The following is a 47589-nucleotide window of genomic DNA, read 5'->3' on the forward strand; positions in this document are numbered from 1 at the left end:
GTGATGAGCGAGGCCATTCGCTAATCCTCGACGCACCCGCTATGGTAGGCGGTGACGATAACGGCTTTCGCCCCAAACAGCTACTACTCGACGCCCTCGGTGGCTGTACCGCCATGGATGTCATCTCCATCCTGACCAAAATGGGGCAGGTGCCGAAGCAGTTTCGGGTCGAAGTGAGTGCCCAGGAGGCGAGCGAACACCCCAAAGAGTTAAGCCACTTCCATCTACACTACATTGTCAGCGGTGAGGTGGCTGAAGAGAAGCTAAAACGGGCGATAGAGCTATCGCAACAGCGCTACTGCCCCGTGAGCGCCATGTTTGGCCGCTTTACCACCATTAGCTACGACATTAGTTACCAATAACCCTAGGAACCTCTCCCCCTCATGGCCACCGATATTCACGCCCAACGACTCCTTATTCTCGACTTTGGCTCCCAATATACCCAACTGATCGCCCGCCGAGTACGCGAGGCGGGGGTCTATTGCGAACTCCACCCCTACGATATGGCACTAGAGGCGATTAAAGAGTTTAACCCCAACGGCATTATCCTCTCCGGAGGGCCAGAGAGCACCACCGCAACCGCCGCACCACAAGTCGATCCGGCGCTGTTTACCATGGATGTTCCCATCCTCGGTATCTGCTACGGTATGCAGACGATGGCAGCTCAACTCGGCGGGCGGGTTGAAAGCAGTGAGAAGCACGAATATGGCTACGCCCAAGTACGCGCCCACGGCCATACGGCACTATTAAAAGATATCGAAGACCATGTCAGTACCGAAGGGTACGGCCTACTTGATGTCTGGATGAGCCACGGTGACCGCGTCACCACCCTGCCTGAGGGGTTTATCGTCATGGCCTCGACCGATTCGGCCCCCATTGCCGCGATGGCCGATGAGAGCCGTCAATTTTATGCGCTACAGTTTCACCCAGAAGTGACCCACACCCCTCAGGGGCAGCGCATTATTGAGCGCTTTGTCCACCAGATCTGCCGCTGCAAACCGCTCTGGACGGCGGGGAATATTATCGAAGATGCCATTGCGACCCTGCGCCACCAAATCGGCACCGAAGAGGTTATTTTAGGACTATCGGGAGGGGTAGATAGCTCCGTCGTCGCCGCCCTGCTCCACCGCGCTATCGGCGCACAACTTAGCTGCGTCTTTGTCGATAACGGCCTACTGCGCTATCGCGAAGGGGATCAAGTGATGGCCACCTTTGCCGACCATCTAGGGGTTAAAGTCATTCGCATCGATGCCGAAGAGCGCTTTTTAACCGCCCTCAAAGGGGAGAGCGATCCGGAAAGAAAACGCAAACTCATCGGCAACCTCTTTGTGACCATTTTTGAAGAGGAGGCGGCCAAACTAGCCAACGCTACCTGGCTAGCCCAAGGCACGATCTACCCCGATGTGATAGAGTCGGCCGGTGCCCAGAGCGGCAAAGCCCACCTCATTAAATCGCACCATAATGTCGGCGGCCTACCAGAGTGGATGAATCTAAAGCTGTGTGAGCCACTACGGGAGCTATTTAAAGATGAGGTACGAAGAGTCGGCATCGAACTCGGACTCCCCTACGATATGGTCTATCGCCACCCCTTTCCCGGGCCGGGGCTTGGGGTTAGAATTTTAGGCGAGGTCAAAAAGGAGTATGCCGAGCTGCTCCGCCTTGCAGACCATATCTTCATCGAAGAGCTCCAGCGCCACCAGCTCTACCACAAGACCTCCCAAGCCTTTGCCGTCTTCCTCCCCATCAAATCGGTAGGGGTCACCGGCGATGGTCGTCGCTACCAATATGTCATCGCCCTTAGAGCAGTTGAGACGATTGACTTTATGACCGCTCGCTGGGCTCAGCTACCGTATGAGTTTTTAGATCATGTCTGCCGTCGCATTGTCAACGAAATTGATGGCCTCTCCCGCGTGGTTTACGATATTACCGGCAAGCCGCCGGGGACGATTGAGTGGGAGTAGCCATAAGAGCGCCACTGTCGCTCCCCTCCCCCGATCACTACTGGATGGGGCTCGCCCTACAGCAGGCCCACCTTGCCGCCGCCGCCGATGAGGTACCTGTCGGCGCGCTACTGATTCAAGATAATAACCTACTTGCAGCGGGGTATAACCAGCCGATTCGTCGCTGTGATCCGACCGCTCATGCCGAAATCGTCGTACTGCGCCAAGCGGCAAAGCGAGTCGGTAACTACCGGCTGCCGGCCACCACCCTCTACACCACCCTCGAACCGTGCCCGATGTGTGCCGGAGCGATTTTACACGCCCGCATCCGGCGGGTTGTCTTCGCGACCGCCGATCCTCGCAGTGGCTGCGGCGGCTCGCTCTACTCGCTGCTAGATGATCCCCGCTTTAACCATCGCTGCCAAGTCACCGCGCACATTTTGCAGCCCCAGAGCGCCCAATTATTGCGAGAATTCTTTCGCAAACGCAGAAAAAATTAATTTTTTTTGTAAAACTTTTTGCGCATCAGACAGGGAAAAATCGAATTTTGTAATCAAAGTCACAATTTTTTCATTCACTTAACGGAATTAATTGGCACTCTCCAGTTTCGAGTGCTAAGATAATCACTGCTTGCATTTTATTCCTGACTACTTTACTATGGTATTTAGTTTAAGATGATGACTAAAAGGGAGAGACGAGATGAGACAGTTAGAGTTAGCAGTAGGTTCACCTATCGGCAGTATCGATTCCTATACCCACGCCATTAACCAAATTCCGATGTTAACGGTAGAGGAGGAGCGAGAGCTAGCCATCCGTCTGCAAGAGAGTGAAGATATTGAGGCGGCTCGCAAGTTGGTGATGTCCCATCTGCGCTTTGTCGTCCATATTGCTCGCGGCTATAGTGGATATGGGCTCGCGCACGCCGATCTGATTCAAGAGGGGAATGTGGGCTTAATGAAGGCGGTCAAACGCTTCGATCCTAGCCACAATGTTCGCCTAGTATCGTTTGCCGTCCACTGGATTCGCGCCGAAATTCATGAGTTTATCCTCAAAAACTGGCGCGTGGTTAAAGTGGCGACCACAAAGGCGCAACGCAAGCTATTTTTCAATCTGCGTAGCTCCAAAACTCGCCTCGGCTGGTTCTCGCCCGATGAGGTGGAGATGGTCGCTAACGAGCTAGGGGTAACGCAAAAAGATGTGCTGGAGATGGAGTCTCGTTTAAGCGGCAAAGATATCGGTTTTGATGGCGAAGCGGATGATGATGATGACGATAGCGCCATCATCGCCCCCTCTAGCTACCTGCAAGATAGCCGCTACGAACCGGCGGCTCAAATTGAGCAGGAGAACTGGACTGAGCACAACAACAGTCGGCTCTATAGCGCGATAGAGAATCTTGACGCCCGCAGCCAAGATATCCTCTCCTCGCGCTGGCTGGCCGAAAAGAAGAGCACCTTACAGGAGTTGGCCGATAAGTATGGCGTCTCTGCCGAGCGTATTCGCCAGTTAGAGAAGAACGCCCTGACCAAACTACAAGGGATGTTAGCCCCCTCGCCGGCCTGAGTCGGCCTCAACAAGTAGCGCCGCTGCCTCTGCCGTGGAGAGCGTTCTCCCCGGTAGAGGGATAAGTGCCGCCACCCGTTCACGATAGCGGCGATAGCGCTCCCCGTGGGCAGCCATTAGCTTCCGCTCCTCCAGTCGATATCCTACCAGCAGATAGAGTGTCACCACTACCGTAGCCGTTAGCTGGATCTGATCCATCGGTCGGCACCAGAGCATCACCAATAGTAGCGAATACCAAGGGTGGCGCACGAAGCGGTGCAGTGTCGAAATCGAAAATGGCTCCGGCTCAAATAGCCCCCTCTCCCCCTCTCGTAGCTGCCGTACCCCAGAGAAGTAACCCATATCGTAACAGCGACCCGAGTAGAGCAGCAGTGCCACCGCCCCCCCCAACAGCAGATACCCTAAATAGTGCCACGGTTCAGGCCACTGATAGACAACCTCCCCTCGCCACTGCCACAGCATCCATACCACCGGCAGCAGTAGTAGCAGCGCCAGCAAATTAAAGCCAAACCGATAGGCGTGAAACCACGGCGCAAAGCGTCTAGCCACCCACTGTTTACACGCTAACGAGGCTAACAGAGAGTGAAGTAGGCCATAGAGCAGTAGATATCCGGTCAAAAGTAACGCTTCAACTCCCATCCTCAAACCTACCTCTCTCTAGTTCGCTGTTTAGTGCGCCATCGGTCGCAAAATTAACTCATTCCCCCGCTGGGTAAACTCCAGATAGCGCAGATAGCTCATCCCTAAAAGCACCGATTGCTCGCCACTCATCGCCGGATTGATACTCGCACGAACATCTGTCACCCGTAGTGGCCCGATCTCGACGCTATCGAGTTGGGTCTGCCAAGCAGTTATCGGGCCGTTAGCGGTCTGATAGACTCGTCTCGCCCCCTTTGAGAGCCCGATTCGCTCGGCGACTGCTAACGGTATCGAGACATCGCTCGCCCCAGTATCGAGCATCATCTCGACCGGATAGCCGTTGATTGAACCGCTAACAACATAGTGGCCAAAGCGGTTTCGTTGCAATATGACCGCCTCAGTCTCATCTGAGCTCAACGCCACCTGTCGATTAGGATTATGCTGTCGCTGTATCAGATCATTAAATAGCAGCGTTAACAGCCCTAGCAGGAGCAAAAACGCCGCCACCAGCATAGCGGTACCGATAGGTCGGGTCTCATTACTCAATCGCACCCTCCTCATCGATATCTAAGATGATCTGCTGTCCGTGCTGTAGCGCGGCGACATCTCGACTCACAATCCTCTCCCCCAGCGCAATATCGCCGCTTACCGCATAGTGCTGATCTAGCCGCTCTAACAAGAGAACCTGCCGCTGCTGTAGCCGCCGATTCTCATCGACTACAAATAGGAGTGCTCGTCCATCATCGAGCACGACGGCGCTTGAGGGAACCAACATCGAGTTTTCACGCTGCTGTAGCGGCAGTAAGACCGACATCAACCGCCCCGGGTATAGCCCCGCTGCCTCCGAAAGGGCGAGGGTCACGCGACGGGTGTGAGTGCGGGGATCGGCCAACGGCTCAACCGATACGACACTTGCCTGATACTCGCCCTGTTGCCCCTCTGCCGTAGCGACCCTCACTCGCTCCCCCACCTGCAACGCCAACGGCTCTGAGGCAGAGAGGTAGCACACTAACTCATACCCTTGGATATCGACTAACTGCGCGACCCTCTCTCCCGCCTTTACCCACTCGGCTAGCTCAGGCGTTAACAGTGAGATGATCCCTGTCAAGGGTGCCCGCAGCGTATGACGCTGTTGCTGCCGCTGCTGCTGCGAAAGCTCCATCTGCAACCCCTCTAGCCGTTGCGGCCCTGTCTGCTGGATGTGTTGCAGACGAGTCACCTCACTCTCTAGCTGCAGTAATCGCTGCCGAGCACTATCGCGCTGCGATTGCGATCCGAGCGAGTTCGCCCCTAACTGCGTCAGCCGTTCTACCTCTTGGCGCTGTAGCTGTAGCGTCTCGATCGCCTGTTGTAGCAGCTCTCGATCCCGTTCAATCGCCTGTTGCTCCTGCCGATACTCTAACCGCAACTGCTGTAGCCTATCCGCCACATCACGACTATCGAGTCTGAGCAGCACCACCCCTTCCTCAACCAGCGCCCCTAGCGATCCCGCTCTCTCAACCACCTTGCCACTCACCTCTGCCACAATATCGACTTGGCGCTGCGGCTGTAGCTCTCCCCAGCTCTTTAAGTAGGGGGTCACAGCCGCAGCTACCACTGTCGTGGTAGCGACACTGATTAGGCGCTCGGCGGTAGCAGGGCTCAATTCGACCTCGGGGCGGCTCTGTAACAGCCACCAACCGCTCAAAGTCGCGATTCCCACCACCAGTAGTATCAAAAATAGTTGTCGCATAGGGGCTATATTATGGGGGGTTCGTTCGCTTCTCCACCACTGACGAGTGTTTCGGTGAACAGTTCGACCGTCTCATCCGGTTCACTCTTATCAAACCGAGCGATATGAAACAGGGCATCCCCCTCATTGACCAGTGGTAAATTGGTCTTACCAATAATCAGACCGCTCATAGGGGCGACCACCCCCTGCTCATTGTCGCCAAAAGGGGAGTCGATGATCCCTAGCTGCTCTCGCTTCTCCACCCACTGCCCCAGCCCCTTAAAGGCCCGAAAGACCCCACTCTCCGGTGCCCTCACCCAGCTAGAGGCGCGAGCCACCAGCGATTCGACCCGCGGCTTCTGTTTACTGCGGTAGCTGCTTTTAGGCAACATTCCCAGCTCACGCATCACATTTAACACTCCTTTAACCCCGGCACGAATCGATAACTCATCAAATCTTAGCGCCTCGCCCGCCTCATAGAGCAGCATCGGAATACCGCGCTCGGCCGCCTCCTGTCGGAGGGAGCCGTCACGCAGATCGGAGCCAAGAATCACCGGAACCCCAAAAGCGTGCGCCAATCCCAGCGCTTCATCATGATCCAAATTGACCCGAATTTGGGGCAAGTTACTGCGATGAACCGCGCCGGTGTGAAGATCGATACCGTGACTACAGTTATCGACAATCTCACGCATAAAGATATTGGCCAGCCTTGCCGCGAGTGATCCCCGCTCGCTTCCTGGAAAAGAGCGGTTTAGATCTCGTCGGTCGGGGAGATAGCGAGAGTGGTGAATGAGCCCAAAGACATTCACCACCGGAATAGTAATGAGGGTGCCACTTAGGCGTGATAAGACCTTCTGCTGCTGCAGACGGCGGATAATCTCCACCCCATTCAACTCATCGCCATGAATCGCCGCCGAGATAAACAGCGCCGGCCCCGGCCGCTTGCCACGCCGAACCTGCACCGGCATTCTCAGCGGGGTATGGGTATGGAGTTGAGCAATCGGCAGATCGAACCCAAGCCGTTCACCGGCACCAATGGTGTGGCCCGCAATCGTTAGCGGCGGCACAGGCTATCCCCTACCACGGGTACGGGTGCGATGAGGACGAGCGTTCTGCTCCAAAAACTCGATCACCATCGATGCGATATCGCGGTTAGTCGCTCTCTCGATCCCCTCTAGTCCGGGCGAGGAGTTGACCTCCATCACCAATGGCCCCCGCTCTGATCGTAGCAGATCGACCCCAGCCACATTAAGCCCCATCACTTTAGCCGCTTTAATCGCCGTCGTGCGCTCTTGTGGCGTGATCTTCACTAACTTAGCACTACCACCACGATGAAGGTTGGAGCGAAACTCCCCCTCCTGCGCCTGGCGCATCATCGATGCGACCACCTTGCTACCGACCACAAAGCAGCGAATATCGCTCCCCGCCGCTTCGCGAATAAACTCCTGAACTAAAATATCGGCTTTAAGCCCCATAAAGGCCTCTATGACACTCTCTGCCGCTTTGCGCGTCTCGGCTAGCACCACCCCAATCCCCTGCGTCCCCTCCAACAGCTTAATCACTAACGGTGCCCCACCGACCATGGTAATCAGATCGTGAATATCGCCAGGATAGCTCGCAAAACCGGTTCGTGGCATTCCGACCCCCTCCCTTGACATTAGCTGTAGTGAGCGCAACTTATCGCGGGAGCGGGAGATTGCCACCGACTCATTGGCTGGAAAGACCCCCATCATCTCAAACTGACGCAAAACAGCGGTACCATAGAAGGTGATCGAGGCTCCAATTCGGGGAATCACCGCATCAAACCCCTCCAGAAGCTCACCGGCGTAGTGAACCTCCGGCCTATCTGCGGCAATATTCATATAGCAACGCAGTGTATCAAGCACACGCATCTCATGGCCGCGCAGCTCTCCAGCCTCCACTAACCGCCGAGTCGAATAGAGACTGCGGTTACGGGAGAGGATGGCAATTTTCATAAACGGGTTCTCCTGACAGATAAGATCCATCCGGTTCAATCCGGAACCGGTCGGCCAGAGCGGTGCGCCCTAATAACATTCTAAAGCGCATCGTATCACGATTGGTCAGGGTAATTTCAATCGGCCAGCAGAGTGCTCCTATCACCACTGGGGTGACAATCACCAACCGCCGCTCCTTATGCCCGCCCGAATCGGTGACTACCCGCTCATCCTGCACCAAGGCGTGACAAAACTGCTGTTGATCCTGCTGTTGTAGCGGGTGGAGCCCGAATCGAACCCGCAACTCCCCCTTATCGTGATAGGTCTCCAACCCAAAGGTATGCAGCGCCGAGGTTCGTGCACCACTATCGACCTTAACCTTAATTCGGCTCACCCCCAGATGGGGCAAAGCGGCCCATTCGCGCCAACCGATAGCGAGTCGCTCACCGCCCCCTCTGTCCAACACAGCCTCTTTCACTCAAACTCAGGCGGCACCTGCCAGACGCTCACCCTCGCGATGGCGTTGAATAACGCCACGACTTCGCAGCAGTAGCGACTCCCCCTCCATCTCCTCCGGCTGCGCTAGCCCCATTAACTGTAGTACCGTCGGCGCGACCGAAGAGAGTCCAGCCCCACTAGAGAGTACCCAATAGTGCTCATCAATCACCAAAAGCGGCACCGGAAAGGAGGTATGTTGCGTCTGTGGCCCCCCCGTTAAGGGATCGACCATCTCCTCGCAGTTACCGTGATCGGCGGTCACAACGACCGAGTAGCCTAGCTCGGTTGCCACATCGAGTAGCCGTCCCACTTCACGATCAAGCGTCTCGACCGCCTCAATCACCGCACTCCTCACTGCGGTATGGCCGACCATATCACCATTTGCAAAGTTGACTAGCAGAAAATCATACTGCCCGCCCTGAAGGGTCTCAATCATAGTATCGGCCACCCTAGCGGCACTCATCTGCGGCATTAAATCGTAAGTGGCGACCTTGGGTGATGGAATTAAGATCCGCTTCTCCCCTTGGTAGGGCTCCTGCCGCCCGCCGTTAAAAAAGTAGGTTACGTGGGCAAATTTTTCCGTTTCGGCGCAGTGGAACTGGGCGACTCCTGCTCGACTTAACACCTCCCCTAAAGAGGTTCTGGCGCTATCGGGTTCAAAGGCGAATGGCAGCGGCAGCTCCCTATCGTAAGGCATCATGCAATAGATAGAGGGGCAGGGGGTTGTGCCGCGATCAAAGACGGCAAAATCGCGATTATGGAGCGCATAAATGAGCTGTCGCGGCCTATCTTTACGAAAGTTGAAAAATAGCAGCGGCGTTTTTGCCGTCAAGGGTCGCCAAGCGGGTAGGATGGTCGGCTTAATAAACTCATCCGACTCATTAGCGCTATAGGCCGCCTCAATCGCCTCTTTAGCGGAGTCAGCTTTACGGCCATACCCTAACATTAACAGCCGCCACGCCTTTTCAGTCCTCTCCCAGCGCTTATCGCGATCCATTGCGTAGTAGCGACCACAGACTGAGGCAATCGCCCCTCCGGCCGCCATTAGCGCCTGTTGCAGCGGCGGCAGGTAGTCGAGCGCCGAGTGGGGAGGGGTATCCCGACCATCGGTCACTATATGCACCAGCGGCACCACCTGCTGCTGCTGCGCCAGCTCAATGAGTGCTAACAGATGCCTAATATGGCTATGCACGCCGCCATCAGAGACGAGACCTAGCAGATGGAGCGGCTCATTCTGCTCCCGCGCCTGTGCGCACGCCTTCAAAAAGAGCGGCAGCTCAAAAAACTCTCCCGACTCAATCGCATCATCTATTTTGACTAAGTCTTGTCGAATAATCGAACCACTGCCGAGAGTGAGGTGGCCCACCTCCGAATTTCCCATCTGTCCATCAGGCAGCCCTACGGCATGGCCCGAGGCTTGAATCAGCGTATGTGGGTAGCGACCAAAATAGCGGTCAAGGTTGGGGGTACGAGCCAACTCAACGGCATTATCACTACGAGCCGGATTGGTACCAAAACCATCCAAAACCACCAACATAACCTTGCGGCGAGGGGCTGTCATCTCTACCTCCGATAATTTGGGTTAAAACCCGATTATGCCACAACCCCAGAGCAATTCATACGCATATTTTAATCCTAATTGCAATATCACCTTTTATCTTTTTTGCTATCTCTTTTGGGGTAAATGGGCGGCTCTTTCGCTGTTAATGGCTCTCTAAAGCCCGTTAAATCGACCAGCCACGAATCGCCGCCACCCCCTGCCCACCAGCCTCTCTCACCTTCGGTAGATCGCTCTCGGTCAGGCCGCCAAGCGCATAGACCGGCAGCGGTAGCTGTCGGCAGATCTCCCCGAAGCGCTGCCATCCGAGCGTTATCGCCCCCGGGTGGCTCTGTGTCGGTAGCACCGGAGAGAGCAAAATATAGTCCACCCCCAAACTGACCGCCCGCTCAGCCTCAGCTAGCGTATGGCAGGAGGCTCCGAGCCAAGACTCCTCCGGCCGCCGGTTAAGCCCTACCACCTCGACTGAGGTTAAATGGCGACCGGTTTCAACCGCCAGTGGCGCCTCTCCATAGCGCAGTAATACCCTATCGGGTTGAGCGACGCGCAATAGCTGCGCCCCAAGCTCGGCCCAGCGGCGATAGGCCTCGACACCGGTGACTGTGTTAGCACGCAAAATAGCGGTGGCTATCTGTCGCCGCGCCATCTGCTGCTGCAAAAGTTGCCAATAGTCGGGCCACTTGTCAGCCGACTCTGGCGGCTCTGGCGTTATTAAAATTCGCTCCCCCAACTGTAGCGCGCTAATAATCGCCCGATTCGCCGCCGGAAAAGGGTACTCCCCGAGCGCTGAGATCGGCACAGCTTGCAACCTCTGCCCCTCGCGCCCCTGCGGCTCCCCTTGATAACGCTCAACTCGCCACACCTCCAGCCTAACCCCCCCCTCCTGATAGCGCCACGGGATCTCGATTAAACGACGACAGTCAGCGGGATTCACCTGTAGCGCCAACTCCTCGTAGAGCTCCCGCTGTAGCGCCTCCATCGCCCCCTCCCCCGGCTCAATCTTGCCGCCGGGAAACTCCCACAACGATCCCTGAGACTGATGTGCCTGGCGTTTAGCCAGCCAAATATTGCCATCAGAAGCCGAGATTACCCCAACGACGACCCGACGCAAATTCTCAAACAAAACCGGCTCCCCCTAGTCGCTCTATAGACAACACGACAGCAATAGGCTAAGTTAGAGCCTAACGCCACCCTCAACCCCAACGGTCTCAATGTAATGTTAATCGTCATCTCCCCTGCCAAAAAACTCGATACCGATACCCCCTCTCCCCTACCGCAGTACCATGCCGCCCCCGAACTGCTAACCGAAGCGGAGCAGTTAATCGCCACCTTACGCCAACTCTCCGTTGACGACATCGCCGAACGGATGAAACTAAGCATGAAACTCGCCCAGCTCAACTTTGAGCGCTACGCTAGCTGGTCTCCCCCCTTTCGCTATCCCGACTCTAAACCGGCTCTGCTCACCTTTAAAGGCGATGTTTATACTAGCCTTAATGTCGCCCAGCTCACCCCGGCCGATCTAGCATATAGTCAAGATCACCTGCGCATCCTATCGGGACTCTACGGACTGTTGCGTCCTTTCGATCTGATCCACCCCTACCGTCTGGAGATGGGAACTTCGCTGCCAACTCCTCGTGGTAAGAATCTATACCAGTTTTGGGGTGATCGAATCACCACGCTAATTAACCGCGAACTCGCTAAACAGGCTCAACCGGTACTGATTAACCTCGCCTCGCAAGAGTACTGGAAAGTGATCCAGCCACAGCAGATTGAGGGCACCCTCATCACTCCTCAATTTAAACAGTGTCGAGAGGGCCACTGTCGCACCATCGGCATTCACGCAAAGCGGGCGCGGGGGCTAATGAGCCGCTACATTCTGCTTAACCGCCTCAAGACCCCACAACAACTACAGCAGTTCAATAGTGACGACTACCACTACAGCGCCGCCCTCTCCTCTGCTAATGAGTGGATCTTTTGTCGTGATATAGACGGTTAATCACTCACTGCTGTTCTGACTGGCGAGCTATCGCCCTTGAGGCGGCGAGCAGATAGTCGATCATCGACCAGAGCGTTAACAGCGCGGCCAGATAGAGTAGCGCTAATCCCCACAGCGCCAGATTGATCCCCCATAACGGCTGGCCATAGAGCAGTAGCGCCAACGAGACCATCTGCGCGGTCGTCTTCACCTTTCCCAGCCAACTGACCGCCACGGAACCCGACGCCCCAATCGTTGACATCCACTCCCGCAGCGCCGAGACCACAATTTCACGCCCAATAATAACCGTTGCCGGCAGCGCGAGCCAAAAGCCGGCATAGGGGGTCGGGTTATGATCCACCACCAACACCAATACCGACGCCACCATTAATTTATCGGCCACCGGATCGAGAAAGGCCCCAAAGCGGCTAGTTAACCCCATCCTTCTAGCCAGATAGCCATCTAACCAATCGGTTACAGCGGCCAGAATAAACAGCAGCGTTGCTAGCAGATGGCTCCACTCAAACGGCAGATAGAACCCCAAGACCAAAAACGGAATCAGTACAATACGCGCCACGGTCAACAGATTGGGAAGTGTCATGAAAAAAACCCCTACACGCACCCTGCTCCGGCAGGCCATGCTCTAATGAAAGTTATGATAGATGCGTTCGGCTAGTGAGCGACTGATCCCTTTAACTCGAACAAGATCCTCAATGGTCGCTCGCGAGAGCTGCTGCATCCCACCAAACTGCTGCAGTAACAGCCGTCGCCGTTTCGGGCCTAACCCCTCAATCTGCTCCAGCGAGGAGGTGAGGCGCTTTTTAGCTCGCCGTTTACGGTGCCCCTCTATCGCAAAGCGGTGCGCCTCATCTCGCACCCGCTGCAACAGATGCAGTGCCGCCGACTCTGCTGGCAGTATAATCGGCACACTCTGCTCGGGCAAGAGGAGCTGCTCCAATCCCGGTTTACGCCCCTCCCCTTTAGCGATACCGACAACCTGCAATGCATACACTAGCTTAAACTCTTTGATCACCTCAAATACTCGGCCGATCTGCCCTCTGCCGCCATCGATTAACAGCAGTTGCGGCAGCCTCTCCCAGTCGGCAGCGGCCGGCTGCTCAGTAAAGGGGCGCAGCCGTCGCCGGATCACCTGCTCCATAGCCGCATAGTCATCCCCCGGCGCAATATGATCGATGTGATAGCGGCGATAGTGCGCCGTTTGCGGCCCATCGCGAGTAAACACCACCCCCGAGGCAACCGTCGCCTCCCCTGCCGTGTGGCTAATGTCATAACACTCAATGCGCTCAAACGGAGTCGGTATCGGTAGCCGTTGCAGTAGCTGCTCAAACTGCGCCGCCACGCGATTCTGCTGATTAACGCGCTGCTGCAGCGCCTGCTCGCCGTTGCGCTGCGCTAACTCCAGCCAGTGGCGTAGCTGGCCTCGTTTAGGGGCAACGATCTCAATTTTTCGTCCCGCCTCACGACTCAATAGCTCATTTAGCTGCTGCTGATCCGCCACCGTTTCGGTCACAAGAATTCGGGCTGGAATGAGGCCCTCCCCTCCCTGTAGCTGATCTAGATAGTAGCGCTTCACAAAACTGTTGAGCAGCTCGCCGCTATCACTAAACCGCTCCCCCTCCATAATAAAGCGCCGATTACCGACTAGATGGCCATCCCGAACATAGAGTAGCTCAAGCGCGTACTCGCCAGCTAAGGCGGCCACCGCAATGACATCGAGGTTATCCTGCCCCTGAATCACATGCTGCTGCTGCTGTATCTGCCTTAACGCGGTGATGCGATCTCTCATCACCGCCGCCGTTTCATACTCCAGTGCGGCTGCCGCCTCTGTCATTAAGATCACCAAGTGGTCGATCACAGCGCCGCTCTCCCCCTGCAAAAAGAGTCTCGTATGCTCCACATCCACGCCATAGGCTTCAGGCGAGATATAGCCGACACAGGGGGCGCTACAGCGCTCAATCTGGTACTGTAAACAGGGTCGGGAGCGATGACGATAGGTGGTCTCGTCACATTGGCGCAGCCGAAATAGCCTCTGTAGCAGATAGAGACTCTCACGCACCGCACTCACCCCAGGATAGGGGCCAAAATAGTCCGCCCCCTGATCTGTGCGCCGTTTACGCACCGAGCCGAGTCGGGGAAAGGGATCTTTTGAAAGATAGAGATAGGGGTAACTCTTATCATCACGCAGCAAGATATTATAGTGCGGACGATGCTGCTTAATAAGATTATTTTCTAACAGCAGCGCCTCGGCCTCGCTGCGGGTCGTCATCACCTCAATAGAGGCAATTTGAGCAACCAGACGGGCGGTTTTAGCCGAGAGTGAGCTTTGAGCGCCAAAATAGCTACTTAAACGCCGTTTAAGCTGATTGGCCTTACCGACATAGAGCAGCTCACCGTCGGCACCATACATCTGATAGACGCCCGGCTCATTGCCCACTTCGGCCAAAAAGCGGCGGTGATCAAACGAAGTCACTGAACTCACCGCCAACTAACTGAGGTAACACTCGGAGGAGGATTAGCCCAGCTCCTCAAACAGCCCCTGCGGCTCTTTGCCATCAGCATAGAAGCCGAACTGTTTCGCCAGTTGCAGTAGCTGACGCCGCCCCTTCACCCCTAATTTACCCAAAATTCGGTAACGGTAGGTACTGATCGTTTTAGGGCTAATATCGAGAGTTTCAGCAATAACCGCATTCTTCTCACCCCGAATCATCAGATCCAATACCTCTTTCTCTCGACTTGAGATCTGATCAAAAGGAGAGCCCTCATACTCACGCAACATCCGCAACGCCAAAAGACGAGAGACCCCATCACTAATATAGCGCTCACCCCTATGCAGAGTCCGTATGGCGCTCTCCAACTCGCCCATATCACACCCTTTGTGGACATACCCAGCTGCCCCCACCTTGAACACATGCATCGGCCCGTCGTAACTCACCGAGGTGATCAGCAACAGCGGAATATCTGCATAGGTATTATGGAGCTTGTGAGCCGCATCAAGCCCATCCGCGGCCGGCGAACTTAAATCCAACACGATGACACTGAGCTTCGACTTTCTCTTACCCATCATTTCGAGCGCCTCTTTGCTATCAGCCGCATCGGCAACCATCTTCATGTCTCCCATGGACTCAAAGAGCTCTCCAGCGGCTCGACGAACCATCTCGTGCTCATCAATAAATAGAATATTAATCATATTGTCTCATTTCTCTCCGTCAATTGAGTTAGTCAGAGTTCGGCTCCTGTGAGCGGCTCTCTGATGGCATAGCTGAATGTACGCCAGAAGGGTTGGCGTAGCGGTCGTTTAACATCTGCACATAGCGATCTGTGTCGCTTATGATAGTGTCAAGTCTGCGCTTGACTCCTCTTCCCCAACCGCAAGGAATCTTTTGAAACACTGAGCGCCAGCTAGCACTACTGCGCATAAATACCCCCCGTAGCTGCTCCTTGTCATTATCGTTGTTGGCCTGCTGTGCTAGCCACTTCAATACCGGCTTACGCGCCCAGTTGCGCACCACATAGTGAAGATAGAGGATAATAAAGGCAAGTAACGCAACGCTCACCCCGCCCCACAGCGGTTGACTACTGAGCGAACTCACCCATGGAGCCAGAGCCATCTCCCCCTGTTGGGTATCGACTGTAGTATAGAATCCTAGCCCCAGCAGTAGTGCTAACAACAGACCATCGCCGATGAGGGTCAACTTACGCCAGCGCTGCAGCGCCTCTGACATCAACGGCAATAGCCGCTGCTCAAAATTGCGTGCTAACTTCTCTAAAGCCCCCACGATACGGTAGGCTCGCTCGATCTCGACCTGCTTAATGCGGGAGTGAATGTCGGCCAAATCGTGATCTCGCTTAGAGGAGAAGCGCTGCCGTAGCGCCTCATCCTCTATCGGCATCGCCGCCTTCTCATTATAGATAGTATAGAAACGCCCCGCAGTCAGCCCCTTCTGCGCCAGCGCCCGTTGCCAAGCGCCAAAGACCTCTTCAGGGTTATCCTCCCGCGCTGCGGTATCGATTTGGTTCAAAATAAAGAGAAATTTACTCGAATCGGCTCGATGTATCGTCCCCGAGACGAGATGGTTCAAAGTATCCTGCATCGCCCCTGGTTCAGGGTGGCGTGCATCGAAAAAGACCAAGACTAGATCGGATAGATCGATAATGTGCTCGGTCAGTTTCAGCGTCGCGGTACGCTGATCATCAGCATCGAATCCTGGCGAGTCGATTAGAATCTTGCCTCGTAATACCTCGCTCGGGCAGGTTTTTAGCTGAATATAGGAGTCTATCCGCTTCCCTTCGCCATCAGAGACCTTCTCTATCTCCTCACTAATTTGGTAGAAGGGGAAGCGCGGATCGGCATCGAGAGCCAGTCCGGGGAGCGTATGCACCTGCTGCTCTTTACTGTGGCACATGACGGTAAACTTGTCATCCACGGCTTGGTTACCCGACACCTGTAACTTCATACCGATATAGTCATTGATAAAGGTTGACTTACCAGCTGAGAATGTCCCTAGCACTGACACCAGCGGCCACCAAGGAATGAGAGTTGCAAACGACTGATCACGGCGCAACATCCCCATGCGGTAGGCGATTTTATCTAACTCACGAAAACTGTTGACCGCCTCAATCAAAATCGGGTTCTCATCCTCTAAATGGCGCTCTAATAGTTGTAAGCGCTGTATAATTATCGGTTCAGCTCCAAACATAACAAATCCCTCACATTAATTTGACTCTCCAACCGGCTCCACACTCAGAGCGGCTCCTCCTCTACGCTGTCAACGCCCTTTTCACCAAGGAAAAAAGCTCGACATCTGGCTAATCGGGCGACCAATATTATGGTTCATCGCCCCCATTTCGTGCCGAATGCTATTGGTACTGGCAACCATCCCGAGTGTATTGCTATTTAACTGCTCCATGGTCATTCGCATCGGCCCTAAATTCCGCATCTCGTCGGTAATCGTATCCATTCCTACCGAAATGTCACCAAGATTAGAGCTCATATAGCTCATTTCTGTCGCGATATTGTCCATGCTAGAGGTCATAATTGACATATCCATAGTAATCGAGTCCATATTATCGACCAAACTAGTCTCAATCGTTTTAGTTAACGAATTGACATTCCTCGCTAATGAGGCAACATCATGGGTTAGACTAAAGATGAGATAGAAACCGTAGCCTGCCAAGATAATAAAGGCAAATAGCGAAGGATAGACCATCAACTCCCAACGACGAGCGCTACTCTCGAATACCGTTGCGAGGCGTTCGATATGTTCATCGGTCGGATTCACCCGCCGCCGAGATAAACGAGGCTCCGCTCTCTCGCTAACCACCTCATCAGCCACCTGCTGCCGCTTATCACTACTACTCATGCCACTCACCTGCCCCTTTTAAAAAAATTTACGACAATTCAATCTCCCCCCCGATTGAAAAATACCCCTAAACTAGAGTTGTGGATAGAGGTGCCCCACTAACACCATAAACTCTTTAGCCGCTTTAGAGCCCGGCTGGAGCTCATAGACCGCGAGCCCCTCACTAAACGAGCGCCGATAGGCGGTTCGCTGAAATAGACGGCACGGCAGCACTCTCCCCCCCGGCAACATTTTTAGCGCCTCCTCGGCCTCATCCGACTCCCGAACATTGTGATGGGTATCGGCGCGATTCACAAACAGCAGCATCTCCGGCTTCTTACTCTGCTCAGCAACAACTTTATTGATAATGACCAAAAAGCGTTGCGTTGACCAGACATCGGCCTGACTCGGAGCGACCGGAATAACCACCCTATCGGCCACACTAAGCGCCGCTCTCATCGCCTCCATATCGGCGGTACCGACATCGACCACCACCTCACCCTCATCAGCTGCCTGCGTTAGCACGGCAGCAACCTCTTCGGGTACCGGTTCAACCTCTAGCTCCGGTTCAAAGCCCTCATCACTACGAACCTCTAGCACATCGCTCAAGGTCTTTTGTGGATCGAGATCAAAGAGCGACACCTCGCTCTGGTGCCGCGATAGCCACACCGCTAGATTAAAGGCGACGGTACTTTTACCCGATCCCCCCTTTAGATTGCCGACAACAGTTATCATCTTGCTACTCTACCTACCTTCTGGTTAATACTCTTCTCGGTACCCGCGATAGCCACTCTGCCGCCGCCGATAACGATCATCGTCATCGGGATAGGCGTAGAGATACAAGCTATCGAAACGATGACGGCGGTCATAGCGCCTCTCCTTCAGAGAGGTCGGCGGCTCATGGCTAAACAGATAGCGCTCACTCTGTTTCAGATAGTCACGACGATAGCCCGCATTGAACTCTGTCGCCCCACTCTCCGGCCAGCGGTACTCGCTAGCAGTCGGAGAGTTATCGTCCCCCCACTGCTCACTCAACCGCTGCCATGTCTGTTGGCGTTGGCGTTGGCGACTCTGTTGCCCCTCATCCCCCTCTAGCCACGGATTGTAGCGGCCTCGGTAGCCGGTTAGCGAGCGTTCGGTCGGTTCTGCTAGCTCAACTCGTCCCCAAGGACGCTCGGTCAGCTCCGAGGCGATCCCCAAAGCACCCCCCGAGAGCGCCCAAAGCAGTAACAGCGCTGCGGCTAACCGCACCATGTCGATATCGACCTCCTGCTCCCCCAGACTATAGCGGCTTATCGCCATTAGCGCACCGGTGGAGAGTCACGACGAGTCGCACTACAACTCGGTATCATCGACATCCGACTTCAGCCGAATACCGCGCCGACCCTCGCTGCCGCTACCGCCTCTTTTAGGCGAGACTCGCCTCTTCTTAGGGGCGACCGTGGTGACGGTAATCGAACCGGCCCCCTCCTTTTTGGCCACCGGGCGCTTGACAGAGGTAGGCTCAATAACCGCGCGGCTCTCCCCCTGAGGCTCTTTAGGCGAAGGCGTAGGAGCCTCTCCCTCCCTCGTCTCTGAGGCCGAGGGGGCGGCAGGGGGAGGAGGGGGCGGGGGGGGAGTCTTTCCAGAGCCATTGCCCCCCTTTTTGCGCGAGCTAAATAGACCGAAGATGGCAAATAGCAGATCGACAAAGAGCCGCCACAACTTCAGCAGCAGCGCCGAGAGCACCATGAGCACCATCTTAAACAGTCCGGTAACGATATCGATAATACCGATCCCGCCTCCCTTATCGTCGTCATCGGCAGAGCTACTCTTGATAGAGCAGACCGACTCACCCGGCTCACAAAAGACCGCCTTAGCGCTAATACAGCCTAGAGGAATGACAATCAGCGTCAGCAGGGTCGAGACTAGCACGCCGAATAGTAGCGATATCGCCATCCCCTGAAAGATGTAGTCAGAGAGGATAACGCTCGAACCGGCAACTAGCGCTAAGGCGGTGATAATAATCGGCCGAGTTCGAGTCTGACAGGCCAAAATAACCGCATCTTGAACGCTACTACCATTGCGTACCTCATGAATCGAAAAATCGACTAATAAAATCGAGTTACGCACAATAATCCCCGCTAGGGCAATAAAGCCTATCATTGAGGTCGCGGTAAACTCTGCCCCCATCAACCAGTGCCCCGGAATAATCCCAATCAGCGTCAGCGGGATCGGCGCCATAATAATTGCCGGAATGGTGAAATTACCAAACTCCCACACCACCAGAATGTAGATGAGAATCAGCGCCACCCCAAAGGCAGCTCCCATATCACGGAAGGTCTCGTAGGTCACCGTCCACTCACCGGCCCACTCAAAGCCTGAATGGCCATTATCGGGCGGCGGGCCGATGTAGTAGCTTTTAAGTTCGACGCCATCGGGTGTTATATACCCCTCGTTCGCTAACGCCTCTTCGACATCAAGCATGGCATAGATAGGGGCTGCTAGTCGCCCTACCGCCTCCCCGACCACATACTCAACCGGGCGCAGATCTTTATGGTAGATGGTCGCATCCTGCTCCATTTTGATAAACCTACCTAACTCAGCTAGCGGTACGATGCCCCCATTCGTAGAGGGAATAGGCAGATCGGAGAGTCGCGCGACCTGAGCCCGAACCGAGAGGGGAACTTGAAGAACGATACGGATCGGATCGAGGGTATTGCCCTGTTTAATATCGCCTAGCAAAAAGCCCCCCATCGCCATACTGAGATTGCGATTGATAGTATCGACCGAAATTCCCTGCCGGACAGCCTTTTCGGTATCGACCTCAAAGTGCCAAATGTCGTACGGCTCGGTCATATAGTTATCGACATCGGCTATCCCCTCAAGCCCATCAAAAATATCGGTGAGTTTAGCCGCAACAGCCCGACGGGTCGCCTCATCCGGGCCATACACCTCGGCCACTACCGCCTGCATCACCGGTGGGCCGGGGGGCATCTCCACCACAGTCACTCGGCCACCTATCTCTTTTGCCATCGGGGTAATAATCCCTCGCACCTCAAGGGCGATATCGTGGCTAGTGCGCTCTCGGTCACCCTTATCGGTTAGCTGTACATGAATCTCCCCCTGCCACGGATAGTGGCGCAGATAGTAGTGGCGCACCATGCCGTTAAAATCAAACGGCTGCGCGGTGCCGACATAGGACTGCAAGGCAACGATCTCAGGCGTAGTACGAAGCTGCTCAACCATATTAGCGATCAAATTGGCAGTCACCGGCAGCGCCGTCCCCTCCGGCATATCGATCACGATACTAAACTCCGGCTTATTATCGAGTGGCAACATCTTGACCGTCACCGCCGTGGTATAGAACATGGCACACACGGCAAAAAAGAGCACAATAATGGTTATTAGAGTCAGATAACCGATAAATTTATTCTCAATAATCGGTGTAAGAACGCGATGGAATAGAACACCGAGCCGTTCATTTGCTTTATGCTCCTTCTCCTCCATTCGTTGCAGTTGACTCATGGAGGGCTTAATTCGCATCGCAAACCAAGGGGTAAAGACAAAGGCGGCGAGCACCGACACCAGCATCGCGACCGAACCGAGCGCCGGAATCGGCTCCATATAAGGCCCCATCATACCGCTCACAAACCCCATAGGTAACAGTGCGGCAATCACGGTAAAGGTGGCTAAAATCGTCGGGTTACCAACTTCGCGCACCGCATCGATGGCCGTATCGGTATCCATCTCTCCCTTCTCTAGCCAGCGACGGTAGATATTCTCCACCACCACAATCGCATCATCGACCAAAATACCGATGGAGAAGATCAGGGCAAACAGACTCACCCTATCGATGGTGTAGCCCATAATCCAAGCGGCAAAAACGGTCATTAACAGCACCACCGGAATAACTAGCAGCACCACCATTGCAGGCCGAAAACCGAGAAACCACCAAATCAGTACCGCAACGGCACCGGTAGCGATAAAGAGCTTAAAGATAAGCTCGTTAACTTTTTGGTTAGCCGTAAAACCATAGTTACGGGTAATATCGATCTCGATATTGTCGGGAATTAAGCGCCCCTTCAGCGCCTCTAACTTACCGATCACCGCATTGGCGACAGTGACGCCATTAGAGCCCTCTTTTTTAGCGATAGCCACCGTCACCGCCGGTGCGCCATCGGCGACCCGACTCTCATCGGGGTAGGCCGGACCGGTATAGAACTGCACAATTTCACTGGTCTCTTCCAGCACTTTTTCGACATTAGCCACATCGCGGATATAGATTGGCACCCCATTTTGGGTGGTTAGTACCAGTCTGGCGATCTCCTCGGCACTGCGTAGAAAGGCACCGGTATTGACAGTAAAGAACTGGCTGCCACTCTCCACACTGCCGGCTCGCTGCTCACTATTGGCGCTACGAATCGTCTGCGCCACCTGATCTAAGCTAATACCGAAGCCGGAGAGCCGCTCCGGCATCACCTCAATTCGCACCTGTTCACTACGACCACCGACAATAAAGCCCTGCCCCGTATCGGGGATCTGCTTCACACTCTGTAGCAGCTCCAGCGCTAGCGTATGCAAAATACCGTCATCCACACTGTGTGACCACAAGGTGAAGGTGACCACCGGAACATCGTCAATCCCTTTCGGCTTAACCAGCGGCATCTGTACCCCTGGCGGCATTTTGTCTAAGTTAGATTGCAGCTTATCGTGCACCTTAACAATGGAGGGGCCTAAATCTTCGCCCACATCAAACTGCACCGTCACCATCCCCTCACCACGCATAGCCGCTGAATAGACATGCTTTACTCGCGGAATTTCGCTCATTATCCGCTCTAGCGGATCGATCGCTTTATTAGAGACCTCGTTAGCGGAGGCCCCCGGGTAGGCAACAAAGATATCGATCATCGGCACCGATATCTGTGGATCCTCCTGTCGTGGCGTAAAGACCAGCCCCAACAACCCCATTGCCAACATGGCAAAAAAGAGGAGTGGCGATAACGGCGAGTGGATAAAACTCTTAGCTAGCTTACCCGCTAACCCGAGGTCAGGTTGAGGTTCGTTGCTCTGATTCTGATTCTGTTGGTGATTAGACATATCTGCTCAGCTGCACTGTACGGTTAGAAAACGACAAAATCTGCTCTTAAAGGCGATGATAGCTAAGAGCAGATCGGGAAATGGTTCAGGAGTTCTAGTAGCCGGAACGGCTGCCGATACCCGGCACCGGGTTGTTCAGCACCTGCTCGCCGGGGCGAAGGCCGGAGAGGATGATGATCCGCTCCCCCTCAACCTGTTGCCCCTTGCGTACCACCCGCATCTCCTTCTCACCACGCTGATTAATCACATAGACCAGTGGCAGGCTCCCTCGTTCCACCAGCGCTGAGACGGGGATGATCGGTAGGTTCTGCACCGGCGTATTGACATCACTCACCCTCACCTCAGCATACATTCCAGGCGCAGCTGGCGCATTGAGCGGTAGGTCGAGCTTGACGGTGACTGTATGCCGAATCGGATCGGCCATCGGAAAGATTTGCGATACCTTCGCCTTGACTTGAGTATCACGAACATCGAGTTTGGCTTGAAGAATATCGTCCTGACGCACTCCGGGCATCAGACGGGCCGGTACATTAATCTCAATTCGCAGGGTCTCGGTATCGGCAAACTTCAGCAGCGGCATACCGGGCTGAACCGTATCCCCTACCTCCACTAATTTATCGACGATGACCCCATCAAACGGCGCTCTACCGACCGCATCCCGCAGTTTAGAGTCGATCTGTTCGAGCTGCGAGCGGGCCTGATCGTACGCGCTACGAGCCTGCTCCATCGCGGTGGTACGGTTATAGATATCGGCATGGCGCTCCATCCCCGGATTGTTAATACCCATCATATCGGAAAAGTTGCGGGTAAAGACCTGATCAAACATCCCCGGCATCCCCATCCCCGACATGGTATTACGGCTCTGCGGCGAGACCAGTTCGCGGTTGAGCTGGGTACCGGCATTACGCCAAGCCGCCTCGGCACTCTGCATGGCGGCAATGGCAGCGCGTCGCTGGGCTAATAGCTCATCGTCGTCCAGCGCCACCAAAATCGTATCGGCGCTAAAACTGTCGCCCTCACTCCCTGCAAGGTACTCAATCCGCCCCGGAAGCTGAGCCGAGATCAACACCTCTCTCGCCGGAACTACCGTCCCCCCCAGCACGACCTGGTTTTGGTATTGAATCGTCTCAACCGTTACGATATCCCCCCGCTGTTCGACAGCCTGTGCTGTCGCAGTCACCAGCAGAGCACACATCAACACGACCAGCATCACCGTTCTATCTAACATCGTCATTTGCCTATTTGCTATCTGTTAAAATCAATTATTCTATTTTGCCACAGTTAATTCAGAAAAAGTATCAACTGAGTAACTGCAACAACTCCTCCAACTCATTGCGCAACTTTGCAATAATCTGTCTTGTCTGCTCGCTATCGTGATGGCCATCCCCGACACTTAGCTGCTGCCTCGCCCCTCCGATGGTAAATCCATGCTCATAGAGCAGCGAACGAATCTTACGAATAGTCACCACATCTTGGCGCTGATAGTAGCGCCGATTACCGCGTCGCTTAACTGGGCTAAGTTGTTCGAACTCCTGCTCCCAGTAGCGTAGCACATGGGGCTTGACATCGCACAGCTCACTCACCTCCCCTATCGTGAAGTAGCGTTTGCCCGGAATTGGCGGCAGTTCAGCATTGTTACTCGCTTCCAGCATACTGCTCTACCCGCTGTTTTAGTTTCTGTCCCGCACGAAAAGTGACCACCCTTCTTGCGCTAATAGGGATATCCTCCCCAGTTTTAGGGTTCCTTCCCGGCCGTTCGCCCTTATTGCGCAGCTCAAAGTTACCAAAACCGGAGAGTTTAATCTCCTCTCCCCGCTCTAACGCTAGACGCAACTCTTCAAAAAAGAGCTCCACAAAATCCTTTGCTTCGCGCTTATTGAGTCCAACGCCATCGTGCAAACTCTCTGCGATACCTATTTTGGTTAGTGCCATCTGTATATATCCCTAATCCCGAATGGTTGCACCCAATACCCGTCGAAGGTGGGCGACAATGCGCTCAACCACAGCCTCAACTTCATCATCAGTAAGGGTTTTTGATTCTGCCTGTAGTGTCAGTCGAATTGCAAGGCTTTTTCTGCCCTCACCGACATTTTCCCCTTGATAGAGATCGAACAGAGTCACGCCGCTCACCTCGGCGACAGCCACCTGATTGACCGCCTCCAAAAGCTCTGTCGCCAAGACATCATCGGCCACAATAAAGGCCAAATCGCGCTTAACGGCAGGAAAACGGGAGAGTTCGCTAAATCGAGGCAGCTCGCCCTGCAGTAGCGGCTGTAGCTGTAGTTCAAATAGATAGATCTGCTTTGGCAACCCCAATGTTTGGCTAACCGCTGGATGGAGCATCCCCAGATAGCCCACGCCCTCCCCTTGACGCGACAAAATAGCCGCCGACTGGCCGGGATGGAGGGCAGGATGGGGTTGAGGTGAGAAGAGGAACGCCTCTCGGCGACCGGTCAAGGCTAACAGCTGCTCCACATCGCCTTTGAGATCAAAAAAATCGACCCGTCGGCTACTCTCCCCCCACTGCTCCGGCACCACACTGCCGGTCACGACACCAGCAAGCATCTGCTGCTGCTGTAACTCACCGTCACTGTGGTGTAGAAAACGCAGTCCGGTCTCGAACAGTCGCACCCGCTCCTGCTGGCGGTTAAGGTTATACTGCAATGCGCCTAGCAGGCCGCTCCATAAGCTAGTCCGCATTACCGACATCTCGGCAGAGATCGGATTTTGCAGCGTCATGACTCGCTGTCCGCCATTGAGTAGCTGCTCTAGCTGTGGCGCGACAAAGCTGTAGCTCACCGCTTCAAAGTAGCCTCGGTCAACTAACAGATCGCAAAACCGCTCCTTCTCAAGCCGCAGCTCCGATAGGACGGGTAACTCTTTTGGTAGCGGCAGCGTTGCCGTAGGGAGCCGATCGTAGCCGATAATTCGCCCGACCTCCTCAATTAGATCGATCTCTTGGGTAATATCGAACCGAAACGGAGGCACTCGCACCCGAAGGCTCTCCCCTTCAAGACGGGGCTGTAGTTCAAGTCGGCGCAAAATCGTCTCAACCTGCGCTGCGGGCAGCGACACCCCTAAAATCGCCTCTAAGCGAGACAGTCGTAGCACCACCTCTGGGCTCTTAGGCAGGTGCTCTTCTAGGATAACTTGCTCAATCGGGCCGGCCTGACCGCCACAGATATCGAGCAGCAGTGCTGTCGCTCGCTCTAGCGCTCGTCGCTGCAAGGTGGGATCGACGCCGCGCTCAAAACGGTGGGAGGAGTCGGTATGGAGACCGTAGCGCCGTGCTCTACCGGCGATAATCTCTGGGGTGAAGAAGGCGCTCTCTAACAGAATATCGCCTGTCTGTGCCTCAACCGCACTCTCGCTCCCCCCCATAATGCCCGCTAAGGCCAACGCCCGCTCGCTATCGGCAATGACTAGAGTGTCGTGGTGCAGCTCGACGGTGGTCTCGTTTAGCAGCGACAAGGTCTCCCCTTCATCCGCTAGGCGAACCACAATTGAGCCCTGTAACGCGGCTAGATTGAAGGCGTGCATCGGCTGCCCTAGCTCTAGCATCACATAGTTAGTCACATCGACTAGCGGCCCTAGCGAGCGCATACCGCTGCGCCGCAGCCGCTCGACCATCCAGAGGGGGGTCGATACGGTTCGATCCAGTCCGCGCACAATACGGCACGCATAGACAGGACAAGCAGCCGGCGCTCTAATATCGACCGCAAACCGCTCATCCAGCTCAACCTCAACCGGCGTCAACGGGGGCGGGGTTAAGGCGATATCGTTCAGGACCCCCACCTCACGCGCAATCCCCAACAGGCTCAGGCAGTCGCCCCGATTAGGCGTCAAGCCTAACTCAAGCGTCATATCCTCTAGCTCCAGCGCCTGACGCACCTCCTGACCTACCGCTAACTCAGCGGCAAGAGGCATCAGCCCCCCCCTCTCATCACTTAAACCGAGTTCAGAGGCGGAGCAGAGCATCCCCATAGAGACCACACCGCGCAGCTTACTCTTTTTGATTTTAATCTCACCCGGTAAAACAGCGCCGATGAGCGCGGCCGGAACCTTCATTCCGACCGCGACATTAGGGGCACCACAGACAATGGTCAGTAGCGAGTCGCCACCGACATCGACCTGACAGACCCGCAGTTTATCGGCATCAGGATGGGGCTCAACCGCCTTTACTTCAGCGACCACGACATGACTGAAGGGCGGAGCCACCGCCTCAATGGCATCCACCTCCAGACCGGCCATCGTGAGTTGGTGAGCCAACTCTTCGATTGAGAGAGCCGGATCGACCCAACGACGCAACCACTGTGCACTAAACTTCATCCATTAGCCCTGTATTAATATTGAAATTGACGCAAAAAGCGCAGATCGTTATCAAAGAAGAGGCGCAAATCGTTCACGCCGTAGCGCAACATCGCCAGCCGCTCCACCCCCATGCCGAAGGCAAAACCGCAGTAACGCTCCGAGTCGATATCGACCTGTTCAAACACCCGTGGGTGAACCATGCCACACCCTAACACCTCTAGCCAACCGGTATGGCTACAGACCCGACACCCCTCCCCTCCGCACATCACACACTGAATATCGGCCTCCGCTGAGGGCTCAGTAAAGGGGAAGTAGGAGGGGCGAAACCGTACAGCTAGCTCCTGTTCAAAGAAGCGCCGCAGAAAATCATCCAGCACCCCCTTCAGTTCGGCAAAGCTGACCCTCTCTTCGACATAGAGCCCCTCGACTTGGTGAAACATCGGCGTGTGGGTCAGATCGGAGTCGCAGCGATAGACCCGACCGGGGGCGATAATGCGCAGCGGAGGGGACTGCTGCTGCATCACCCGTACCTGCACGGGTGAGGTATGGGTTCTGAGTAGGCGTTTAGCATCAAAATAGAAGGTATCGTGCATCGCCCGCGCCGGATGGGTTGCGGGGATATTGAGCGCCTCAAAATTGTGAAAATCGTCCTCAATCTCTGGCCCCTCCGCCACCGAGAAGCCGAGCTGGGCAAATAGCGCCTCAATTCGGCGCAGGGTACGCGTTACCGGATGGAGCCCACCTCGTAGCTGCCCTCGGCCCGGCAGGGTGACATCGATCGCCTCAGCCGCGAGCTGCTGCTGTAGCTGCACCCGCTCTAACTCACTCTTACGCGCAGTCAATGCCTGCTGTAGCTGCTGTTTAGCAAGGTTAATCCGCTGTCCGGCGGCAGGTCGTTCCTCCGACGAGAGCTCACCTAAGGTACGCATCTGTAGGGTCAGGATCCCCTTTTTCCCCAAATAGTGGACCCGCAACTCCTCTAGCTTCAACAGGGAATCGGCCGCAGCGATCGCCTCAACTGCCGCTGCGGTTATACTCTCCAGACTCTCCACAACACTCTCCTGTGAATTCGGCCCGTAAAGGTAAAACAAAAAGGGAGGCCAAAAAGCCTCCCTAATCTCCATGAGAACTAACGAATCGACCGTTCTCTCTATTTAGAGTCAGACAGCTAGTGCGTCTTTGGCCTGCTGGGCTAGAGCGGCAAACGCACCCTTGTCGGTCACAGCAATGTCGGCCAATACTTTTCTATCTAACTCCACTCCCGCCTTCTTCAGACCGTCAATAAAGCGGCTGTAGGAGAGCTCACATTCGCGAGCGGCGGCATTAATTCGCGCAATCCAGAGAGCACGAAACTGCCGCTTACGCTGACGGCGATCGCGATAGGCGTACTGCCCGGCCTTAATGACCGCCTGCTTAGCGACACGATAGACATTTTTACGCCGCCCTTTATACCCTTTAGCCTGTTCAATTACCTTTTTGTGCCGCGCACGGGCAGTTACGCCCCGTTTCACTCGTGCCATATTTAACCTCCTTGCAACTATTGATAGGGCAGCATACGCTTGACCATTGAGACATCGACCGCAGCTACCTGACTCGGCGAACGAAGCTGACGCTTACGCTTGGTACTCTTTTTGGTCAAAATATGGCGACGAAACGACTGATTTCGCTTAAACCCGCCAGCTGAGGTGCGCTTAAATCGCTTCGCGGCACCTCGATTGGTTTTCATTTTTGGCATATCTAACTCCGCATTCATTTAGATAATAATATAAAAAACCGCACTTTAGACCGGACACCTCGTGGTAACACGGGTGGACGGTAGTGTGGCTACTTGCGTTTGACGGGGGCAATCTGCATCACCATCTGTCGGCCTTCCATTTTGGGGAACTGATCTACCTTGCCATACTCTTTCAGATCCTCTTCGACCCGTTTGAGCAAGTCCCTGCCTAACTCCTGGTGAGCCATCTCACGCCCGCGAAAGCGGAGCGTGACCTTTACCCTGTCCCCATCTTCAAGAAAGCGAATCAGGTTGCGTAGTTTGACCTGATAATCGCCCTCTTCAGTTCCGGGACGGAACTTAATCTCTTTGACATGAATCTGTTTTTGCTTCTTTTTGGCCGCCTGCTGCTTCTTGCGCTGCTCAAACTGGTATTTACCATAATCCATCACCCGACAGACGGGGGGGGTAGCATTAGCTGCTAGCTCTACCAGATCGAGTCCCGACTCCTCGGCAATACGCAGCGCCTCCTCCAGTGGTACGACGCCGACCTGAGTCTGATCTGCATCAATTAAACGAACCTCTTTAGCCTGAATATCTTCATTGATACGGGCCTGTTTCTCTTTCGCAGCGATGGGCTTACTCCTTACAAAAAACGATAGAATAATAAATCACAATGATACTGCCTGCCGTGCCTCGATTTCAGCCAACAAGCGCCGACCTAGCTCGTCCACAGTTAACGAACCAACATCGTCACCCGTGCGGGTACGAAGCGCGACCATACCCTCCTCGACCTCACGATCACCGATAATGGCCAGATAGGGAGTTCGTTGCAGTGTGTGCTCGCGGATTTTAAAGCCGATCTTCTCATTTCTCAAGTCCGTTTTCACTCTAATCCCCTGCTGCTGCAAGCTTTTAGCCGTTTCGAGCGCAAAAGGGTGCTGTCTATCGGTAATGGTTAGCAGAACCAACTGCTCCGGTGCCAGCCAAAGAGGCATCGCTCCGGCGTGGTGTTCGATTAAAATGCCGATAAACCGCTCCAGCGAGCCTAAAATCGCCCGATGCAACATCACCGGCGTCTGCCGACTCCCATCTTCGGCCACATAGTCGGCTCCAAGCCGACCCGGCATCGAAAAATCGACCTGAATCGTACCACACTGCCACACTCTTTCTAAACAGTCTCGGAGCGAAAACTCGATCTTCGGCCCGTAGAAGGCCCCCTCTCCTGGCTGTAGCTCCCAAGCTAACCCTTTGCTATCGAGCGCCTGCTGCAACGCCTGCTCTGCCTTATCCCACACCTCATCTGAGCCGACCCGCTGCTCAGGACGGGTTGAGAGTTTAATGATCACCTCAGTAAAACCAAAATCGGCATAGACCCGATAGAGCAGATCGATAAATTGAACCACCTCCGTCTGAATCTGCGCTTCACTACAGAAGATGTGGGCATCATCTTGAACAAAGTTGCGCACCCGCATGAGGCCATGTAGCGTCCCCGACGGCTCATTACGGTGACACGATCCAAACTCTGCCATTCGAAGCGGTAACTCGCGATAGCTCTTAATGCCTTGGTTATAGATCTGGATATGGCACGGGCAGTTCATCGGCTTAACCGCATAGTCACGATTTTCTGAGTGGGTGGTAAACATCATCTGGCTAAACTTATCCCAGTGGCCAGAGCGCTCCCACAGAGATCGATCCACCACCTGCGGGGTACGCACCTCTTGGTAGTCGTGCTGACGCAGTACCTGACGGATATACTGCTCGATCTGTTGGTAGATAATCCACCCCTTATCGTGCCAGAAGACCATCCCCGGCGCCTCCTCTTGGGTATGGAACAGATCGAGCTGCTTACCTAATCGGCGGTGATCGCGCTTTTCCGCCTCCTCCAGCCGTTGCAGATAGGCTTTGAGCTCCTTTTTATTGGCAAAGGCGGTGCCATAGATCCGCTGCAGCATCGGGTTATTCGAGTCGCCGCGCCAGTAGGCCCCAGCCAGCTTCATCAGCTTAAACGCCTTCAGCTTACCGGTCGAGGGTACATGGGGGCCACGACAGAGATCGATAAACTCCCCCTGACGATAGAGCGATAGCGGCTCATTAGCGGGGATAGAGGCGATAATGTCGGCCTTATAGGCCTCCCCCATCCGCTGAAAAAATTCGACCGCCTCATTCCGCGCCATCACCGAGCGCTCTAGCGGTATATTTTGGGCCGCTAAGTCAGCCATCTTCTGCTCGATTTTGGTTAAATCCTCCGGGGTAAAGCCCGGCTCATAGGCGAAGTCGTAGTAAAAACCGTTCTCAATGACCGGGCCGATTGTCACCTGAGCCTCAGGGTAGAGCTGCTTTACCGCCTGAGCTAGCAGATGGGCGCTAGAGTGGCGGATCACCTCCAACCCCTCCTCATCGCTAGCGGTAATGAGCTCTAAACGGGCATCGTGCTCAATGATCGCGGAGGTATCGACCAGCCTGCCATTCAGCCGCCCCGCTAAGGTCGCCTTCGCTAAGCCGGCCCCAATATGAGTCGCCACCTCAGCCACGCTCACAGGGTGGGAAAATTCGCGTTCAGAGCCATCAGGCAGAGTAATGACCGGCATAAAAGGCTGACCTCAATCTTAAGTTACAGTTCGAGCACACAAAAAAGGGGTCGCATCATACCCAAATTGGCGCTTTAGCGAAAGCTAAAGATCGTTTTCAACCCAAACATAGCCCTCTTCCCCCCTATCGATAGCGTCTTGAGCGGGCAAACAGCTCCGCTCGTAGTATGGCAATCGACGACTCAATCTGCTCCTCATCGGCGGTAGCAATGTCGGGAAAAAAGTTGACCTCAATAAACTCATCGGTACGATTATCCCTCTCATCATAGTGGACGACCCACCAGATAGCAGGGATTTCACAGGCGATAATGCGCACCTTCTGTTCTAGATCCGCCTCGATTCTCACCGGCGCATCTGTCCCTAGCGCCTGCCTTAATTTAGCCCGTGCAGCGGCGCTAAGCGAGAGCTCGCTCAGAGTAAGATAGCTACTCTCCCCCCGCTCTAACAGCTGCTGCAACATCTGCTCAAGCTCTGCTAACAGGGCGTTCACCTGCTCCTCTATCGACCGTAATACAGCGCTCGTAGTGATTAGGAGCCACCCCGCCCACTGCGCTGCTCTCTGTAGCGCTGATACCAGCGCAACAGAGCACTTGCCGGGGCATACTTCCCGGTTAGAACATGGTAGAGGAGGTAGCCGTCACACAGCAGCCACTGCTGCCGATATCGAAACCCTAAACGGCTAAAAAAGAGGATCTTATCTCGATAGGCCACCTCATATTCACCCTCAGGGACAAAGATCCGCTCGCCACCGCGAGTCTGCACCATGAGAGCGACAATCGGCAGCCTCTTCTCCCGATCGTGGGGATCGCGCAGGAGCTGATGTAAGGCAATCGTCCGCCCCTGCTCAAGGTGCTCGACTACCGCCGGAGCGTGGTGTTCGTCAATTAACACGCTCCAGTTTTCGGTCAGTTGATAGAGCTCCACATTCTTCTGCCCCTCCCGACTCTCCTCGATCAGACTCCACGGCTCCCGCTCTATTTCGTGCCTATCCTCTACGCTCAACAGCTCCATCACTGCGCTTAAGCGGCTTAACAGCAGATTGATCTGCTCTCGCGAGCGCTGCTGAAACTGACGCAAAAAGATATCCATCGGTGGATTAATGAGGTGGGTAAAGATATCGCGAGCAATAATTTCGCTCCGCTGCATCATCAGTTCAGGATTGACTTTGTTAAATATCGGTAGGTTATCGTGCCGATTCTGCCGTGCCACCATAAATAGAGTTCGATTTAACTCTTGGGCGGTCATAATAATCGACAGATTATTGGTATCATCATCGGTACCGGCAATCACCCCTACCGCACTCTCGACTCCCGCCTGCTGCAAGGTATCGGCCTCCGTCCCTCGTCCGGCGATAGCGAACGACTCACACCGAGTTCGGATCGGATCGGCCTCGACAACCGTCACCTCAATCCCCTCTTTGAGTAGCTGGCGCTGTATCGCCTTACCAAAACGGCCATAACCACACAATATCCAGCGCCCCCGCGGCGGTTTATGGGGACGAACCATGGCGCAGTGGCCTAGTTCGGTCAGCCACTCATAGAGCATATGCCCCTCGGGCGAGTGGATCGCTAGCGCAAACCGTTCGGCAAAGCGCTCAAACGGATTTAAAATATAGTCGGTATGAAATGAGGCCATATTCTTCTGCGCATCTTCGCTCTCGGCGCGACAGATCACCTTCAGATTCGGGCGCACTAGCTTGACTGTAATCGCAATTTTCAGATTAACGCTATCCTCGTCGGTAATCGCCACCACACCACTACAGAGCGAATTGTGCAGCCCTGCCCACTCCAGCGCTTTAATTCGTCGCGCATCGGCTAACAGCCCCGGAGTATAGGAGCCGTAGGGCATCAGTTCGAGTGAGCTGATGGTGGCGATATTTTTGTCGACCACGACCGCCTGTATCCCCCGCTGGTCGAGAAATTTAACCAGCAACTGGCCGGTATCACCAAAGCCACAGACGATGTAGAACGGCCGGTTAAGGCGCCGCACCGCCCGCTTAAAGCCGTTTTCGGCCACCGCCTCCCGAAATGAGTCATCTTGAATCAGATTGAGAATTTTACCGATAGCATAGAGCCAAGTAATGACCGACGCATAGAGACAGAGCAGCACCCACAATCGCTGATGCTGCGTAAAGGGATAGGGAATCTCCCCAAAGCCGATCGTGGTGCTGGTATAGCTGATAATATAGAACGCCTCAAAGAAGCTAATGTGATAGGGCTCCCCCCCATCGGTCTGCCCCGGAATCAGTACTAAACCGAGTATCGAGATAGCATAGACCACAATAAGCAGAATAATCGGCTTACGCAGCCGCCGCATGACCAGATAGATGGTCTTATCGTGATAGTCAACGCTAGTATGGAGGTGGCGAGACACAGTCGAGCTCTGTTAAAAACCTTAGCGACGAATCACGGCGCTCTCAATGACCAACAACACAACCGAAGTGATATTGGCCAGCAGCGCCCCCCCAGAGAGCGACACGATACTCGCCATTAGCATCGGCGTCATCGGATTATCCACACTCACAAATACCGCCCAGATAATCGCCGCCGTCACCAGTTGTAGATCGGCGACCAAGCTAGTGGCCAGTAACAGCGCCCCCATGTGAGTTCTATCACCAAATTTGAGCGAGGTGGCGATCAGACTCACCACAATCGCCGCCATCAGCTCATAGACATTGTGGTGATCGGGATTATCGATATCCCCCAAAAAGAAGCCGAAGTTAAGGGTTAACGCTAAAATGATAAAAAAACCGAAAAAGACCTTCTCTAAATTCATTGCTACCGCCTCACACGCTCTCTATCCCTACCGAGGGGCTATTGTAACGCGGCAGCAGCGGTGGCGGCTACATTTTTAGCCGCCTCATCGGGGCGATACTTGCAATCCAGCCCTTAGCACAGCACAATAAATAGCTGCTCTAGCCCGCTTTAGCTCCCCGAAGAGGAGCTGGTGCGGATTCCTGCCTAAACTTAGTAATTAGTAATTAGACATATCTATTCAAATGAGTAACTCACCCTACATTTTTAGCTGTGATAGCAGCGACTTTGAGCAACGAGTGCTGCACCACTCCCACACTACCCCGGTGTTGGTCGATTTTTGGGCCGACTGGTGCTCCCCCTGTCTAATGATCGCTCCAATGTTTGAGCGGGTGATCCCTGAGTATCAGGGGCGGGTGGTACTGGCCAAAATCGATGCTGACGACAATATGAAACTCTGTGGCCACTACCGACTGCGCGGCTTTCCGACGATACTGCTGTTTATTGACGGCGAAGAGGTGGGGCGTTTTAGTGGCGCAAAACCTGCACCGGAGATTCGCCACTTCATAGAGCAACACCTCCCCTCGACACCTAAAGAGCACCCTGCCGATGAGTGACTACAAAATTTTGATCGTTGATGATGAACCGCTCAACCTATCGATTATGGAGGAGTTACTGCACGATCGTTACCACATTAGCTGCTGCGAGAGCGGTTATGCCTGTTTAGAGCAGACCGCCACTTTTGAGCCCGATCTGATCTTAATGGATGTCAATATGCCCGGTATCACCGGATTAGAGACCTGTCAGCGCTTAAAACAGACCTTAGAGACCGCCAATACGCCAGTCATTTTTGTCTCCGCCCTCACCCTGCCAGAGGAGAAGATGGCCGGCTACCAAGCCGGTGGCGAGGACTATATCCCCAAGCCGTTTGATGAAGAGGAGCTGATTACCAAAATCGAACTGGCGCTGAATAACAAAAAGCGGCTCGATGAGTTTCAAAAGAGTAGCAGCGAAGCGATGCATACGGCGATGATAGCGATGACCAACGCCGGCGAGATCGGTACCGTACTGCAATTTTTTCGTGACAGCTTTACCATCCATAACTATCAGGCGCTCGCCGAGCGGCTAGTTGCGGCGATACGGGAGTATGGACTGAGCTGCGCGGTACAGATATCGCTGCCAGAGAAGCGCCGTTATCGCGCCACCTCCTCCGGCGCGATTAAACCGCTCATGTTTCAGGCGCTAGAGCTGCTACAAGATGGCGAACGGATCTTCGATTTTGACTACCGCACTGCCTTTAACTTTCACCATGTCTCATTTCTGATCCTCAATATGCCTACCCACGACATGGAATATTATGGTCGGCTCAAAGATCACCTCGCCCTGCTCGGCGAAGGGGTACAGGCGGCGGTCGAATCTCTACTCGTACAGGAGCACGAGCAGCAGCTAGGCCAGCAGCGCCAGCAGACCTCCGCCTCTCTGAGCGAGACACTGACACTCTTTGAGCAGCGCCAACGCGAGTCGCAATACGCCACCACTAACATTATGCATACGGTTCAAAATGAGGTTGAGTATATGTATAACCATCTGGAGCTGACCGAGGCGCAGGAGCGCTATCTAACCGCCGTCATCGACAGGGCGAGTCAGGAACTAGAGCAGCTACACGACGCGCAAACCAAGCTAGGAGACCATCTACAGACGATTATCCAGCGCCTCGATACTCAACCTTAACCGCAAAGATGCCACCACTCCCCGCCTGCCCCGCCATACCGGCTAGGTTACCTGCCGGTGAGCTTCGCGCCTTCCCCGACATCGATTGTGCCCTCACCGAGCCGAACGGCCTGCTGGCCATCGGCGGTGAGCTTAATCAACACAACCTGCTGCTCGCCTATCGGCACGGCATCTTTCCTTGGTATAGCGCCCAAGAGCCCCTGCTGTGGTGGAGCCCGGCACCACGGGCGGTACTGCGTCCCGATACAGTCAAAATAAGCCGCTCACTTAAAAAAACCCTGCGCCACCGAGGCTTTACACTCACCATGGATGAGGCGTTTATCGAGGTCATTCGACACTGTAGTGAGCCGCGCCGCTACAGCGATGGCACCTGGATTACCCCCGACATGCAGCGAGCCTATATCGAGCTGCATCAGGCCGGCTATGCCCACTCGGTCGAGTGCTGGTTCGAACAACAGCTAGTCGGCGGCCTCTACGGTCTGGCCATCGGCAAGCTCTTTTTTGGCGAGTCGATGTTCTCACGCCTCAGTGACGCCTCGAAAGTCGCGCTCATCGCCCTCGCACAGCAGCTACAGCGGTGGGAGTATCGGCTCATCGACTGTCAGGTCGGCTCCCCCCACACTTACTCCCTAGGGGCGTTCGATATCAGCCGTGAAGCGTTAAAACAGTACCTCACACGCTACAGCCACCCCACCGACTACCGCCGTGGCTCGTGGCAGCTAGATCCCACCCTACCTACGACCCCTTAGGAGCTCGACATGGGAGCCCACTGGCCATCACAACTCTACTTCTATATGACCCCTCCCCACGAGTGCAGCTATCTTCCACCGCAGCAGGCGACCACACTACTGGCCGATCCGAGCTATCCGATGGAGATGGCGCAGTTTAACCTACTAAGTGAAATGGGCTTTCGCCGTAGCGGCGATAGCGTCTATGCCCCCCGCTGTCGCAGCTGTAACGCCTGCCTACCGGTACGGGTCGTGGTGGAGCGCTTTCGCCCTAACCGTAGCCAGCGACGGAATCTGAAACTCAATCGCGATATCACCCTAACGCTCCTCCCCGCCCACCCGCCGACAGCTGAGTTACAGCAGCTCTATCAGCGCTATATCACCACCCGCCATAGCGATGGGGGGATGGCCAATGATGGTCCGAACGGCTTTACTGAGTTCTTTCTTAGCCGCTGGTGCGACACCCTGTTTCTGGAGTTTCGGTTAGAGCAGCAGCTCATCGCCGTCTCGGTTATCGATCAGCTACAGCAGGGGCTCTCGGCGGTCTATACTTTTTTTGATCCGGAACACGCTAAACGGGGTCTCGGCACCTTTGCCGTGCTACAGCTCATTGAGCTCTGCCGCCAACGACACCTCCCTTGGCTCTATCTTGGCTATCTGATCCATCAGCAGCCGAAAATGGCCTACAAACGCAACTTTCAACCCTATCAGCTCTTGGTCGGGGAGAGCTGGGTTACTGTCTCGTAGCCGATACGCCACTCATACCCCCCCTCATCATTGGCAACTCGCTGCTGCTTGAGGAGTACCCGACTGAGATCGCTCTTCAGCCTCATGCGGCTATAGACCCCAACCACAACATTATCCCGATAGAGCGTGGCGACAACACGCAGCGTCGCCCCCCCTCCCTGCTGCTGCTGCTGCTCTAGCAGCACCTCTAGCTCGCCGTCGATAAAGTTAGCATCACTCTCAAGCGAAAGAGCCTGCTGTTGGCGCTGCCCTCGCTCTACCTCAATCGCATCGAGACGGGAGAAGATAGCCTCTAGCTCCGCTTCAGCGCGGTTAATCTGCTGCTGTAGCGCCTCTAACCGCTGCGTTAGCCTTCTCGCCTCCATCGACTGCTGATTCCCAAGCTGCTGTCGCTGTATCGTCAGCCGCTGCTGCTCAACTCGGGCGCTATCCTGCCGCTGCGCCACGGCGGTAATGGTGTCGTTAATCTGCCGCCGCTCCTGCGTTAGCAGCTCACACTGCTCCCGATGCTGCTGCCGCTGTGCCTTTAACGCCTCTAACTGCTGCTGCCGCGACTCAATGTCGCGCTGCAACTTATAGCAGGTGCCAAATTCGATCTGGTTAGGCGAGCCCCCCTCCTCGCTCCCCGCCTGTTTGAGGGTGATATCACCGCAGCTACTGAGATGGCTATTGAGCAGTGTCACCCGTTCACCGATAAAGCTGCCGCCGCAGTGGACGACCGAGTGGATGACCTCTCTATCGACCACGATATCGCCACTAGCCTCAATATCGGCATTGAGGATGAAATGGGCTCGAAGATGGCCGCCACAGCGAATTTTAGCACCGATAATCCCCCCCTGTACCAAGACATCGCCTACGATCTCGATCTCTGCCTGCCACACCTCTTTGGCCGTCAGCTTTCCCCCTTTAACCTTAAAACCCTCTCTCACCGCCCCTCCGACCTGAATATCGCCATCATAGATCACATGACCGCTGCTGTAGTCGATATCGCCCTGAATTTTATGGACATCAAAGACAAAAATAGCGCCCGTACTAGTCACCGCCGGCGCGCCGTGCAGCAACGCTTCAACCCCCATGCGATCGTCACTCAACCTAACCCCCTTACCGATATTGAGCTTGGGAGTTTTGAGCTTAGCGGGCGTGATCGCCTTGCCGAAGATATTCTTGCCCGCTCTGCCGGCAACAGCGGCATGGAGCTGCGCTAGCCGCTCCCCCGGTTCGACCATCGGCAGCTCGCCCCGATCACGATAGTCGATCTGCCCCCCCTCTTTAATCGTGCCGACGCGAAGCGGATCGGTATCGAATAGATACTCGATATAGCCCGCCCGCCCCTCTATCGGCGGGGTCGAGACGGCGATGACAAATGTCCCGCTCTCCCCCTCCTCGCCACGCAACAGCCGCTGTAGATGCTCATCGTCGAGCAGGCCATAGATCACTCGCGCCTTTTTTAACATCGCCTTTAGGCGACTGAGCCCATCCTCGGCTCGATCAGGTTTAAATAGCACCAGTTCGCACTGCTCACCAAGGCGATCGGTCTTCAGCTCAAAAGTGAGCTCAACGCCCCCCTCCTCCGGCTCGCCCCCCTTTTCACTCTCGGGCCGCACTCTATCGAGACGCTGCTGCTCGACCAGAATCTCATCTCGCTGTTCGGGTCGCAGCGCCCCCTGCGCCACTAAAATATGGCCGATTAACTCCGCCTTATGGCGTTGGTTAAACTGTGCTCGTTGTCGAGCTAACGCTTCGCTCACCTGTAGCTCGGTCAGCCAGCCTCGCCCTACCGCTAACTGACCAAAACGGCGATCTAGTTGCCGTACTGTGCGCATTTTATGCAGCGCCACTATCTGATCAAATTGCTCTTGGCTCAGTAGGCCATCTTCAATCAATAGCTGTCGTAGCGAAATAGGCTCTCTGTTAGCGTGAAGCTGCTTGGCCTTATTGAGTAGCGCTTTAAGCTGGACATCAGTCATCAAACGCTCTTTTTTGGCCAATAGCCCTAGCTGTAGTATCAGTGGCCGACGCCGTAATGCTCCCCCCGCTGCCGCAGCCATCGGCTATACTCCGGGGAGCAGCGACTCACCGCGATAGAGCTGCCCGATGGGCTCGCGCTGGCGAATGAGGTGGCTCTGTGCCCCATCGACCATCACTTCGGCCACTCGCGCACGGCTGTTATAGTTAGAGCTCATGCTAAAGCCGTAGGCTCCGGCAGAGCGCACCACGAGCAGATCCCCCGGCTGTAGCACCAGCGATCGCTCTTTGGCTAAAAAGTCGCCCGTTTCACACACCGGCCCGACAATATCGTAACTCACCGCCTCCCCCTGACGGATCATCACCGGTTCGACCCGCTGCCACGCCTGATAGAGCGAGGGGCGCAGCAGATCGTTCATCGCCGCATCGACAATAGCGAACTGTTTATCGGCCTGCGGTTTCAGATACTCGACTCGGGTTAGCAGCACTCCGGCGTTACCAACGATCGCTCTACCTGGCTCTAGCAACAGCTCCAGCTCCCACCCCTTTAGCCGCTGCAGTAGCGGCAGAGCGTACTCCTCTGGTAGCGGCGGGGTCTCATCGCGATAGCGAATCCCCAACCCGCCCCCCATATCGATGTGGCGCAGTTTAATCCCGACCTCGCTGAGCGCCTCGACTAAGGCTAAGACCCGATCCAGTGCCGCCACAAACGGTGCCACTTCGGTCAGCTGCGAGCCGATATGGCAATCGACCCCAATCACCTCTAACCAAGGACTCTGCGCCATCTGCTGGTAGATCGGCAGCGACTGCGGCAGCGCAATGCCAAATTTGTTCTCTTTCAAGCCAGTGGAGATATAGGGGTGGGTGTTGGCATCGACATCGGGGTTCACTCGCAGCGATACCGGTGCCCGCTGGCCGTGTGCGGCGGCAATGGTCGTGATGCGTGCTAGCTCCGGCAGCGATTCGATATTAAAGCAGTGAATCCCCAACTCCAGCGCCCGCTCAATCTCATCGACCCGCTTACCGACACCGGAGAAGATCACTTTCGCCGGATCGCCACCGGCGGCCACTACCCGCTCCAACTCGCCGATGGAGACAATATCAAACCCCGAACCGAGCCGCGCGAGCAGGTTTAAAATCGCTAAATTAGAGTTCGCTTTGACGGCATAACAGATCTGGTGCGGTATCGAGGCTAGCGCACTATCAAACGCCTGCCAGTGGCGCTCAATCGTCGCCCGTGAATAGAGATAGCAGGGGGTGCCATAAGTGGCCGCTATCTCGCTTAACGCCACCTGTTCGCAAAAGAGTTGATTCTCTTGATAGTGAAAATGATCCATTAGCTACCCCTCATCTAAATCTAAGAGCAGCGTCTGTGCTGCCTGTAATAGCTCGGTATGGCCATCATAGCCGGCCTGACGCATCTGCTCGCAGGGGCGGTGAATGAGGCGGTTGGTCAACTGTCGCGCCAGCTCGACCACCACCTCACTCGCCGCCCCCCCCCGCTCTAGCCGCCGCAATGCCTGCGCTACGGAGCGATCTCGCAGCGCCTCACTCTGTAGGCGATAGTGGCGAATCGTCTCCACCGCCTCTAGCGATCGCATCCAAGCTAAAAAGTGGCCCGCCCGAGTCTCGATAATCTCCTCTGCCTGCTGTGCTGCCTCCTGACGCGAGCGCAGCCCCTCATCGATAATCTCCCGTAGATCATCGACCGTATAGAGGTAGATATCGTCCAAACGCCCCACCTCCGGCTCGATATCTCGGGGGACGGCAATATCGACCATCAGCACCGGCCTATGTTTGCGCTGTTTTAGAGCAGTCGCCACCATCGTTTGGCTGACGATCGGCGTTTGACTCGCGGTCGAGGCGATCACCAAATCGGCTTCGGCCAGATGCTCCGGCAGCTCGCTTAGCGCAATCGCATACCCCGCCACCTCACTCGCGAGTGTGTGCGCCCGCTCAAAGGTACGATTAGCAATCACCATTTGGCCGATACCACTCTCTCGCAGGTGGCGGGCGACCAGCTCAATCGTCTCCCCCGCCCCAATAAGTAGCGCGGTGTGATCACTTAACGAGGAGAAGAACTGCCTTGAGAGCGTCACCGCTGCAAAAGCGACCGAGACCGGACTAGCGCCGATGGCGGTATCGCTGCGCACCTGCTTAGCAACATTAAAGGTGTGTTGAAAGAGTCGATTGAGCAGCGGTCCTACCGTACGACAATCGCACGCCCTAGAAAAAGCCTGCTTCATCTGCCCCAAAATTTGCGGCTCGCCTAAGACCAACGAATCGAGCCCACTGGCGACTCGAAAGATGTGCTGCACCGCCTCGCGCCCACTATAGCGATAGGCATAGGGCTGAAACTGCCGCTCTGACAGGTGGTGAAACTGACCAAACCACTGCAGCAGCTCGCGCTGCCGAGCGCTATCGATATCGCAATAGAGTTCCGTACGGTTACAGGTCGAGAGAATGGTCGCTTCAGCGGCGATCTCAGTGCCGATTAGCTGCCGTAGCGCCGCCTCGATCTGCTCTGGCGCAAAGGCGACCCGCTCCCGCAGCTCCACCGGTGCCGTCTTATGATTGATACCAAACGCTAACAGACCCATGATCGATTTATCTACTCTGACTCCCAAAGGGGGGGGATTGTGCCCCAGCCGCCGGTTTAGCTCAAGATTATCGACCATTTTTTACCACAAGCGGGGCGCTATATGCTACTTTTAAGCCGTGTCATACCTAACAAGACTCCTATTCGCCCTCTCGCTGCTGCTACCGCTACAGGCGGTGGCCAAGCCCCATGCGCAACTCTGGCCGCCGCTGAAGTGGCAAGGAGCGCTTCCCGAGATCACGCTAGCCTCGACACCGCAGCCCCACTGGCTAGATAGCTACCACCAGCGCCTCTCCGAAGCCCTCATCGACACCTCAACCGCGATAGATAGCTACCTCAGTCAGACACCGACTCACGAGAGGAGCCGCAGCCGTCTGCAACTCACCAGCGGCCTACGCTGGAGAGAGGCAGGCCAGCTCCTCCCCTACCACGAAATAGATGCCCATATCGATTTTCCGCGCTTAAAACGCAAACTCTATATCGAATTTAACCGCCAAGAGGGGAAGCCAGATAACAATCACAATCACAATCACAATCACAATCACAATAACACCCCGAACAACAACCTTACCCTCGGTTTAGGGACGATTAGAGAGCTCGGCGAGCGACTCAACTGGCGCCTTCGCAGCGGAGTACAACTAGAGCAGTTTAAGCTCGATCCCTTTATCTACGGCCGTATCGAATGGCAGCGCCAGCTCTCACCCTGGCGGCTCACGCTGCGAAGCGAGCTGCGCCACAGCCACCTAGACGGTAACCTCTGGCAGCAGCAGCTACAGTGGCGGCGCCCCCTCGCCCCGCGCACGAAGTTTAGCAGCCTCAGCTACCACCAGCGCGATCTACAGCAAGAGAAGATCCTCCTCGGCCAGCGACTACTCTTGAGCCATCAGCTCAACTCACCGAACTATCTGACGCTGCTACTGAGCCTCGAAAGCGCCAACTGGATCGACTACCGCCTCAACGAGTGCTATCTGCAACTGGGCTACCACCACCCCTTCCGGCGGCGCTGGCTACGGTTAGAGGTTCTACCGCGACTGGAGCGACAACGCAGTGATGGCTTTCACACCCGCGCCTCAATTGCGATACAAATGGTGGCGACACTCGGCTCAGGAATGCGCTAAACTGGCCCCTTGCCATTTTATCCATACCTAACCTGTCACACCCAAGGGGAGTTTCATGAGCCAAACCGATCCCAATGTTATCTGGCACCACGCCACGGTCACCCGCGAGCGGCGTCAACTACAGCAGCAGCACAAAAGCGTCGTACTCTGGTTTACCGGCCTCTCTGGCTCGGGTAAATCGACCCTAGCCCACGCCGTCGAAGAGCAGCTCTATCAGCGCGGATGCAAAACGATGGTGCTCGATGGCGACAATGTGCGCCACGGCCTCTGCGCCGATTTAGGCTTTAGTGATCGCGATAGACAGGAGAATATTCGCCGTATTGGCGAAGTCTCAAAGCTCTTTTTAGAGGCGGGCGTGATTACCCTCACCGCCTTTATCTCCCCGTTTCGTGAAGATAGAGATAGCGTGCGCAAACTGATGCCGCACGGCGATTTTTTTGAGATCTACTGCCACGCCTCGCTCGAAACCTGTGAGGCACGCGATCCGAAGGGGCTCTATAAGAAGGCGCGTAACGGCGAAATTGCCCACTTTACCGGCATTAGCTCCCCCTACGAAGCGCCCCATCAACCAGAGCTCGATATTGATACCGACAACCAGACTCTAGCGCAGTGCGTCGATAGCGTACTTGAGATACTACAGTCACGCGGCATTATCCTGCTGCGCTAAAAGAGCACCTAACAGAACTAAGAACAGAACGCCATGGCCAACTACGATATTTTTAACGGCGATGCTGATGGCATCTGTGCCCTCATTCAGCGACGCCTTGCCGATCCTAAACCCGATGCGACGCTAATTACCGGCGTTAAACGCGATATCGCCCTGCTAAAAAAGATCGCGGCGAAGACCACCAGAGGCGATCAGATCACGGTACTCGATATCGCTGTAGAGAAGAATTTAGCCCCATTAGAGCAAGCCTTAGCTAATGGGGCGACGGTGTGGTATGCCGATCACCACCGCCCAGGGCCTCTCCCCGACCATAGCGGCTTAACCGCCCATATCGATACCGCAGCGACCACCTGCACCAGTCTCATTGTCGATCAAACCCTACAAGGGCGCTATCGCCCGTGGGCCGTGGTAGCCGCCTTTGGCGACGGCCTGCTCGATAGCGCGATGGAGGCGGCCAAACCGCTCCAGCTCACTCCGCTCCAACGACAACAGCTACGACAACTAGGGGAGCTGCTCAACTATAACGGCTACGGTGCTGAACTTGACGATCTCCACTGCCACCCCGCAGCGCTCTATCAACAACTGGTTCAATTCGAACACCCGCTCGATTTCTTAGCCGCTAATAGCGACACCTGGCAGCGGCTACAGCAGGGGTATGAGGCCGATATGGCCGCCACCGCAGCGCTTTCAGCTACCCATTGTGATGCCGCCACTGCGCTCTATATTCTGCCCGATGAGCCGTGGGCACGGCGCGTTAGCGGCGTCTTTGCCAACCAACTGATGCAGCACCACCCCGATCGCGCCCATGCCATTTTGACCGATAGGGGCGATCACTATGTCGTGAGCGTCCGTGCCCCCTACCGCCAGCGCGAAGGGGCGGTTGATCTCTGTCGCCAGTTTGAAACCGGCGGCGGTCGTGCGGGTGCGGCCGGCATTAACCACCTCCCGCAAAGTGAACTCCAGCGCTTCACGACGCTATTTCAACGGCAATACCCCCTCTCATAGAGCCATTAACAGATACCCATGAACCAAGCTATTCTCGACTTTTTACGCCAACACGCCCCCTTTAACCAGATGGAGAGCGACCACCTTAACTATCTAGCCGCCGAGTTAGTTCCCCACGACTACGCTCAAAATCGGCAACTCACCGGCCCGGAGGCGGGGGTCGCCCAACAGCTATTTATTATCTGGCAAGGAGAGATCCGCGGCCTCTCGGCCGACGGGGAGAGAGCCGAGCAGCTATGGGAGCTCTCACCCGGCGAGCTCTTTCCGATCGGGGCGCTACTCGCCGGCCGGCCGGTACGGGTGCGCTACCTCGCCTCGCAACCGAGCCGCTGCCTGCAACTGCCCCGCGAGGCGTTTGAGACGCTGCGCCACCTCAGCGCTCCGTTTGAGGATTTTTGTACTCGGCGAATGGCGAGCCTGCTCGATCAGACGCTACAGACGATTCAGCAGCAGTCGGCTCACCGCATCACCTCCGATAACCGTTTTAACCTAAAATTAAGTCAAATTTCGCAGCGCCAGCCGCTAACGGTCGCCCCCGATACCCCGATTCAGAGCGCCCTAGAGCTGATGGAGCAGCAGCACAGCAGTTCGGTCGTCACCGTCAATCGAGAGGGGATCGCCACCGGCCTACTCTCGCTACACGATCTGATTACGCGCATTATTTTGCCCAAAACAGATCTACAGCGACCGGTCGGTGAGATTGTCACCCACGGCTTAATTACCCTCACCCCCGATAGCCGCCTCTACGAAGCGGCTCTATTAATGGCTCGCCATGCGATTAGCCACATTCCGCTACTCGATAGCCAACAGCGCCTCTGCGGCATGGTCTCGGAGCGAGATCTCTTTACCCTACAGCAGGTCGGCATCGTCCATCTAAGTGAAGCTATCACGCGGGCGACGACGATGGCTGAGTTGAGCCATATTCGGGCCAAAATGGCCCTATTAGTCGAACAGATGCTGGCCGAAGGGGTCGCGGTAGAGCAGCTAACGAGCCTCATTAGTGCGCTCAATGATCGTATCACCCACCAGCTCATTGAGCTGGTGCAGCGCGATATGAATACCGATCTCCCCCCCTTTAGCTGGCTCAGTTTTGGCAGCGAAGGGCGCAGCGAACAGACCTTAGTCAGCGATCAAGATAACGGTATTCTATTTGCCGATAGCGCTAATAACGATGCCCATCGCCAACGGCTGCTCCCGTTTGCTAAAGCGGTTAACCAGGCGCTCGATCAGTGCGGATTTCCGCTCTGTAAGGGTAATATTATGGCCTCGAACCCCGACTGCTGTTTAAGTCTCGGTGAGTGGCAGCAGCGCTTTAGCCGCTGGATTGATCAAGGCACCCCCCAACACCTGCTACAGGCGACGATCTTTTTCGATATGCGGCGGCTCTACGGTGAGGCCGAACCTGTCGCCCAGCTACGCCAATTTCTCCTACAAAAGACGGCCAACAATAGCCGCTTTCGACAGCAGATGGCGGCGCTGGCGATGAGCCATCGCCCCCCGCTAGGGGTGATTCGTGACTTTGTCCTCTCCGGTCAACGCGATGCCCACCCCCATACACTCGATCTTAAAACCCAAGGGGTCACCCCCTTTGTTGACTGCGCCCGCATCTACACCCTCGCCCATGCTCTCGATGAGACCGGTACGGCGACAAGATTGCGGGCACTAGCTCAGGCGGGCCAGCTACGAGAGAGCGATGTGAATGCCTGGTGTGATAGCTACCATTTTATCCAACTGCTACGACTACAGCTCAATCAGCGCCAGCTTGAGCAGGGGGAGGAGGCGAGTAACTACCTCAATCCCGACCACCTCAATGAGCTGGAGCGGCGCATTCTGAAAGAGGCATTTCGGCAGGCACGAAAATTACAATCGAAACTTGCGCTCGATTATCAGCTATAATGACATCTCTGTGACACAACCCACGGGCGATAAGCCCTTAACAACAACTACAGGAGCGCTACGCTTATGTCAGAAGATCTCTCTCCCGCCGCCTACTGGCGGGAAAACCTTAAGGTATTGGCCATCTGCTTGGTGATATGGTTCATCGTCTCCTATCTACTGGGAATCATCCTAGTTGAACCCCTCAATAACCTCATGCTCGGCGGCTACCCGCTCGGCTTCTGGTTCGCCCAGCAAGGCTCTATCTATGTCTTTGTTGCCCTAATCTTCTTCTACGCTTGGAAGATGGGACAGCTCGATAAAAAATATGGCGTTGAAGAAGAGTAAGGAGCAGTAACAACGATGGAACTACAAACAATGACCTATATGGTAGTGGGCGCCACCTTCGCCCTCTACATCGGTATCGCTATCTGGGCGCGTGCGGCGACCACCGGCGAGTTCTATGTCGCTGGCAAGGGGGTTCACCCGATCGCTAACGGTATGGCCACCGGCGCTGACTGGATGAGCGCCGCCTCGTTTATCTCCATGGCGGGTCTGATCGCCTTTAATGGCTATGACGCTTCGGTCTATCTCATGGGCTGGACGGGGGGGTATGTCCTGCTAGCGATGCTATTAGCCCCCTATCTGCGCAAATTTGGGAAGTTTACCGTGCCGGAGTTTATCGGCGATCGCTACTACTCGCAGACGGCGCGAATTGTGGCGGTCATCTGCCTCATTGTCGCCTCAATTACCTATGTCATCGGCCAGATGAAGGGGATTGGGGTCGCCTTTTCGCGCTTTTTAGAGGTCGAGTTTGCCACTGGGCTTATCGCCGGTATGGGAATCGTCTTCTTCTACGCCGTTCTCGGTGGCATGAAGGGGATTACCTACACCCAAATCGCCCAATATGTCGTGATGATCTTCGCCTATACCGTGCCGGCGGTCTTTATCTCGCTACAGCTAACCGGCAACCCGCTACCACAGCTCGGTCTCGGCGGCTCGATGGCCGATGGCACCCCCCTGTTGGCCAAACTCGATGCCACTTTGGTCGAGCTCGGCTTTGCCCAATATACGGCGATGAAGGGGACGACCCTCAATATGGTACTGCTGACACTCTCTTTGATGATAGGCACTGCCGGTCTGCCCCATGTTATCGTCCGCTTCTTTACCGTGCCGAAAGTGGCTGATGCGCGTAAATCGGCCGGCTGGGCGCTGGTCTTTATCGCGATTCTCTATACCACTGCTCCAGCGGTCGGCGCGATGGCGATGTTGAACATGATTAACACGGTTCAAACCGAAGAGATCGGCTCACCACAGGGAAATTTAGTCTATGAAGAGCGACCAGAGTGGTTCAAAAACTGGGAGACGACCGGCCTGTTGAAGTTTGAGGATAAAAATGGCGATGGTCAAATTCAGTACTATAACGACAAAAATGCCGAGTTTGCCGCCAAAGCCGAACAGTTCGGCTGGCAGGGCAACGAAATCAGCAATTCAGGGGCAGCTCCATAAC

46 protein-coding genes (1 of these 46 cut by a window edge) are annotated in these 47589 nt (G+C 55.2%); 15 read left to right on the top strand and 31 right to left on the bottom strand.

From position 1 onward, the window contains the following. The 4 genes from D5085_18520 to rpoH all read left to right on the top strand — a co-directional run. A protein-coding gene (locus D5085_18520; protein QEP44954.1) for an OsmC family peroxiredoxin crosses the window boundary here: on the top strand, positions 1-362 show its 3' portion. The gene continues 46 nt to the left of window position 1, outside the view; only the last 362 of its 408 coding nucleotides appear in the window; its start codon lies beyond the left edge, outside the window; it ends in the stop codon at positions 360-362. Between the two features lie 21 nt (positions 363-383). After that, positions 384-1961, top strand: a complete 1578-nt coding sequence (locus tag D5085_18525) for a glutamine-hydrolyzing GMP synthase (protein QEP44955.1) — start codon at positions 384-386, stop codon at positions 1959-1961. Positions 1962-1963: 2 nt separating this feature from the next. Continuing rightward, positions 1964-2440 (top strand): tRNA adenosine(34) deaminase TadA, encoded by a 477-nt coding sequence (gene tadA, locus D5085_18530; GenBank protein QEP45230.1) that lies wholly within the window; start codon positions 1964-1966, stop codon positions 2438-2440. A gap of 199 nt (positions 2441-2639) precedes the next feature. Further along, positions 2640-3500, top strand: coding sequence for an RNA polymerase sigma factor RpoH (gene rpoH / locus D5085_18535; protein QEP44956.1), 861 nt, complete (start codon positions 2640-2642; stop codon positions 3498-3500). On the opposite strand, the gene D5085_18540 is transcribed toward rpoH, so the two are convergent. From D5085_18540 to D5085_18575, 8 genes are all read right to left on the bottom strand, one after another. After that, positions 3480-4139, bottom strand: coding sequence for a hypothetical protein (locus D5085_18540; GenBank protein ID QEP44957.1), 660 nt, complete (start codon positions 4137-4139; stop codon positions 3480-3482). The genes rpoH and D5085_18540 overlap by 21 nt on opposite strands. A gap of 30 nt (positions 4140-4169) precedes the next feature. Next, a complete protein-coding gene (locus D5085_18545; protein QEP45231.1) occupies positions 4170-4652 on the bottom strand; it encodes a TIGR02281 family clan AA aspartic protease in 483 nt (160 codons plus the stop codon). 25 nt (positions 4653-4677) lie between these two features. Continuing rightward, positions 4678-5871, bottom strand: a complete 1194-nt coding sequence (locus tag D5085_18550; GenBank protein ID QEP44958.1) for an efflux RND transporter periplasmic adaptor subunit — start codon at positions 5869-5871, stop codon at positions 4678-4680. A gap of 5 nt (positions 5872-5876) precedes the next feature. Next, positions 5877-6917 (bottom strand): succinylglutamate desuccinylase, encoded by a 1041-nt coding sequence (locus D5085_18555; GenBank protein ID QEP44959.1) that lies wholly within the window; start codon positions 6915-6917, stop codon positions 5877-5879. 3 nt (positions 6918-6920) lie between these two features. Then, positions 6921-7826 carry a 30S ribosomal protein S6--L-glutamate ligase gene (locus D5085_18560; GenBank protein QEP44960.1) on the bottom strand — a complete coding sequence of 302 codons (906 nt, stop codon included), beginning with the start codon at positions 7824-7826 and terminating at the stop codon, positions 6921-6923. Then, entirely contained in the window at positions 7801-8271 is a 471-nt protein-coding gene (locus tag D5085_18565; protein QEP44961.1) for an ATP-dependent zinc protease, read from the bottom strand. The genes D5085_18560 and D5085_18565 overlap by 26 nt, the downstream gene beginning before the upstream one ends. A gap of 18 nt (positions 8272-8289) precedes the next feature. After that, entirely contained in the window at positions 8290-9864 is a 1575-nt protein-coding gene (locus tag D5085_18570) for a 2,3-bisphosphoglycerate-independent phosphoglycerate mutase (protein QEP44962.1), read from the bottom strand. Between the two features lie 163 nt (positions 9865-10027). Further along, positions 10028-10984 (bottom strand): Nudix family hydrolase, encoded by a 957-nt coding sequence (locus D5085_18575; protein ID QEP44963.1) that lies wholly within the window; start codon positions 10982-10984, stop codon positions 10028-10030. A 93-nt stretch (positions 10985-11077) separates the two neighbouring features. On the opposite strand from D5085_18575, the gene yaaA reads away from it, so the two are divergent. Beyond that, positions 11078-11857, top strand: a complete 780-nt coding sequence (gene yaaA / locus D5085_18580) for a peroxide stress protein YaaA (GenBank protein ID QEP44964.1) — start codon at positions 11078-11080, stop codon at positions 11855-11857. A 4-nt stretch (positions 11858-11861) separates the two neighbouring features. Here the strand turns inward: yaaA and pgsA are convergent, their stop codons facing one another. The 20 genes from pgsA to D5085_18680 all read right to left on the bottom strand — a co-directional run bounded on the left by pgsA (position 11862) and on the right by D5085_18680 (position 33666). After that, entirely contained in the window at positions 11862-12437 is a 576-nt protein-coding gene (pgsA, locus tag D5085_18585) for a CDP-diacylglycerol--glycerol-3-phosphate 3-phosphatidyltransferase (GenBank protein ID QEP44965.1), read from the bottom strand. 42 nt (positions 12438-12479) lie between these two features. Then, on the bottom strand, positions 12480-14336 hold the full coding sequence (gene uvrC / locus D5085_18590; GenBank protein ID QEP44966.1) for an excinuclease ABC subunit UvrC: 1857 nt from the start codon (positions 14334-14336) through the stop codon (positions 12480-12482). A gap of 33 nt (positions 14337-14369) precedes the next feature. Then, the gene (locus D5085_18595) at positions 14370-15044 is read right to left on the bottom strand and encodes a DNA-binding response regulator (GenBank protein ID QEP44967.1); all 675 of its coding nucleotides are present in this window, start codon (positions 15042-15044) and stop codon (positions 14370-14372) included. A 28-nt stretch (positions 15045-15072) separates the two neighbouring features. Continuing rightward, entirely contained in the window at positions 15073-16554 is a 1482-nt protein-coding gene (locus D5085_18600) for a dynamin family protein (GenBank protein QEP44968.1), read from the bottom strand. 81 nt (positions 16555-16635) lie between these two features. Further along, on the bottom strand, positions 16636-17217 hold the full coding sequence (locus tag D5085_18605) for a hypothetical protein (protein ID QEP44969.1): 582 nt from the start codon (positions 17215-17217) through the stop codon (positions 16636-16638). 72 nt (positions 17218-17289) lie between these two features. Continuing rightward, positions 17290-17931, bottom strand: a complete 642-nt coding sequence (locus D5085_18610) for a ParA family protein (GenBank protein ID QEP44970.1) — start codon at positions 17929-17931, stop codon at positions 17290-17292. Positions 17932-17955: 24 nt separating this feature from the next. Next, positions 17956-18498 (bottom strand): hypothetical protein, encoded by a 543-nt coding sequence (locus D5085_18615; GenBank protein QEP44971.1) that lies wholly within the window; start codon positions 18496-18498, stop codon positions 17956-17958. Positions 18499-18531: 33 nt separating this feature from the next. Continuing rightward, positions 18532-22275, bottom strand: coding sequence for an efflux RND transporter permease subunit (locus D5085_18620; protein QEP44972.1), 3744 nt, complete (start codon positions 22273-22275; stop codon positions 18532-18534). Between the two features lie 94 nt (positions 22276-22369). Then, positions 22370-23470 (bottom strand): efflux RND transporter periplasmic adaptor subunit, encoded by a 1101-nt coding sequence (locus D5085_18625; protein QEP45232.1) that lies wholly within the window; start codon positions 23468-23470, stop codon positions 22370-22372. Between the two features lie 103 nt (positions 23471-23573). Further along, on the bottom strand, positions 23574-23927 hold the full coding sequence (locus D5085_18630) for a MerR family transcriptional regulator (GenBank protein QEP44973.1): 354 nt from the start codon (positions 23925-23927) through the stop codon (positions 23574-23576). Beyond that, positions 23911-24207, bottom strand: coding sequence for an integration host factor subunit alpha (locus tag D5085_18635; protein QEP44974.1), 297 nt, complete (start codon positions 24205-24207; stop codon positions 23911-23913). Before D5085_18635 ends, D5085_18630 begins: the two co-directional genes overlap by 17 nt. Before the next feature lie 12 nt (positions 24208-24219). Continuing rightward, complete coding sequence (locus D5085_18640; protein ID QEP44975.1) at positions 24220-26604, bottom strand: phenylalanine--tRNA ligase subunit beta; 2385 nt, start codon at positions 26602-26604, stop codon at positions 24220-24222. Positions 26605-26618: 14 nt separating this feature from the next. Then, positions 26619-27638, bottom strand: coding sequence for a phenylalanine--tRNA ligase subunit alpha (locus tag D5085_18645; GenBank protein ID QEP44976.1), 1020 nt, complete (start codon positions 27636-27638; stop codon positions 26619-26621). 108 nt (positions 27639-27746) lie between these two features. Further along, positions 27747-28106, bottom strand: coding sequence for a 50S ribosomal protein L20 (locus D5085_18650; GenBank protein QEP44977.1), 360 nt, complete (start codon positions 28104-28106; stop codon positions 27747-27749). A 17-nt stretch (positions 28107-28123) separates the two neighbouring features. Next, on the bottom strand, positions 28124-28321 hold the full coding sequence (locus D5085_18655; GenBank protein QEP45233.1) for a 50S ribosomal protein L35: 198 nt from the start codon (positions 28319-28321) through the stop codon (positions 28124-28126). An 89-nt stretch (positions 28322-28410) separates the two neighbouring features. Continuing rightward, entirely contained in the window at positions 28411-28935 is a 525-nt protein-coding gene (locus D5085_18660) for a translation initiation factor IF-3 (protein ID QEP44978.1), read from the bottom strand. 36 nt (positions 28936-28971) lie between these two features. Continuing rightward, on the bottom strand, positions 28972-30891 hold the full coding sequence (gene thrS, locus D5085_18665) for a threonine--tRNA ligase (protein ID QEP44979.1): 1920 nt from the start codon (positions 30889-30891) through the stop codon (positions 28972-28974). A 124-nt stretch (positions 30892-31015) separates the two neighbouring features. Further along, positions 31016-31381 (bottom strand): hydrogenase expression/formation protein, encoded by a 366-nt coding sequence (locus tag D5085_18670; GenBank protein QEP44980.1) that lies wholly within the window; start codon positions 31379-31381, stop codon positions 31016-31018. 38 nt (positions 31382-31419) lie between these two features. Beyond that, a complete protein-coding gene (locus tag D5085_18675; protein QEP44981.1) occupies positions 31420-33264 on the bottom strand; it encodes a potassium transporter TrkA in 1845 nt (614 codons plus the stop codon). A gap of 21 nt (positions 33265-33285) precedes the next feature. Beyond that, positions 33286-33666, bottom strand: coding sequence for a hypothetical protein (locus D5085_18680; GenBank protein ID QEP44982.1), 381 nt, complete (start codon positions 33664-33666; stop codon positions 33286-33288). A 223-nt stretch (positions 33667-33889) separates the two neighbouring features. On the opposite strand from D5085_18680, the gene D5085_18685 reads away from it, so the two are divergent. The 4 genes from D5085_18685 to D5085_18700 are packed head-to-tail and all read left to right on the top strand — an operon-like array spanning position 33890 to position 36850. After that, positions 33890-34261 carry a thioredoxin gene (locus tag D5085_18685; GenBank protein ID QEP44983.1) on the top strand — a complete coding sequence of 124 codons (372 nt, stop codon included), beginning with the start codon at positions 33890-33892 and terminating at the stop codon, positions 34259-34261. Beyond that, entirely contained in the window at positions 34254-35375 is a 1122-nt protein-coding gene (locus D5085_18690) for a response regulator (GenBank protein QEP44984.1), read from the top strand. Before D5085_18685 ends, D5085_18690 begins: the two co-directional genes overlap by 8 nt. 8 nt (positions 35376-35383) lie before the next feature. Further along, the gene (locus D5085_18695; GenBank protein ID QEP44985.1) at positions 35384-36124 is read left to right on the top strand and encodes a leucyl/phenylalanyl-tRNA--protein transferase; all 741 of its coding nucleotides are present in this window, start codon (positions 35384-35386) and stop codon (positions 36122-36124) included. Positions 36125-36133: 9 nt separating this feature from the next. After that, entirely contained in the window at positions 36134-36850 is a 717-nt protein-coding gene (locus D5085_18700) for an arginyltransferase (GenBank protein QEP44986.1), read from the top strand. On the opposite strand, the gene D5085_18705 is transcribed toward D5085_18700, so the two are convergent. Genes D5085_18705 through D5085_18715 form a run of 3 tightly spaced genes read right to left on the bottom strand, consistent with a single transcriptional unit; the run spans position 36811 to position 41415 of the window. Beyond that, on the bottom strand, positions 36811-38898 hold the full coding sequence (locus D5085_18705; GenBank protein ID QEP44987.1) for a DUF342 domain-containing protein: 2088 nt from the start codon (positions 38896-38898) through the stop codon (positions 36811-36813). The two genes, D5085_18700 and D5085_18705, sit on opposite strands and share 40 nt — an antisense overlap. A 3-nt stretch (positions 38899-38901) precedes the next feature. Then, positions 38902-40152 (bottom strand): diaminopimelate decarboxylase, encoded by a 1251-nt coding sequence (lysA, locus tag D5085_18710; protein ID QEP44988.1) that lies wholly within the window; start codon positions 40150-40152, stop codon positions 38902-38904. Between the two features lie 3 nt (positions 40153-40155). After that, the gene (locus D5085_18715) at positions 40156-41415 is read right to left on the bottom strand and encodes a glutamyl-tRNA reductase (GenBank protein QEP45234.1); all 1260 of its coding nucleotides are present in this window, start codon (positions 41413-41415) and stop codon (positions 40156-40158) included. A gap of 118 nt (positions 41416-41533) precedes the next feature. On the opposite strand from D5085_18715, the gene D5085_18720 reads away from it, so the two are divergent. The 6 genes from D5085_18720 to D5085_18745 all read left to right on the top strand — a co-directional run bounded on the left by D5085_18720 (position 41534) and on the right by D5085_18745 (position 47588). After that, positions 41534-42532: a hypothetical protein gene (locus tag D5085_18720; GenBank protein ID QEP44989.1), complete on the top strand. Its 999-nt coding sequence runs from the start codon at positions 41534-41536 to the stop codon at positions 42530-42532. 55 nt (positions 42533-42587) lie between these two features. Further along, the gene (cysC, locus tag D5085_18725) at positions 42588-43199 is read left to right on the top strand and encodes an adenylyl-sulfate kinase (protein QEP44990.1); all 612 of its coding nucleotides are present in this window, start codon (positions 42588-42590) and stop codon (positions 43197-43199) included. Positions 43200-43232: 33 nt separating this feature from the next. Then, the gene (locus D5085_18730; protein ID QEP44991.1) at positions 43233-44204 is read left to right on the top strand and encodes a hypothetical protein; all 972 of its coding nucleotides are present in this window, start codon (positions 43233-43235) and stop codon (positions 44202-44204) included. A gap of 18 nt (positions 44205-44222) precedes the next feature. Continuing rightward, positions 44223-46100 (top strand): CBS domain-containing protein, encoded by a 1878-nt coding sequence (locus tag D5085_18735; GenBank protein ID QEP44992.1) that lies wholly within the window; start codon positions 44223-44225, stop codon positions 46098-46100. 66 nt (positions 46101-46166) lie between these two features. Next, the gene (locus tag D5085_18740) at positions 46167-46427 is read left to right on the top strand and encodes a DUF4212 domain-containing protein (GenBank protein QEP44993.1); all 261 of its coding nucleotides are present in this window, start codon (positions 46167-46169) and stop codon (positions 46425-46427) included. Positions 46428-46442: 15 nt separating this feature from the next. Beyond that, positions 46443-47588, top strand: coding sequence for a cation acetate symporter (locus D5085_18745; protein QEP44994.1), 1146 nt, complete (start codon positions 46443-46445; stop codon positions 47586-47588). The last annotated feature ends 1 nt before the right edge of the window (position 47589 follow it).

This window comes from Ectothiorhodospiraceae bacterium BW-2 (assembly GCA_008375315.1).
GTDB lineage: Bacteria > Pseudomonadota > Gammaproteobacteria > Thiohalomonadales > Thiohalomonadaceae > BW-2.

Bases quoted from the DNA above. Each gene is read 5' to 3' on its own strand.
- D5085_18525 (QEP44955.1), top strand. From the start codon at position 384: ATGGCCACCGATATTCACGCCCAACGACTCCTTATTCTCGACTTTGGC.
- rpoH (QEP44956.1), top strand. From the start codon at position 2,640: ATGAGACAGTTAGAGTTAGCAGTAGGTTCACCTATCGGCAGTATCGAT.
- D5085_18540 (QEP44957.1), bottom strand. From the start codon at position 4,139: ATGGGAGTTGAAGCGTTACTTTTGACCGGATATCTACTGCTCTATGGC.
- D5085_18545 (QEP45231.1), bottom strand. From the start codon at position 4,652: ATGCTGGTGGCGGCGTTTTTGCTCCTGCTAGGGCTGTTAACGCTGCTA.
- D5085_18550 (QEP44958.1), bottom strand. From the start codon at position 5,871: ATGCGACAACTATTTTTGATACTACTGGTGGTGGGAATCGCGACTTTG.
- D5085_18560 (QEP44960.1), bottom strand. From the start codon at position 7,826: ATGAAAATTGCCATCCTCTCCCGTAACCGCAGTCTCTATTCGACTCGG.
- D5085_18570 (QEP44962.1), bottom strand. From the start codon at position 9,864: ATGACAGCCCCTCGCCGCAAGGTTATGTTGGTGGTTTTGGATGGTTTT.
- yaaA (QEP44964.1), top strand. From the start codon at position 11,078: ATGTTAATCGTCATCTCCCCTGCCAAAAAACTCGATACCGATACCCCC.
- pgsA (QEP44965.1), bottom strand. From the start codon at position 12,437: ATGACACTTCCCAATCTGTTGACCGTGGCGCGTATTGTACTGATTCCG.
- D5085_18595 (QEP44967.1), bottom strand. From the start codon at position 15,044: ATGATTAATATTCTATTTATTGATGAGCACGAGATGGTTCGTCGAGCC.
- D5085_18600 (QEP44968.1), bottom strand. From the start codon at position 16,554: ATGTTTGGAGCTGAACCGATAATTATACAGCGCTTACAACTATTAGAG.
- D5085_18605 (QEP44969.1), bottom strand. From the start codon at position 17,217: ATGAGTAGTAGTGATAAGCGGCAGCAGGTGGCTGATGAGGTGGTTAGC.
- D5085_18610 (QEP44970.1), bottom strand. From the start codon at position 17,931: ATGATAACTGTTGTCGGCAATCTAAAGGGGGGATCGGGTAAAAGTACC.
- D5085_18615 (QEP44971.1), bottom strand. From the start codon at position 18,498: ATGGCGATAAGCCGCTATAGTCTGGGGGAGCAGGAGGTCGATATCGAC.
- D5085_18620 (QEP44972.1), bottom strand. From the start codon at position 22,275: ATGTCTAATCACCAACAGAATCAGAATCAGAGCAACGAACCTCAACCT.
- D5085_18625 (QEP45232.1), bottom strand. From the start codon at position 23,470: ATGTGTGCTCTGCTGGTGACTGCGACAGCACAGGCTGTCGAACAGCGG.
- D5085_18630 (QEP44973.1), bottom strand. From the start codon at position 23,927: ATGCTGGAAGCGAGTAACAATGCTGAACTGCCGCCAATTCCGGGCAAA.
- D5085_18635 (QEP44974.1), bottom strand. From the start codon at position 24,207: ATGGCACTAACCAAAATAGGTATCGCAGAGAGTTTGCACGATGGCGTT.
- D5085_18640 (QEP44975.1), bottom strand. From the start codon at position 26,604: ATGAAGTTTAGTGCACAGTGGTTGCGTCGTTGGGTCGATCCGGCTCTC.
- D5085_18650 (QEP44977.1), bottom strand. From the start codon at position 28,106: ATGGCACGAGTGAAACGGGGCGTAACTGCCCGTGCGCGGCACAAAAAG.
- D5085_18655 (QEP45233.1), bottom strand. From the start codon at position 28,321: ATGCCAAAAATGAAAACCAATCGAGGTGCCGCGAAGCGATTTAAGCGC.
- thrS (QEP44979.1), bottom strand. From the start codon at position 30,891: ATGCCGGTCATTACTCTGCCTGATGGCTCTGAACGCGAATTTTCCCAC.
- D5085_18680 (QEP44982.1), bottom strand. From the start codon at position 33,666: ATGAATTTAGAGAAGGTCTTTTTCGGTTTTTTTATCATTTTAGCGTTA.
- D5085_18685 (QEP44983.1), top strand. From the start codon at position 33,890: ATGAGTAACTCACCCTACATTTTTAGCTGTGATAGCAGCGACTTTGAG.
- D5085_18690 (QEP44984.1), top strand. From the start codon at position 34,254: ATGAGTGACTACAAAATTTTGATCGTTGATGATGAACCGCTCAACCTA.
- D5085_18695 (QEP44985.1), top strand. From the start codon at position 35,384: ATGCCACCACTCCCCGCCTGCCCCGCCATACCGGCTAGGTTACCTGCC.
- D5085_18700 (QEP44986.1), top strand. From the start codon at position 36,134: ATGGGAGCCCACTGGCCATCACAACTCTACTTCTATATGACCCCTCCC.
- D5085_18705 (QEP44987.1), bottom strand. From the start codon at position 38,898: ATGGCTGCGGCAGCGGGGGGAGCATTACGGCGTCGGCCACTGATACTA.
- lysA (QEP44988.1), bottom strand. From the start codon at position 40,152: ATGGATCATTTTCACTATCAAGAGAATCAACTCTTTTGCGAACAGGTG.
- D5085_18715 (QEP45234.1), bottom strand. From the start codon at position 41,415: ATGGGTCTGTTAGCGTTTGGTATCAATCATAAGACGGCACCGGTGGAG.
- cysC (QEP44990.1), top strand. From the start codon at position 42,588: ATGAGCCAAACCGATCCCAATGTTATCTGGCACCACGCCACGGTCACC.
- D5085_18730 (QEP44991.1), top strand. From the start codon at position 43,233: ATGGCCAACTACGATATTTTTAACGGCGATGCTGATGGCATCTGTGCC.
- D5085_18735 (QEP44992.1), top strand. From the start codon at position 44,223: ATGAACCAAGCTATTCTCGACTTTTTACGCCAACACGCCCCCTTTAAC.
- D5085_18740 (QEP44993.1), top strand. From the start codon at position 46,167: ATGTCAGAAGATCTCTCTCCCGCCGCCTACTGGCGGGAAAACCTTAAG.
- D5085_18745 (QEP44994.1), top strand. From the start codon at position 46,443: ATGGAACTACAAACAATGACCTATATGGTAGTGGGCGCCACCTTCGCC.